The sequence below is a fragment of the Devosia sp. MC532 genome (assembly GCF_016461625.1).
Taxonomy (GTDB): domain Bacteria; phylum Pseudomonadota; class Alphaproteobacteria; order Rhizobiales; family Devosiaceae; genus Devosia.
The window spans coordinates 1-55,338 of sequence record NZ_JAEMNZ010000014.1 but is presented as its reverse complement, the minus strand read 5'-3'; the positions used below and the strand labels follow the sequence as shown (position 1 = coordinate 55,338).

Annotated in this window: 56 protein-coding genes, 2 tRNA genes, 1 rRNA gene and 1 other RNA gene (1 of these 60 only partly in view); 31 read left to right on the top strand and 29 right to left on the bottom strand. The window is 57.5% G+C overall.

Annotation, left to right across the window (positions count from 1 at the left end; translation table 11 throughout):
• Positions 1 to 1,100 carry the 3' portion of an FAD-binding oxidoreductase gene (locus JHC09_RS15490; protein ID WP_199532704.1) on the top strand. It extends 382 nt beyond the left edge of the window, so only the last 1,100 of its 1,482 coding nucleotides appear in the window; its start codon lies beyond the left edge, outside the window; its stop codon occupies positions 1,098 to 1,100.
• Between the two features lie 138 nt (positions 1,101 to 1,238).
• Here JHC09_RS15490 and murA read toward each other — a convergent pair whose 3' ends face one another.
• Positions 1,239 to 2,531, bottom strand: a complete 1,293-nt coding sequence (gene murA / locus JHC09_RS15485; protein WP_169196644.1) for a UDP-N-acetylglucosamine 1-carboxyvinyltransferase — start codon at positions 2,529 to 2,531, stop codon at positions 1,239 to 1,241.
• A 413-nt stretch (positions 2,532 to 2,944) separates the two neighbouring features.
• Here murA and JHC09_RS15480 point away from each other — a divergent pair.
• Together JHC09_RS15480 and JHC09_RS15475 are read left to right on the top strand one after the other, a co-directional pair.
• Positions 2,945 to 3,019, top strand: a tRNA-Thr gene (locus JHC09_RS15480).
• 48 nt (positions 3,020 to 3,067) lie between these two features.
• A tRNA-Thr gene (locus JHC09_RS15475) sits at positions 3,068 to 3,142 on the top strand.
• A 91-nt stretch (positions 3,143 to 3,233) separates the two neighbouring features.
• Here the strand turns inward: JHC09_RS15475 and JHC09_RS15470 are convergent.
• The gene (locus tag JHC09_RS15470; protein ID WP_199532703.1) at positions 3,234 to 3,815 is read right to left on the bottom strand and encodes a response regulator transcription factor; all 582 of its coding nucleotides are present in this window, start codon (positions 3,813 to 3,815) and stop codon (positions 3,234 to 3,236) included.
• A gap of 61 nt (positions 3,816 to 3,876) precedes the next feature.
• Between JHC09_RS15470 and JHC09_RS15465 the strand changes: the two genes are divergently transcribed.
• The 3 genes from JHC09_RS15465 (at position 3,877) to JHC09_RS15455 (ending at position 6,829) form a co-directional block, all read left to right on the top strand.
• Positions 3,877 to 5,445 carry an MASE1 domain-containing protein gene (locus JHC09_RS15465; protein ID WP_199532702.1) on the top strand — a complete coding sequence of 523 codons (1,569 nt, stop codon included), beginning with the start codon at positions 3,877 to 3,879 and terminating at the stop codon, positions 5,443 to 5,445.
• Between the two features lie 123 nt (positions 5,446 to 5,568).
• A complete protein-coding gene (locus JHC09_RS15460; RefSeq protein WP_199532701.1) occupies positions 5,569 to 6,327 on the top strand; it encodes a cytochrome c oxidase assembly protein in 759 nt (252 codons plus the stop codon).
• The gene (locus tag JHC09_RS15455) at positions 6,317 to 6,829 is read left to right on the top strand and encodes a CopD family protein (RefSeq protein WP_199532700.1); all 513 of its coding nucleotides are present in this window, start codon (positions 6,317 to 6,319) and stop codon (positions 6,827 to 6,829) included. Before JHC09_RS15460 ends, JHC09_RS15455 begins: the two co-directional genes overlap by 11 nt.
• On the opposite strand, the gene JHC09_RS15450 is transcribed toward JHC09_RS15455, so the two are convergent.
• On the bottom strand, positions 6,810 to 7,367 hold the full coding sequence (locus JHC09_RS15450) for a DUF2231 domain-containing protein (protein WP_199532699.1): 558 nt from the start codon (positions 7,365 to 7,367) through the stop codon (positions 6,810 to 6,812). The two genes, JHC09_RS15455 and JHC09_RS15450, sit on opposite strands and share 20 nt — an antisense overlap.
• 42 nt (positions 7,368 to 7,409) lie before the next feature.
• On the opposite strand from JHC09_RS15450, the gene coxB reads away from it, so the two are divergent.
• From coxB to JHC09_RS15435, 3 genes are read left to right on the top strand one after another with little or no spacing between them, the layout of a single operon-like run.
• Positions 7,410 to 8,039: a cytochrome c oxidase subunit II gene (coxB, locus tag JHC09_RS15445; protein ID WP_349236562.1), complete on the top strand. Its 630-nt coding sequence runs from the start codon at positions 7,410 to 7,412 to the stop codon at positions 8,037 to 8,039.
• A complete protein-coding gene (gene ctaD / locus JHC09_RS15440; protein WP_199532697.1) occupies positions 8,036 to 10,537 on the top strand; it encodes a cytochrome c oxidase subunit I in 2,502 nt (833 codons plus the stop codon). Before coxB ends, ctaD begins: the two co-directional genes overlap by 4 nt.
• The gene (locus JHC09_RS15435; RefSeq protein WP_199532696.1) at positions 10,537 to 10,848 is read left to right on the top strand and encodes a hypothetical protein; all 312 of its coding nucleotides are present in this window, start codon (positions 10,537 to 10,539) and stop codon (positions 10,846 to 10,848) included. Before ctaD ends, JHC09_RS15435 begins: the two co-directional genes overlap by 1 nt.
• Before the next feature lie 62 nt (positions 10,849 to 10,910).
• On the opposite strand, the gene JHC09_RS15430 is transcribed toward JHC09_RS15435, so the two are convergent.
• Positions 10,911 to 11,300 carry a PRC-barrel domain-containing protein gene (locus JHC09_RS15430; RefSeq protein ID WP_169196636.1) on the bottom strand — a complete coding sequence of 130 codons (390 nt, stop codon included), beginning with the start codon at positions 11,298 to 11,300 and terminating at the stop codon, positions 10,911 to 10,913.
• 327 nt (positions 11,301 to 11,627) lie between these two features.
• Here JHC09_RS15430 and JHC09_RS15425 point away from each other — a divergent pair, with 327 nt between their 5' ends.
• A complete protein-coding gene (locus JHC09_RS15425) occupies positions 11,628 to 12,263 on the top strand; it encodes a LuxR C-terminal-related transcriptional regulator (protein ID WP_199532695.1) in 636 nt (211 codons plus the stop codon).
• Between the two features lie 63 nt (positions 12,264 to 12,326).
• Positions 12,327 to 12,680 (top strand): VOC family protein, encoded by a 354-nt coding sequence (locus tag JHC09_RS15420; protein WP_199532694.1) that lies wholly within the window; start codon positions 12,327 to 12,329, stop codon positions 12,678 to 12,680.
• 297 nt (positions 12,681 to 12,977) lie between these two features.
• Here JHC09_RS15420 and hemA read toward each other — a convergent pair whose 3' ends face one another.
• Positions 12,978 to 14,258 carry a 5-aminolevulinate synthase gene (hemA, locus tag JHC09_RS15415; RefSeq protein ID WP_169196633.1) on the bottom strand — a complete coding sequence of 427 codons (1,281 nt, stop codon included), beginning with the start codon at positions 14,256 to 14,258 and terminating at the stop codon, positions 12,978 to 12,980.
• A 353-nt stretch (positions 14,259 to 14,611) separates the two neighbouring features.
• On the opposite strand from hemA, the gene JHC09_RS15410 reads away from it, so the two are divergent.
• Both JHC09_RS15410 and JHC09_RS15405 read left to right on the top strand, forming a co-directional pair.
• The gene (locus tag JHC09_RS15410) at positions 14,612 to 15,379 is read left to right on the top strand and encodes an SDR family oxidoreductase (protein WP_199532693.1); all 768 of its coding nucleotides are present in this window, start codon (positions 14,612 to 14,614) and stop codon (positions 15,377 to 15,379) included.
• 108 nt (positions 15,380 to 15,487) lie between these two features.
• Positions 15,488 to 16,153, top strand: a complete 666-nt coding sequence (locus JHC09_RS15405; protein ID WP_169196631.1) for an OmpA family protein — start codon at positions 15,488 to 15,490, stop codon at positions 16,151 to 16,153.
• Positions 16,154 to 16,204: 51 nt separating this feature from the next.
• Here JHC09_RS15405 and JHC09_RS15400 read toward each other — a convergent pair whose 3' ends face one another.
• Both JHC09_RS15400 and mscL read right to left on the bottom strand, forming a co-directional pair.
• Complete coding sequence (locus JHC09_RS15400) at positions 16,205 to 16,510, bottom strand: hypothetical protein (protein ID WP_199532692.1); 306 nt, start codon at positions 16,508 to 16,510, stop codon at positions 16,205 to 16,207.
• A 133-nt stretch (positions 16,511 to 16,643) separates the two neighbouring features.
• Positions 16,644 to 17,081 carry a large conductance mechanosensitive channel protein MscL gene (mscL, locus tag JHC09_RS15395; RefSeq protein WP_169196629.1) on the bottom strand — a complete coding sequence of 146 codons (438 nt, stop codon included), beginning with the start codon at positions 17,079 to 17,081 and terminating at the stop codon, positions 16,644 to 16,646.
• 25 nt (positions 17,082 to 17,106) lie between these two features.
• On the opposite strand from mscL, the gene JHC09_RS17100 reads away from it, so the two are divergent.
• Positions 17,107 to 17,235, top strand: a complete 129-nt coding sequence (locus JHC09_RS17100) for a hypothetical protein (RefSeq protein WP_282567702.1) — start codon at positions 17,107 to 17,109, stop codon at positions 17,233 to 17,235.
• Positions 17,236 to 17,247: 12 nt separating this feature from the next.
• Positions 17,248 to 18,852 carry a PAS-domain containing protein gene (locus tag JHC09_RS15390; RefSeq protein WP_199532691.1) on the top strand — a complete coding sequence of 535 codons (1,605 nt, stop codon included), beginning with the start codon at positions 17,248 to 17,250 and terminating at the stop codon, positions 18,850 to 18,852.
• A 54-nt stretch (positions 18,853 to 18,906) separates the two neighbouring features.
• Here the strand turns inward: JHC09_RS15390 and JHC09_RS15385 are convergent, their stop codons facing one another.
• From JHC09_RS15385 to JHC09_RS15375, 3 genes are all read right to left on the bottom strand, one after another.
• Positions 18,907 to 21,315, bottom strand: coding sequence for a membrane-bound PQQ-dependent dehydrogenase, glucose/quinate/shikimate family (locus JHC09_RS15385; RefSeq protein WP_199532690.1), 2,409 nt, complete (start codon positions 21,313 to 21,315; stop codon positions 18,907 to 18,909).
• 295 nt (positions 21,316 to 21,610) lie between these two features.
• Entirely contained in the window at positions 21,611 to 23,071 is a 1,461-nt protein-coding gene (gene sthA, locus JHC09_RS15380; RefSeq protein WP_199532689.1) for a Si-specific NAD(P)(+) transhydrogenase, read from the bottom strand.
• A gap of 30 nt (positions 23,072 to 23,101) precedes the next feature.
• Positions 23,102 to 23,947 carry an LOG family protein gene (locus JHC09_RS15375; protein WP_248309044.1) on the bottom strand — a complete coding sequence of 282 codons (846 nt, stop codon included), beginning with the start codon at positions 23,945 to 23,947 and terminating at the stop codon, positions 23,102 to 23,104.
• 167 nt (positions 23,948 to 24,114) lie between these two features.
• Here JHC09_RS15375 and JHC09_RS15370 point away from each other — a divergent pair, with 167 nt between their 5' ends.
• Positions 24,115 to 24,867, top strand: a complete 753-nt coding sequence (locus JHC09_RS15370) for a M15 family metallopeptidase (RefSeq protein WP_199532687.1) — start codon at positions 24,115 to 24,117, stop codon at positions 24,865 to 24,867.
• Here the strand turns inward: JHC09_RS15370 and JHC09_RS15365 are convergent.
• On the bottom strand, positions 24,864 to 26,480 hold the full coding sequence (locus JHC09_RS15365; RefSeq protein ID WP_199532686.1) for an FAD/NAD(P)-binding protein: 1,617 nt from the start codon (positions 26,478 to 26,480) through the stop codon (positions 24,864 to 24,866). The genes JHC09_RS15370 and JHC09_RS15365 overlap by 4 nt on opposite strands.
• A gap of 117 nt (positions 26,481 to 26,597) precedes the next feature.
• Here JHC09_RS15365 and ffs point away from each other — a divergent pair.
• The 4 genes from ffs (at position 26,598) to recR (ending at position 29,614) form a co-directional block, all read left to right on the top strand.
• An RNA gene (ffs, locus tag JHC09_RS15360) (signal recognition particle sRNA small type) lies at positions 26,598 to 26,696 on the top strand.
• Between the two features lie 128 nt (positions 26,697 to 26,824).
• A complete protein-coding gene (locus JHC09_RS15355) occupies positions 26,825 to 28,594 on the top strand; it encodes a DNA polymerase III subunit gamma/tau (RefSeq protein WP_199532685.1) in 1,770 nt (589 codons plus the stop codon).
• On the top strand, positions 28,591 to 28,914 hold the full coding sequence (locus JHC09_RS15350; RefSeq protein ID WP_199532684.1) for a YbaB/EbfC family nucleoid-associated protein: 324 nt from the start codon (positions 28,591 to 28,593) through the stop codon (positions 28,912 to 28,914). Before JHC09_RS15355 ends, JHC09_RS15350 begins: the two co-directional genes overlap by 4 nt.
• A 100-nt stretch (positions 28,915 to 29,014) precedes the next feature.
• A complete protein-coding gene (gene recR, locus JHC09_RS15345; protein ID WP_199532683.1) occupies positions 29,015 to 29,614 on the top strand; it encodes a recombination mediator RecR in 600 nt (199 codons plus the stop codon).
• 10 nt (positions 29,615 to 29,624) lie between these two features.
• Here recR and JHC09_RS15340 read toward each other — a convergent pair whose 3' ends face one another.
• Together JHC09_RS15340 and rmuC are read right to left on the bottom strand one after the other, a co-directional pair.
• On the bottom strand, positions 29,625 to 30,095 hold the full coding sequence (locus JHC09_RS15340) for a hypothetical protein (protein ID WP_169196619.1): 471 nt from the start codon (positions 30,093 to 30,095) through the stop codon (positions 29,625 to 29,627).
• 115 nt (positions 30,096 to 30,210) lie between these two features.
• Entirely contained in the window at positions 30,211 to 31,635 is a 1,425-nt protein-coding gene (gene rmuC, locus JHC09_RS15335; protein WP_199532682.1) for a DNA recombination protein RmuC, read from the bottom strand.
• Positions 31,636 to 31,756: 121 nt separating this feature from the next.
• Here rmuC and def point away from each other — a divergent pair, with 121 nt between their 5' ends.
• From def to truA, 3 genes are all read left to right on the top strand, one after another.
• A complete protein-coding gene (gene def / locus JHC09_RS15330) occupies positions 31,757 to 32,272 on the top strand; it encodes a peptide deformylase (RefSeq protein WP_182394800.1) in 516 nt (171 codons plus the stop codon).
• Between the two features lie 71 nt (positions 32,273 to 32,343).
• Positions 32,344 to 33,267 (top strand): methionyl-tRNA formyltransferase, encoded by a 924-nt coding sequence (gene fmt / locus JHC09_RS15325; RefSeq protein WP_199532681.1) that lies wholly within the window; start codon positions 32,344 to 32,346, stop codon positions 33,265 to 33,267.
• Complete coding sequence (truA, locus tag JHC09_RS15320) at positions 33,267 to 34,004, top strand: tRNA pseudouridine(38-40) synthase TruA (protein WP_199532680.1); 738 nt, start codon at positions 33,267 to 33,269, stop codon at positions 34,002 to 34,004. Before fmt ends, truA begins: the two co-directional genes overlap by 1 nt.
• On the opposite strand, the gene JHC09_RS15315 is transcribed toward truA, so the two are convergent.
• From JHC09_RS15315 to JHC09_RS15290, 6 genes are all read right to left on the bottom strand, one after another.
• The gene (locus JHC09_RS15315; RefSeq protein WP_199532679.1) at positions 34,005 to 34,568 is read right to left on the bottom strand and encodes a hypothetical protein; all 564 of its coding nucleotides are present in this window, start codon (positions 34,566 to 34,568) and stop codon (positions 34,005 to 34,007) included.
• A 14-nt stretch (positions 34,569 to 34,582) separates the two neighbouring features.
• A complete protein-coding gene (locus JHC09_RS15310; RefSeq protein ID WP_169196614.1) occupies positions 34,583 to 35,125 on the bottom strand; it encodes a hypothetical protein in 543 nt (180 codons plus the stop codon).
• Positions 35,122 to 36,279, bottom strand: coding sequence for a succinyl-diaminopimelate desuccinylase (dapE, locus tag JHC09_RS15305; protein ID WP_199532678.1), 1,158 nt, complete (start codon positions 36,277 to 36,279; stop codon positions 35,122 to 35,124). The genes JHC09_RS15310 and dapE overlap by 4 nt, the downstream gene beginning before the upstream one ends.
• 49 nt (positions 36,280 to 36,328) lie before the next feature.
• Positions 36,329 to 36,805, bottom strand: coding sequence for a DUF805 domain-containing protein (locus tag JHC09_RS15300; protein ID WP_169196612.1), 477 nt, complete (start codon positions 36,803 to 36,805; stop codon positions 36,329 to 36,331).
• Between the two features lie 86 nt (positions 36,806 to 36,891).
• Entirely contained in the window at positions 36,892 to 37,734 is an 843-nt protein-coding gene (gene dapD / locus JHC09_RS15295; protein WP_199532677.1) for a 2,3,4,5-tetrahydropyridine-2,6-dicarboxylate N-succinyltransferase, read from the bottom strand.
• Positions 37,735 to 37,877: 143 nt separating this feature from the next.
• Entirely contained in the window at positions 37,878 to 38,705 is an 828-nt protein-coding gene (locus JHC09_RS15290; RefSeq protein ID WP_199532676.1) for a prephenate dehydratase, read from the bottom strand.
• A gap of 258 nt (positions 38,706 to 38,963) precedes the next feature.
• On the opposite strand from JHC09_RS15290, the gene JHC09_RS15285 reads away from it, so the two are divergent.
• The 3 genes from JHC09_RS15285 (at position 38,964) to JHC09_RS15275 (ending at position 41,525) form a co-directional block, all read left to right on the top strand.
• Positions 38,964 to 39,773 carry a cytochrome c family protein gene (locus JHC09_RS15285; protein WP_199532675.1) on the top strand — a complete coding sequence of 270 codons (810 nt, stop codon included), beginning with the start codon at positions 38,964 to 38,966 and terminating at the stop codon, positions 39,771 to 39,773.
• A gap of 78 nt (positions 39,774 to 39,851) precedes the next feature.
• Entirely contained in the window at positions 39,852 to 40,790 is a 939-nt protein-coding gene (locus JHC09_RS15280; RefSeq protein ID WP_199532674.1) for a glyoxylate/hydroxypyruvate reductase A, read from the top strand.
• A 69-nt stretch (positions 40,791 to 40,859) separates the two neighbouring features.
• Complete coding sequence (locus JHC09_RS15275) at positions 40,860 to 41,525, top strand: YqaA family protein (protein WP_169196607.1); 666 nt, start codon at positions 40,860 to 40,862, stop codon at positions 41,523 to 41,525.
• 11 nt (positions 41,526 to 41,536) lie between these two features.
• Here JHC09_RS15275 and JHC09_RS15270 read toward each other — a convergent pair whose 3' ends face one another.
• Positions 41,537 to 42,886 carry a leucyl aminopeptidase family protein gene (locus tag JHC09_RS15270; RefSeq protein WP_199532673.1) on the bottom strand — a complete coding sequence of 450 codons (1,350 nt, stop codon included), beginning with the start codon at positions 42,884 to 42,886 and terminating at the stop codon, positions 41,537 to 41,539.
• A gap of 287 nt (positions 42,887 to 43,173) precedes the next feature.
• On the opposite strand from JHC09_RS15270, the gene JHC09_RS15265 reads away from it, so the two are divergent.
• The gene (locus tag JHC09_RS15265) at positions 43,174 to 43,938 is read left to right on the top strand and encodes a tetratricopeptide repeat protein (protein ID WP_199532672.1); all 765 of its coding nucleotides are present in this window, start codon (positions 43,174 to 43,176) and stop codon (positions 43,936 to 43,938) included.
• Between the two features lie 9 nt (positions 43,939 to 43,947).
• Here JHC09_RS15265 and JHC09_RS15260 read toward each other — a convergent pair whose 3' ends face one another.
• From JHC09_RS15260 to JHC09_RS15225, 8 genes are all read right to left on the bottom strand, one after another.
• Complete coding sequence (locus JHC09_RS15260) at positions 43,948 to 44,961, bottom strand: type II secretion system F family protein (RefSeq protein WP_199532671.1); 1,014 nt, start codon at positions 44,959 to 44,961, stop codon at positions 43,948 to 43,950.
• 9 nt (positions 44,962 to 44,970) lie between these two features.
• A complete protein-coding gene (locus JHC09_RS15255; protein ID WP_199532670.1) occupies positions 44,971 to 45,948 on the bottom strand; it encodes a type II secretion system F family protein in 978 nt (325 codons plus the stop codon).
• A 3-nt stretch (positions 45,949 to 45,951) separates the two neighbouring features.
• Entirely contained in the window at positions 45,952 to 47,445 is a 1,494-nt protein-coding gene (locus JHC09_RS15250; RefSeq protein WP_169196602.1) for a CpaF family protein, read from the bottom strand.
• A gap of 30 nt (positions 47,446 to 47,475) precedes the next feature.
• Positions 47,476 to 48,747: an AAA family ATPase gene (locus JHC09_RS15245; protein WP_199532669.1), complete on the bottom strand. Its 1,272-nt coding sequence runs from the start codon at positions 48,745 to 48,747 to the stop codon at positions 47,476 to 47,478.
• A gap of 22 nt (positions 48,748 to 48,769) precedes the next feature.
• On the bottom strand, positions 48,770 to 50,209 hold the full coding sequence (locus tag JHC09_RS15240; protein WP_199532668.1) for a type II and III secretion system protein family protein: 1,440 nt from the start codon (positions 50,207 to 50,209) through the stop codon (positions 48,770 to 48,772).
• Between the two features lie 13 nt (positions 50,210 to 50,222).
• Positions 50,223 to 51,134 carry a Flp pilus assembly protein CpaB gene (gene cpaB / locus JHC09_RS15235; protein WP_199532667.1) on the bottom strand — a complete coding sequence of 304 codons (912 nt, stop codon included), beginning with the start codon at positions 51,132 to 51,134 and terminating at the stop codon, positions 50,223 to 50,225.
• Positions 51,135 to 51,325: 191 nt separating this feature from the next.
• Complete coding sequence (locus tag JHC09_RS15230; RefSeq protein ID WP_282567701.1) at positions 51,326 to 51,829, bottom strand: prepilin peptidase; 504 nt, start codon at positions 51,827 to 51,829, stop codon at positions 51,326 to 51,328.
• Positions 51,830 to 51,898: 69 nt separating this feature from the next.
• On the bottom strand, positions 51,899 to 52,072 hold the full coding sequence (locus tag JHC09_RS15225; RefSeq protein ID WP_199532666.1) for a Flp family type IVb pilin: 174 nt from the start codon (positions 52,070 to 52,072) through the stop codon (positions 51,899 to 51,901).
• Positions 52,073 to 52,434: 362 nt separating this feature from the next.
• On the opposite strand from JHC09_RS15225, the gene JHC09_RS15220 reads away from it, so the two are divergent.
• The 4 genes from JHC09_RS15220 to JHC09_RS15205 all read left to right on the top strand — a co-directional run bounded on the left by JHC09_RS15220 (position 52,435) and on the right by JHC09_RS15205 (position 54,761).
• Positions 52,435 to 52,878, top strand: coding sequence for a pilus assembly protein N-terminal domain-containing protein (locus tag JHC09_RS15220; protein WP_199532665.1), 444 nt, complete (start codon positions 52,435 to 52,437; stop codon positions 52,876 to 52,878).
• Positions 52,879 to 52,976: 98 nt separating this feature from the next.
• Positions 52,977 to 53,516: a TadE/TadG family type IV pilus assembly protein gene (locus JHC09_RS15215; protein ID WP_199532664.1), complete on the top strand. Its 540-nt coding sequence runs from the start codon at positions 52,977 to 52,979 to the stop codon at positions 53,514 to 53,516.
• Positions 53,516 to 54,079, top strand: coding sequence for a TadE/TadG family type IV pilus assembly protein (locus JHC09_RS15210; RefSeq protein ID WP_199532663.1), 564 nt, complete (start codon positions 53,516 to 53,518; stop codon positions 54,077 to 54,079). The genes JHC09_RS15215 and JHC09_RS15210 overlap by 1 nt, the downstream gene beginning before the upstream one ends.
• A gap of 64 nt (positions 54,080 to 54,143) precedes the next feature.
• Positions 54,144 to 54,761 carry an HAD family phosphatase gene (locus tag JHC09_RS15205; protein ID WP_199532662.1) on the top strand — a complete coding sequence of 206 codons (618 nt, stop codon included), beginning with the start codon at positions 54,144 to 54,146 and terminating at the stop codon, positions 54,759 to 54,761.
• A gap of 465 nt (positions 54,762 to 55,226) precedes the next feature.
• On the opposite strand, the gene rrf is transcribed toward JHC09_RS15205, so the two are convergent.
• Positions 55,227 to 55,338: ribosomal RNA gene (gene rrf, locus JHC09_RS15200) — 5S ribosomal RNA — on the bottom strand; the annotation flags it as partial.

The window sequence follows — 55,338 nt, the reverse complement described above, 5'->3', positions numbered from 1 at the left end:
ATATTGCTTTTGACCCACCAAGCGGGGTCGCCACCATTGGTGCGGGCGCGATCAATTCTGCCATTTACGCTGCGTTGGATGAAGCGGGGCGCACCATCACCCACGGCCGCTGCCCCACTGTCGGTGTTTCCGGTTTCCTGCTCGGCGGCGGCATTGGTTTCAACATGCGCCGCTTCGGCATGGGATGCGATCATGTTGTGGGCGCTGAAATCGTCACCTCCGACGGCAAAGTTCTACAACTCTCTCAAACCGAGAACGCCGATTTGTTCTGGGCTGTGCGCGGCGGCGCAGGCGGCAATTTTGGCGTGATGACCAAGTGGCAGCTACAGACCCACCCCGCCGATGAAAGCTTGACGGTCTTCCGCATGGTCTGGCGCGACAATGTTCTGGACGTCGCCACCAAGCTCTTCGAGACGCTCGATGCGGCCCCAACAACCATCGGCACGCGCGTCTCGCTGGGCGCGTTGAACCAAACTATGGCTAACCGTGGCCGACAAGTGCCTTTGACGCTCCTCGGGCAGTTTGCAGGGCCTAAGGAGGCCTTCCTGGAGCTGATGCAGCCGGTGCTTGAGATCGGCACACCCGATTTCGAGGCGATCGAGGAACACGCCTATTGGGCGGCCCAGGATTTCCTCGCCGAGGAGGGCGAACCCGCCTATTACCGCGAGCGCTCGACCTTCCACCAGAGCTCACCCGACCGGGCGTTTCTGGCGAGCGCCATTGAGAAAATGGCACACTGGCCCGGCACCGGTTCCTCGGGCAATCTGGTCTTTTTCCAGACGGGCGGCCAAGTGAACACTGTTCGCAGCGACGCGACGGCCTTTGTTCATCGAACCAGCCACTGGCTCAGCACAGCAAATCTGAGCTGGTCGGAAGATGACGCCACAAAGCCTGCGATTGTCGATGCCGCCTGCGCTTGGCAGGACGACCTCTATAGCGTGGTCACAAGCGCTGACACTAAGGGCGCGTTCCAGAATTTTCCTGACCCAAGCCTATCCGATTGGCGGACCCGCTATTACGGCGAAAACCTGCCACGCCTTGAAGCCATCAAAACCGCGACTGATCCCGAAAAACTCTTCCGCTTCGAGCAGTCGCTGTAGGCATGCCCAACGCTATACCCATCCCCTCCTCGATCACCGGGAAAAGCCCCGTCATGCGGTAGCGGAGAGATAGGCCCAAACAAAAAGCCCCGAACCAAGGTCCGGGGCTTTTCAATAATGAGCGAAGCGCGTCGCGCCTTAGCCAGCCAGACGCTCGATCTCTGCGCCGCAACGGCTGAGCTTGTCTTCGAGACGCTCAAACCCACGGTCGAGGTGGTAAATTCGGTTCACAACCGTTTCACCCTTCGCCGCCAGACCAGCGATGACCAGCGACACCGAAGCGCGCAAATCAGTTGCCATCACCTGCGCGCCCTTAAGCTGGGGCTTGCCGGTGATTGTTGCGACCTGACCATTGACCGAGATATCAGCGCCAAAGCGCACGAGTTCTGCCACATGCATGTAGCGGTTCTCGAAAATGGTTTCGCGGATTTCGCTGACGCCATTGCTCATGGTCATGAGCGCCATGAACTGCGCCTGCAAATCGGTGGGGAAGCCTGGGAATGGCTCCGTTTCGACATGCACTGGCAAGATCGGCGAGCCATTGCGGCGCACACGAATGCCATTGCTTTCAGTAATCAGCTCAACCCCGGTCTGACCCAGAATGGTCAGTGCCGACTGCAAATGATCGGCGCGTGCGCCACGCAGCAGCACATCGCCACCGGTCATTGCGGCCGCCATGGCAAAAGTGCCGGTTTCGATACGGTCCGGAATCACTTCCACGGTTGCACCATGCAGACGCTCAACGCCTTCAATGGTCAGCGTGCGTGTGCCAATGCCCGAAATCTTAGCGCCCATGGCAACCAAGCATTCGGCGACATTGGTGATTTCCGGTTCTTGCGCCGCGTTCTCAATAACGGTTGTGCCCTTTGCCAGGGTCGCCGCCATCAGGATCGTGTGCGTCGCACCGACCGAAACCTTGGGGAAATTCACAGTGGCGCCGACCAAGCCACCGGCTGGTGCGCGGGCAACCACGTAACCCTCGTCAATCTCGATCGAGGCACCCAGCGCGCGCAGACCTGTCAGGAACAGATCGACAGGACGGGTACCGATAGCACAACCGCCCGGCAGGGACACGCGCGCTTCGTGGCAACGGGCCAGCAGCGGGCCAATAACCCAGAAGCTGGCGCGCATCTTGGAAACAAGATCATAGGGAGCGGTTGTGTCGACGATATCAGCGGCGTGGAAGGTCATACGCTGACCCACGCCTTCTTCTTCGCCGCGACGACGACCGTGAACGGCGATATCAACGCCGTGATTTTCTAGGATGCGTTCAAGCTGCTTAACGTCCGCAAGGCGCGGGACGTTGTGGAGAACCAAAGGTTCATCGCTCAGCAACGACGCAATCATCAGTGGCAGTGCAGCGTTCTTCGCGCCCGAGATCGGGATTTCGCCCCGAAGCTCATTGCCGCCGACCAAACGAATACGATCCATAAAGAGAAGTCCTCAGAAATGGCCTTAAGGGCCTGCTACCTGAAAGGGAGGTAGGCGAGGTCTTCGTTGCCGCGTAGGCTAGACCAGCCGCACTCTGGAAAGGGTGACGTGTTAAAATCGCCCGAAAATGGTTTACGGAGTCTTGTCCGGCACCGTTTTCGACACCTCAAATTCTGGCCCCGCCTCGCGTCCAGAGACACGAGCGCGAGCCTGCTCTTTGCGGCGCTTGAGATTCTCACGCAGCTTTGCGGCTAATCTTTGCTCACGCATCAGTGCTTGCTCGGTTTTTCCCACAGTTCAGGCCTTCGATTCCAACGGTGGTGTTAATAGAGGCTTTTTGCGCTTGCGTCGACCAAATCGCTATGGCAAATGAGCCCTCGTCGCCGCAAGGAACACCAAGCCTTAGCGAAAATGCTGCCGTAGCTCAGTGGTAGAGCACTCCCTTGGTAAGGGAGAGGCCGCGAGTTCAATCCTCGCCGGCAGCACCATTCCCCAGAAGAGGTTCTGTATAGTCCTCCTTTGCGAGCGCAAACCATGCTGCCGTAGCTCAGTGGTAGAGCACTCCCTTGGTAAGGGAGAGGCCGCGAGTTCAATCCTCGCCGGCAGCACCATTTCTCCTCCCAATACGACACGATCTTTTTAGAGCGATCAGTCGTTTGACCTCGACTTACAGTCTTAAAGAAAAAGTTGCGGCTCGTCCGGCTAGCGGTTCAGCGCCGCAAAATGCGCGCGATTGGTCGCTCCAGATTTTTGCAGAATCCGGCGCACGTGCACTTTCACCGTCGATGGTTCGATGCCCAAACGGTCGGCAATAATCTTGTCCGACTTGCCTTCAGCGAGCAGCAGCGCCACTTCCCCTTCCCGCTCAGACAAAACCTGTTCCGCAGGCGCCACCAACAGTTCTGGCGGGACAAAGCGTTCGCCATCCAAAATCAGCCGCAGCGCATGAATCAGTGTTTTGGGCGTCAGGTTTTTCGGGATCCAGCCGCGCGCGCCCTTATCGAGCGCTGATTTGACCAGAACGTTGTCCGTGTGCCCCGACAAAATCGCTACGGGCAAATCTGGATAGAGTTCGCGCAATTGTGCAACGGCTCTAATCCCATCCGTATCAGGCATGGAATAGTCCAGCAGAACCAGATCCGGCAGGGCTTCTGCCTTGAGCACGTCCAGTAATTGCGCGACGCTTGTGACCGCCTTCACCACGCAATCGGGATCACTCGCTTGCAAAAGATAATGAAGCGCTGAACCAAACATGGCGTGGTCGTCTGCAATCAGAATACGCATTATTTTGTTCACTCAATGCTAATTATAAAGCTATATATGGATTTTTACGTTCCGCACCAGAATGATAGCTAAAAAATATGTAGGGCAAATCGGTCAACTCGCCATTTTAGTTGTGGCGTGGCTGGCCGCTTATAAGCTCGCCGCGATGGCCGAGGTCTTTAAGCCCTTCTCCAGCTTGTGGTTTTTACCTGCGGGCGTCAGCCTTTCCATTTTCTTGGCCGCGCCCGGCTGGCTCAAAATTTCGCCACTGATCGCCAACCTTGCACTCGCCGTTCCCGGGTTAGACAGTTTTTTCAACGTCGGCGACAATGCGGCTCGCGACCAGATACTGCACGCCATACGTCACTGCGGTATCTATTTTACTGCCGCTGTCGTGCTCAAAAAGCTTCTCGGCCCCAATATGGCTGTGCCGAATATGCGAGCCACCACCACATATATTGTGGTGATCACCATTGCCGCTGCCCTCTCGGCATTTAGTGGCGTTTCGCTGCACGCCCTCTTGGACAATATCTCATGGGACATTTCACTGGACATCATTGCGCACTGGGCCATTGGTGATGCTGTCGCGACCCTTGTGCTGCCGCCACTGCTCGTCCCTGTTCTCATTGCCGTATTAGGCGTAAAACCGCTCCCGCCCCATTGGCCTTCACTATCCGATTGGCTTAGGGAACTGGGCATTATTGCCCTAGCGATGGGCGTTGCCTTCGGGGCCATGGTCATTGACCCCGCCTTGGGCAGTCTTTGGTACATCACCCTGCTGCCCCCGATTTTCTCCGGTGTGCGCAAGGGCATAATGCAAGCTGCGATCAGCGCCTTTCTCATCGCGTCGTTTACGCCAATCGTCGCCAAGCTGTCCTATTTCAGCAGCGAGCCTTTGGCGCTCTCCGTGCTACTGGCGATAACTGCCACGGCCTCATTACTGGTCGGGACAGCTGTCTCCATGCAGCGCCAAACTCTCGAGCAATTGGACGCGCAAAACCAAAAGCTTGAGGAAAGTGTTCTCGCGCGCACTTCTGAACTCGCTGAGGCCTACGAGTTTGAACGCCACTTGGTCCGCTCGCTCGGGCATGATTTGCGCCAACCCCTGCAGACCATAACCATGCTGGTTGAAGGCATGGCGATGCGCAAATCTGAAGACGAGCCTGTCCTCAATGCGCTTCGTCAAATCAGCGCAACCATGAGCAATTTTCTCGATGGTGTCCTCAACTACGCCCTCACCGACCCGGGAACAGTAACGCCCCGCAACACGCCCCTCCGGGCCTGCGCGGTCCTTGCTGCGCTCGAAACCATCTATCTCCCCATTGCCGAAAAGCGCGGGGTGAGGCTGCATGTGCAACGCGCCGATGCCGAATTTCAAAGCGATGAGGTGCTTCTGCGCCAGGCCCTCTCGAACGATCTCGATAATGCCATTCGCCTCAGCGCGCCGAACAGCACGGTTTCGCTGCGACACGAGATGCGCGACGGACAGCACGCCTTTATCGTCGCCGATGAAATCGCTGTCGAATACGCCCATCCTCCTGGAACCGCAGGCTTTGGCTACGGCATCATCGCCCGGGTATGCAAAGTCCTCAACGCGACACGGATTAAAGAGAAAAACATCCGCGGGATCTTGCTGCCCGCTAACCCATAGTGAGTTTCCCGCGGTTTCTGGAACGGACCTTGGAGTGCTGCGTTGATTTCGTGATGGGCTGAGCATGGGGCGACCCTGTATGCGCTTGCCTATCGGTACCGCAGCTCTGTTCCCTCGAGGTCCATGCCCCAGCCGACAGACTACGACCTGTCCTATTGCGGCCCCGCGCCCAAACTCGCCGATCTGGCGACCCGCTGGAACTTTGAGCCGTTACTTCTCACCGCCCTCGCCCTTGTCGCCCTAGCGGGCTGGCATTTTCTTAAGCATCAGCCTCGCGCGCAAATGAGGGCCTTCTGGGGTGCGTGGTCGTTCGCGGCTCTGCTTTTTATCTCCCCGCTGTGTGCACTCACTGTGGCCCTCGTCTCGGCCCGTGTTAGCCACCACATCCTCCTCACCATGCTCGTTGCGCCCATGCTGGCCTTAGCTCTGCCAATTCGACTGGGGCAGGCCATACCAGCTGTCGCAACACTCATCCTCGCCACCATCACGCTTTGGTTCTGGCATTGGCCTGATCTCTACACTGCGGCTTTCGCCCATCCGGCCTTCTACTGGGCCATGCAGGCGACCTTTCTGGGCAGTTATACAGCGCTCTGGCTCGTGCTTTTACGCAGTCCAAACATTTTTACCGCAGGCCTCACCGCCTTAGCCGCCGCCATTCAAATGGGGTTTTTGGGTGCTCTTTTGGTCTTCGCGCCAACCCCACTCTACGCGCCACACTTGGCAACGAGCTTTGCCTTCGGCTTAACGCCGCTCGAGGATCAGCAATTGGCAGGTCTCATCATGTGGGTTCCGGCCAATCTTCCGCTCCTGGCTGTCGCCGTTTGGCGGCTTGTGGCACTCCTCGCCCCCGCCACCCAGCACGGGCGCGCCGATGGGCAGTGATCTCCTGCTCATCTGGCTCAAGTTCGCCCATGTTGGCTCTATTGTCCTATGGTCCGCCGGGCTCATCTGCCTGCCCGTACTCTACGCCCAACGCAAAGCCCTCGTCGACGAGCCGCTCCACCGCCTCCACAATTTCACGCGTCTTTTCTATGTCGCGCTGGTTTCGCCAGCCGCCTTTGTCGCCATAGGTTCGGGGACGGCGCTGATCATCCTCCAGGGAACCTATGAGAATTGGTTCTCCGCCAAGCTTTTTGCCGTTTCCATCATGACCGGCATCCACATTTTCACCGGTCTCACCATTCTCAAGCTCTTCGAGCCGAATAAATCCTATCCACTCTGGCGCATGATTTTGGTCATCACACTGACGGTAATCGTCATTCTCACCATTCTCACCCTTGTTCTGGGCAAGCCGCGCCTTGAGTGGCCCGAATTCTTCATCACGCACTTCAGCCCCGGCAAGCTTCGCGAAATCGCCTCAGACCTTACTGGCGAGTGGAAATGACGGTGCCGATGCCATGATCAAACACGAGCTTGCCCCCGTGCCACCCGGCAAAACCCGCAGCCATGGCGCTGAGCAGCGACAGCATCAAACCACCGGGCAAAACCGCCTCGGGGTTGGTCATGCGCAGCCCGGCATTGGCGGCAACGATGGCCAGCATGACCATGGCGGCGATGGCGTGGTTCCAGCTGGCAACACGCACCCGAATGCCCGGCACGGCCAGCAATTCGAGCGTGCCAACGATAGCCGCGAGCACACCGAAAACGAAGGCCGCACCCGCCGCCCACATGCCAACCTCCAGCCAAAACGGATTGGCCGACCACCAGTAAAAAATATCGACGCCCAGCGTTGCCATGACGAAGGCGATAGGGAAATGCACCAGCATGGCGTGGATGGGGTGTCCCGCCACCGCAATGGCCGAACTAATGTCCTTGTCCGCCACTTGGCGAATTTGCGGATTGGGATGATCCGAATGCGCCTCGGGGGGCGCTTCTTCGCGCTCGATTTCCCGCTCTTCCGCCTGCCGCGTGTTCTCGCCCATCACGTCCCCTCCAAACTCGTTGCTCTTGGAGCAACGTCGCTCGTGCTGGCCGGTTGCACAGGCGAGCTCTCCACCCTCGACCCTGCAGGTCCTCGCGCCGAAAATCTCGCCACGCTGTGGTGGGTGATGTTCTTTGGGGCAGCCGTACTTTTCGGCTTGGTCTTGGCGCTCTTTGCGCTGGTCTATCTGCGTCCCCATTGGGCGCAAAAGATTACCCCGCGCCAATGGATCATCGGTGGCGGTCTCATTCTGCCTATTCCCGTCCTGACAGTCCTCACCGGCACGGCGCTTTTTCTGGGAGAGCAATTGCTGCCAAAAGGCGATGCGCCCCTCGTCATTGGTGTCGAGGCGCAACAATGGGCTTGGACAATATCCTATCCCGCAGCCCCCAATATGCCCGAGAGCTCGACCCTCCACATTCCTTCCGGCGTGCCCGTTGATTTGGAGATCACCTCAAGAGACGTGATCCACAGTTTCTGGATCCCCCGCCTCGGCGGCAAGATCGACGCCATTCCCGGCAAGACCAATCGCTTCCGCATCGAGGCCAGCAAGCCCGGCGTCTATTGGGGCACCTGCGCCGAATATTGTGGCATTGGCCATGACACCATGCAGATGCGTGTCGAGGCCCACACGCCCGAAGATTTTGCAGCACTGATGGAGACTGCGCCATGAGCGATCAGCCCCTATCGCCCATTGCCCTACACAAAGCACTTGATCGCATCTGGCGCACGCCACCCGGCTGGGGTCGCCTGTCCAGCGTCAATCACACCATTTTGGGCAAGCGCTTCATGGTTTTAGCGCTGGTGTTTTTCGCCATCGGCGGCCTCCTCTCCATGCTCATTCGCGCGCAGTTGGCGACACCTAATAGCGCTTTTATCGGCCCCGAAATCTACAATCAGATTTTCACCATGCATGGCGTGGTGATGATGTTCCTCTTCGCCATTCCCATGTTTGAGGGCTTCGCCATCTACATGCTGCCCAAGCTCTTGGGCGCACGCGATCTCGCCTTCCCGCGCATGACCGCCTATGGCTATTGGTGCTATCTGTTCGGCGGCAGCATTTTGATCATCGCGCTCTTGGTCGGCGCGGCTCCCGACAGCGGCTGGTTCATGTATACCCCGCTGTCCTCCAAGCCCTTTACCCCCGGCATCAATGCCGATGTCTGGCTCTTGGGCATCACCTTTGTCGAAATCTCCGCCGTCACAGCCGCCGTCGAAATTTTCGTCACCATTCTCAAAATGCGCGCGCCGGGAATGTCCCTCACCCGCATGCCGCTCTTTGCTTGGTATATGCTGGTCACGGCGGGCATGATGATCATCGGCTTTCCGCCATTGATCCTCGGCTCCATCCTTTTAGAGCTCGAACGCGCGTTCGGTCTGCCCTTCTTTGACCCAACACGCGGCGGCGATCCGCTCCTTTGGCAACACCTCTTTTGGCTCTTCGGCCACCCCGAGGTTTACATCATCTTCCTGCCCGCAGCCGGGGCCATCTCGACCATGATCCCGGTCTTTGCCCAACAACCAATCCTGGGCTATCGCGCCATTATCGCCGCGATTGTCGCCATGGGCTTTTTGTCATTTGGCCTGTGGGTCCACCACATGTTCACCGTGGGCATTCCGCATTTGGCCCTCGCCTTCTTCTCCGCGGCCAGCGCGCTCGTCGCCATTCCCACCGCGGTGCAAATCTTTGCGTGGCTCGGCACCTTGGCATCAGGCAAGCCACGCTGGGACGTGCCGATGCTTTACATCTTCGGCTTCTTTTTCGTCTTTGTGTGCGGCGGGCTCACCGGGGTCATGCTCGCCATGGTTCCCTTCAACACGCAGGCGCATGACACCTATTTCGTCGTCGCCCATCTCCATTATGTGCTGGTGGGCGGTTTCGTCTTCCCCATGCTCGCCGCGCTCTACTATTGGCTTCCTCATATCAGTGGACGGAAGAGCCTTTATAAGCTCTCGATCCCGGCGTTCTGGCTGATCTTTATCGGCTTCAACCTCACCTTCTTTTTAATGCATCTCACGGGCCTCATGGGCATGCCGCGTCGCATCTCCACCTATCCCTCAAACTGGGGCTGGGACTGGCTCAATCTCTTGAGTTCGGTCGGTGGTTTTATTCTCACCATGGGCTTTGCCCTCGTCCTCGCCGATCTCATCTTGCAGATAAAACTTGGTCGTCGCTTCGGCCGCGATCCATGGCAGGCGGCAACGCTGGAATGGGCCACGCCCGCCCCGCCACCGAGCTATAATTTCGCCTCCCTCCCCCATGTCGAGAGCCGCGCCGACCAAGTACGACCCGCCCTCATCGGGCCACGCCTTGCGGCAGGCGAAGGCTATCTCGGCTTTGCCCGCAACAATGAGCAGGAGACCCTCGCCGTCGACATGGTGACGGGCGCGGTCGAGCATCTCGTCATCCTGCCGCAAAATTCCTTCCTCCCCCTGTGGACCGCCCTCGCCACCGGCACATTCTTTGTGTCCTTCCTCTTTGGGCTCTATTGGTTCGCCCCATTTGGCGCATTGCTCACCATTGCCCTTTTCTTCTGCTGGACCCATCGCCTGGGTCGACAGCACGACACCGGCCCCGTCGATATCGGCCGCGGCGCCTCTGTTGTCCGCGATGGGGAAAGCCCTTGGAACCTCACCGTGCTCGCCAACCGCACAGCACTCGCGGTCGATAGCACACTCTATGCCTCGCTGCTGTTCGGCGGGGTTTTCCTTCTCACCATCGCCCCCGCGTGGGATCGGTTGACGCCTATCGCCCTGCCCTCTGTCGCGCTTGTCGCGGCGGCCCTCGCCTCTGGCCTTGCAACCCTATGCGTGTTCTGGACCCGCCGCTCGAACGCACAAAACACCTCCATTGCCCTGCCCTTGATCGGCGCACTGTTCCTCCAACTCGCCACGATCATTGCCGTGCTGACTCTAATGTTTGCCGTGCCGAACCCAACTGAGCACGCGCGCAACGCCACAATGCTGGTCACTTTGGGCTACGCGGCCATTCACGCTGGCGTCGCTGCCCTCATCACGGGCCATGCGCTCTGGCGCGCCGCCCGAGGCTATGTCTCCGCCGCTCGCGCCACCGATGTCACGCTTGCCTGGCTTTGGACCACCTATGCGTTTGGCGCACTCATTCTCGCCCTCGCCATGACCTATGGCCTCTCTCTCGTTGGAGGGCCGTGATGATCCGCAACCAGAGGCCGCTACTTCTGCTCATCGCAGGCTTCACCGCTTGGGCGCTGGCTTTCAGCGCACTTTACGCCATTCAGGCGTTGGGCTGCGTGTACAATTGGCTTGGCGCACACCGCGCCATGCTCATTACCGCCTATGCCATTTCTGTTCTGGCCTTAGCGGCCATCGCTCTGCTCACGCCCAAACTCACAGACCCATCAATGCCGACACTGTCCCAATCTGCCATTTGGGCCAATTGGGCAGCGCTGTTCTCCGGCGTCTTGGTGTTCTTGCCTGTCACCTTCGCCAGCACCTGTTTGTAGCCTTAAAAAAGAAAAGCCCCCTCAGTGACGAGGAGGCTTTCCTTACAAACTTCTGCGGCTGGTTAGATCCAGTACGGGGTCACACCATAGTAGTCGTAGATACGACGACCGTTGTTTTCCTGCCAGAACGCTTCTTCATCGTCGCTGTAGCGCGGCGCGCCTTCCAGCTGGTCCTTGCTGATATCAACGCGATAGCCGCCAAGGCTTTCATCGTATTTCAGCTTGTCCCATGGCAGCGGGTAGTGGTCCTCACCGAGGCCCAAAAAGCCGCCGAAACTCAGCACGGCATAGGAAACCTTACCGCTGCGCTTTTCGATCAAGAGACGGTTGACCGCGCCGATATGTTCTCCAGCAAGGTCGTAAACCTTGGTGCCTTCAACCTTGTCGGAGGCGATGAGGTCATGGGTTTCCTTAACGTCGACGGTAGCGACGCGGGCGTCATCATAGGCCATTTTCGATGCTCCTTCTTGTGTTGCGATGAAGGGCTAACGGCTCAACGCGCGAGGGGTTTCCTCAGATAACGGAGCTGTTACTCGCGCAGCACACAGAAGAACTTAAGAGTTCATTCCTAGGAATGATTTCTTTTTACTTGCAAATTCTAAAGAATAAAAATAGCATAATCGCAGTCGCACTTAAGTACTACCCCTATCGGACGGCGCGACTGCTTAGTGCAAACTACAGTTCACGGATGAGTGATGAGGCACGTTGGCCAGAGACCTCTGGGCAGCGCACGATCTTCCTCGTCATGTCCACGACGTACTCAGATGATGAGGGTTTGGATGACGACGCAACCGTACTACCACGCCTATCTCAACCGCGACCGGCTCGTGCATATCGTGGACAGCGATCCCGGCACCTGTGAAGCGCTGAGCGTGCTCTTTCGCTTAGAGGGCTTCCAGACCGTCTTCTCGCTCGACATAAGCAGTTTCCAGCAGGTGCTCGAACGGCGACGCGTCGATGTCATGGTCGTCAATCTCGAGCTTGGCGCGGATAATGGTCTTTCCGTCCTCCGCCGCGTGAAGATGCAGCACATGGGCGCCACCGTCATCATGCTGGCCGACCGGCCGCATGTTGATCTCGCTGTTACGGCCATGAAAATGGGCGCGACTGACGTCATCACCAAGGCCATCGATACCGAGCACCTGCTCTCCGTCGTCCGTGAGGCCTTGCGCAAAGACATTCACGTCGGGGCCATGCAGGCGGGCGGACGCAGCGTTGAGGTGCGCGGGTTCTCTCAGCTCACCCCGCGCGAGCGTGAGGTGTTGCAGCTCATCACCGATGGTCAATCCAACAAGGAAGCCGGGCGCGAGCTGGGCATTTCCCCACGCACGGTTGAAGTGCATCGCGCCCGCGTCATGGAAAAGCTCGGCGCGCGCAACACCGCCGACCTCATGCGCATCGTATTAACCAGCTGAACAATGCCTGATGACAGAAGCCGGACTGCGTGATGGTATGGCTTCATCACAGGAGGACTGCTCATGGCTCGGGTCACAGGAATTGGCGGCGTCTTTTTTCGCGCAAAAGATCCCGATGCCCTATCGGACTGGTACGAAACCAATTTGGGCATCTCCCAGTTCTGGCAACAAGAGGGTGGCCCCACCGTCTTCGCGCCTTACGAGCTGACCAGCACCTATTTCGACCAGAGCAAACCGTTCATGCTCAATTTCCGGGTCGACGACCTTGACGGCGTCATCGCCGCCCTCGAGAGCAATGATATTGTAGTCGAGCGACGGGAAGAATGGGACAGCCCGGACACGGGTCGCTTCGCGCGGATCGTTGACCCCGAAGGCAATCCGATCGAGCTGTGGGAACCCATCCCGGCGCTGCGCTAGCGCCAAACAAAAAGCGCGCGACCGAAGTCGACGCGCTTTTAGAGCGGCACCGAAGTGCCAGCAGGTGCCCCCTGCGGCGAAATTCTGTGCCCGAGGACAAGAATTCCGTGGCCGTCATAAACGACAGTCTGACCGGCTTGGCAAGGCCGATGACCGCTGTTTGATCGCCCAAAATTTCTTACAATTGAACCGACCGGGACAAAACCCAACACAAACCAGATCTTGCGGCAAAGACGCGTGGCCCAAATAAAAAGGGACGCATCGCTGCGTCCCCTTCATCATTCCTGGACCTAATCCTTAGCCGCCAAGGTTAGGCAGCGTCAGATCGCCCGAGGTCAGTTTATTGGCCGTGATTGCCGTCTCTGGCTTGCCCAGCGGCAGCTCAAGCGCCTTCCACACCGACACCAATGCATCGCGCAGCTCGAGGATCATTTCCTCCGAGTGCAGCGGCGTTGGGGTGATGCGCAGACGCTCAGTACCCTTAGGAACAGTCGGGTAGTTGATCGGCTGAATATAGATGTTGTGCTTTTCCAGCATCATGTCACTTGCCGCCTTCACAGCGCGCGCATCGCCGACGATGACCGGCACGATATGGGTCGGCGTTTCCATGACCGGCAGACCGGCTTCCGCCAGAATGCGCTTGGTCATGGCTGCCTGACGCTGATGGGCCGCGCGTTCTTCACCATTGCCCTTGAGATGCTCAATTGAGGCGCGCGCCGCAGCGCACAGCGCTGGTGGGAGCGAAGTGGTGAAAATGAACTCAGCCGCATAGGAGCGAACCGCGTCGATGATCGCCTTATTGGCCGCAATATAGCCGCCCATCACGCCATAGCCCTTGGCCAGCGTGCCTTCGATAACGTCGATGCGTTCCATCAGATTGTCGCGGTCGGCAATGCCACCGCCGCGCGGGCCATACATGCCAACGGCGTGGACTTCGTCGATATAGGTCAGCGCGCCAAACTCATCAGCGAGATCGCAGATTTCGGCGATTGGGGCGATGTCACCATCCATCGAATAGACGGACTCAAATACGATCAGCTTGGGACGCTTGCGATCAACCTGGCTGAGCAGTTCGCGCAAATGCGCTACGTCATTGTGGCGGAAAATCTTCTTTTCCATGCCCGACTGACGCACGCCCTGGATCATCGAAGCGTGGTTGAGCTGATCGGAGAAGATCACGCAATCGGGCAAAAGCCGCGCAATTGTCGAGATCGAGGCTTCGTTCGAGACAAAGCCGGAAGTGAAGACGAGGGCGCTTTCCTTGCGGTGCAAGTCGGCGAGCGAACGCTCAAGCTCAACCAGCGGGCGATTGGTGCCCGAAATATTGCGCGTGCCACCAGCACCAACGCCCATCTTGCCGGCAGTTTCCTGCATTGCAGTCACGACTTTTTCGTGCTGACCCATGCCGAGGTAATCGTTGGAGCACCAGATGGTGATTTCGCGGGCATTGTCGCTGTCGTCGCGGTAGATGGCGCGCGGGAATTGCCCAGCAATGCGCTCAAGGTCAGCAAACACACGATAGCGTTTCTCTGCCCGCAGCGTGTCCACTGCATCTTCAAAAATACCGCGATAGTCCATTGGGGCCGTTCCTTTGCGCATGCGCTGGGTCGGGGCAACGCCTCGCCAGGCACCGTAAGATGTAGTTATTCTTCGCTCCGCCGCATTGATATGAGTCAATTCGACGCGCTCGCAGTGGGCCCTCCTGACACCAACCGCGCCATAAAAGCTATACTCATTCTAAAGTGGGCTGCTCCAAAATCAACATCTATAGCGCTTCTGTGAACCGGAAATAGTGTAACGCGCAGGCGCTGCCCGCCGTTGCGTGGCTCCCTTATAATCCATCACAGTTGCCGACTTGGCCTGCACAATGTCACAAGAGCTCTCAGCTTTTCAGGCAGGAGAAAAGCACTCAGCCGCTGCGGAGGACATTTATGGAGCAGGCGCATTATCCCAGTTTACGGGACCAAGCTGTTGTTATTTCGGGGGGCGCGTCTGGGATCGGCGAAGCGCTGGTGCGTAATTTCGCACGCCAAGGGGCAAAGGTCGGATTTGTCGACATCGCCCAAGCGCAGGGAGAGGCGCTCGCGACGGCGCTAACCGCCGAAGGTCACACGGTTAAATTCATCGCGTGTGACATCACCGACACCACCGCATACCAAGCCGCTATTGCCGATCTGGCCCAGCTTCATGGCGATGCGCGCGTGCTAGTCAACAATGCCGGTCATGACCAGCGCCACGACTGGCGTGAGGTGACGCCGGAGTATTGGGACGAACGCATGGCGGTAAACCTCAAGCATTTCTTCTTCGCCATTCAGGCCGTCGCCCCCGGCATGAAGCGGGCGGGCGGCGGCTCGATCATCAATTTCGGCTCGATCAGTTGGATGATCCTGACCCCCGGCATTCCCGTTTATGAAACGGCCAAGGCCGCCATTCATGGCCTGACACGCGCTATGGCCCGCGAATTGGGGCGCGATGCCATTCGCGTTAATTCGCTGGTTCCCGGCGCTGTCGTCACCCAACGCCAGCTCGAACTTTGGCTGACGCCAGAGGATCTTGCGTCGATCGAAGCCCAACAAGCACTCAACGGCCGGGTCATGCCAGACGACTGCGCGCGCATGGCGCTATTCCTCGCCGCTGAGGACAGTCGCATGATTTCGGGTCAGCAGTTTCTCGTCGATGGCGGTTGGGCCCATACCTAGGCACAAGAGCCCGTTCATCACGGGTTCAGCCGCCTTCACTCATCTTTCACGCTCCTGCCTTATTCACAGAACAAAAGTCCACTCCGGAATCCTTTTGGGGGAATCACCATGAAGTCCAAGGTCCTCGTCGTGCTCGCGGCAACGCTTGCTCTGACAGCCTGCACGACCACTGATCCGTTCACCGGACAGGGTAAGCTTTCGAACACTGCTGGCGGCGGCCTTTTGGGCGCGGGTGGCGGTGCTATTGCTGGCGCGCTCGTTGGCGTTGCCGTTGGTGGCGATCCGCGCGTTGGCGCGTTGATCGGTGCTGGCGTCGGCGGCCTGACCGGCGCAGCCATCGGCAATTACATGGATCAGCAAGAAGCTGAACTGCGTGCGCAGCTGCAGGGCACCGGCGTTTCGGTCACCCGCGTTGGCGACCAGATCATCCTCAACATGCCTGCCAACATCACCTTCGCGACCGATCAGTCGACGGTTCAGCCGCAGTTCAACCAGACGTTGGTCTCGGTTGGTCTTGTGCTGCGCAAGTTCGAAAAGACCATTGTCGACGTCTACGGCCACACCGACTCGACCGGCTCGAACGAGCACAATCTCTCGCTCAGCCAGCGTCGCGCGGTTTCCGTCGCCACCATTCTGTCGAGCCAGGGCGTCAATCAGGGTCGCTTCTACATCGAGGGCAAGGGTTCGGCATCGCCAATCGCCTCGAACGCCACCGAAAGCGGTCGCGCGCAGAACCGCCGCGTCGAAATTCAGCTTTCGCCAATTCGCGGCTAAGAGCTGCTCTAGCGATAGACGATTTAAAACGCGGCTCTCGGGCCGCGTTTTTTATTGCGCAGCCGGTGCTGTTGCGGGCGTCTCAACCACAGGCGCCGATGTGGGACTGCCCGGTTGCATATCCGTGCCCGGCGCGCCTGAGAAAACCTGCAACACGGCCAAAATGCCAATGATCACCGCGAGAGCAATCAAGCCATAAAGCGCCCAGTTGGTTGGCCCGGTCGCACCGACACTGGCTTCGATACCATCAGCCGCCTTGATCGGCGTTGCTGGCTCCAACTCGATCCGCGAGGCATTTTCGTCGAGCAGATAGTCCACCCGAGCATCGGCTGGTTCTGGTTTGCGGGGGTCGACCATCATTGTCTCCTCAGTTGGTGCTGAGGCCATTCAATGCTTGGTGCCAATGCCGGTTCCGCGCCTTGCCCAACCCGCCCAACAAAAAAGGCCGGCGAAACGCCAACCTTTCCGATTAAAATGTGATCGACCGAACTTAGTTTTTCGCGCGCAAGGCGTCGCGAATTTCGGTGAGCAAGACCTGTTCCGCGCTTGGCGCTGGGGTGGATTCAACTGGCTCCTTAGCCGCGTCGCGCTTGAGAGCATTGATGCCCTTCACAACCATGAACAGCACAAAGGCGATGATGGTGAACTTGACCACCGCATTGATAAACAGACCGATGTTGAGCGTGGCAATGCCCGCTTCCTTGGCAGCAGTGATCGAAGGCACCGCGATATTATTGGGGTTCGACAAGACGATAAACAGGTTCGAGAAGTCGATACCGCCGATGATCAGACCGATCAGAGGCATAAACACGTCGTCGACGATCGATGAGACGATGGCGCCAAAGGCAGCACCGATGATCACACCGATGGCGAGATCGATCATGTTGCCCTTAATGGCAAAGTCGCGGAATTCCTTGAATACGCTCATGGCAAACCCTCTGAAATGACCGCTAATGGCGGTTGTTCTGGCCTATTCCGCCAGCATTGCCGAGGTTTTGTCGCTATTGCAATGGGCAGAATGGCGACTTGTGAACTTGGTGTGCGCAGCTGATAAGGAAGCCACACTGATCGCTGTTCCATGACCATTGGCTCCCATGACTGCTCGCTCTACCAACCTCGATACTGCCCTGCACCTTGCCATGGATCACATCCCGCAAGGCGTTGCTGTGTTTGATAGCGCGCTCAAGCTGACCTTCTCCAACCACCGCTACAATTCCATGCTGTCGCTGCCTCCGGCACTGACCGAGGCTGGCGTGCCGTTGGAGGACATTGTGTTATTCTTGGCAAAGCGCGGCGACTTCGGGCCCGGCGACGCCAAAACCCGCGCGCAAGACCGTATCGCGCTGCTCACCTCGCAGCCGCAGACCGTCACCCAGCGCATGACCAGTTTTGGTCAGACCATGGAGTTTTATACGGCCCGACTGCCTGAGGGCGGGATGGTCATCAGTTTTTCTGACGTGACCGCTCGCATCAGCGCTGAGCAGCAATATGAGCAGATCAACCAGACGCTCGAAAAGCGCGTTGAAGATCGTACTGCCGCGCTCAAACAGGTCAATCTTGAGCTCGAAAAGGCCCGCCACAAGGCCGATGCTGCTAACCACGACAAGACGCGCTTTCTCGCAGCCGCTAGTCACGATCTGCTGCAACCGCTCAATGCTGCGCGCCTCTACACCTCGACCCTGATCGAGCGCGCCAAAACCACCGATTTCGCTGAGCTGGCCAATTCCATCGAAGCCTCGCTCACTGCCGTTGAAGACATTATGTCGGCGCTCCTCGATATCTCCCGCATTGATAGCGGGGCGCTTCACCTCGCGCCGACCCAATTGGCCGCGCAGGACATTTTGAAAAAGATCGAGGTCGAGTTCGCCCCCATGGCGCGCGAACGCTCGATCTCGCTGCGCATTGTCAAAACCAAAGCCACGGTTTTGGCCGACCGCTCCATCGTTGGCCGCATCGTGCAAAATCTGGTGTCCAATGCCATCAAATACACCCCGGTCGGGGGCAAGGTTCTGGTCGGCCTGCGCCGTCGCGGCAATCGCTGGCGCATTGATGTCATCGACACCGGCATCGGCTTTAACAAGGACCAGTTCAAGCTCGTCTTCGCCGAGTTCTCACGGCTAGAAAAGGGCGCGCGCATGGCCCAGGGCTTGGGTCTCGGCCTCTCCATCGTCCAGCGCCTCGTCACCGCCGCCGATCTCACTCTGGAACTCGACAGCAAGGAAGGTCGCGGCTCGCGCTTTTCCATCTATCTGCCTGTTGCGCGCCCACTGCGCGGCACCATCAGTCTCAAGCGCGAGACCCCAGAAGCCACCATCGGTGTGCTGAACCTAAAAGTTCTCTGCGTCGACAATGAACGCGACATCATCGAGGCCATGGAAGGCCTTCTTACAAATTGGGGTTGCGAAGTCCGCTCCGCCCTGTCGCTCAAGCAGATCGACAAAGAGGGGCTCTTGGAGGGCTGGTACCCTGATCTCGTGCTGATGGATTATCACCTCGATCAAACCTCCGGGCTCGACGCGATCGAATGGCTCCGCCACAACCTCGGCGGCCACTTGCCCGCCGCCCTCGTCACCGCCGACCGCAGCCCGCAGGTCCGCGCCATTGCCGAAGAGCGCGGCATTGCTGTGGTGACAAAGCCGGTCAAACCCGCAGCGCTGCGCGCGACGATTTCCAATCTCGGCAATCAACGCAGCCACTAAAACGAAAAGGCCGGGCGCAAGCACCCGGCCTTCTCATGTCATGGGTTGGCGTTCTTAGCTTGGCAGCTTGAACGAGACCATCTTGGTCGAGTAGCGCGATTGGATCGCACCCTGACCACCGGCCATGATGGTGATGTATTGTTCGCCATCCAGCGTGTAGCTGATTGGCGCGCCACCAGCGGCTGGCAGTTCATACTGCCAAACAACTTCACCGGTCTTGAGATCATAGGCACGGAAGATATTGTCCGAAGCCGCCGAGATGAAGCCCAGACCACCAGCAGTAATCATCGAGCCGCCGTGTGTTGGTGTGCCCATTGGCAGTTCAAACGGCACCTTGATGCCCAAGGCGCCCTGGCCCTTGGACGAACCAAAGGTGTTGCTCCACAACAGCTTGCCGGTGTTGAGGTCAACGGCACTGATATAGCCATATGGCGGATCAATGCACGGCACGCCAAGCGCGGTCAGCCAGAACTGTGGGAAAGCTGCGTAAGGCACGAACTTCTGCGCTACGACGCCACCCACTTCGCGCGGGTCACCCCATTCGCCCTGTGGCTCAATGCCCATCCCGTCAGCCGTTTCGCGGTCGAGCAGCTTGATGTAGCTGGCAAAACGGTTGTTGTTGACCAACATCACGCCATTGATCGGATCAACCGAGACGCCGCCCCAGTTGATCGAGCCAAACGTGCTCGGCGACTGGATCGAAGGGGTCAGACCCGGAGGGGTATTATTGCCTTCGTAGCGCGCCTGCTTGAACATGATGCGGCAGTAGAGCTGATCGAAAGGCGATACGCCCCACATATCCGCTTCCGTCAGATCTGCGCCACGGAAGGACGGCAGAGAGTTGGAATAGGGCTGGGTTGGGGAGATACGTTCTTCCGGCACACCGCCGGTCTGCGGCATTGGCGTTTCGGTCACGTCAAAGATCGGCTCGCCGGTCCTACGATCAAGAACGAAAACTTCACCAGCCTTGGTCGCCTGAATCAGAGCCTGACGCAGAGCGCCGTTGGAATCTGGCAGATCGATCAGTGTCGGTGGGGACGCAATGTCATGGTCCCAAATGTCGTGATGCTTGGTCTGGAAAGACCACTGAACACGGCCAGTGGTCGCGTCGAGCGCCACAACCGAAGAGCTGTACTTGTCGTCAAACTCACGACGCTGCGCGCCGTAGAAGTCTGGGGTCGCATTGCCGGTAGGCAGGTAGACAAGACCGAGCTTTTCGTCCGCTGCGGCCGGAGCCCAGCTGTTCGGCGTTGCAACGGTAAAGCTTTCGCCATTTGGTGGCTGGCCCGGCTCATCCGGACGACCCATGTCCCAAGCCCAGGACATATCACCCGTTACCGCGTCAAAGGCGCGGATAACACCAGAGGCTTCGCCCCAGTACTGACCGTCAGTCACCCAACCGCCAACAACCACCTTGCCACGCACAAAGGTCGGAGCGGAGGTGACCTTGTAGTAACCGCCGATGATCTTGCCTTCATGGTCTTCCATGCCAACGAGCAGGTCGACAAAACCGGCATTGCCGAAGTCCGAACAGGCCTCGCCGGTCTTGGCGTCAAGCGCCACAAGCTTGGCAGAACCGGTGCCAGCGATAATACGCTCAGCGCATTCTCCGGTCAGGCCCGGTGCCTTGTAATAGGTCACGCCACGGCAGGTGCTGCCATGACCTTCAGAGGCGTCAAAAGTCCAGTTTTCAGCGCCAGTGCGCGCATCGAGGCTGAACAGTTCGCTATTGCCATTACAGATATAGATCGTGTCATCGATCTTGATCGGCATAGCGTTGTTGGCCGGACGCTTACCAACCGGCATTTCCCAAGCCACTTGCAGCTTGGAGACGTTCGAGAGGTTGATCTGGTCAAGCGGCGAATATTTCTGCTGGCCCTGATCGCCACCAAAATATGGCCAGTCTTCGCCAGTCTGCCCGGAGGCCGCGCCACCATTGGCTGCAACAGGGAATGCCCCCATGCCGGTCTGGAACCTTGGGTCCTGCGGCAGGTTCGGCGCATTCACAGCAAAGAGCCCTGCGCCAAGACCAACCGAAACCACAGTACCAGCAGCAATCAGGCCTGCGGCCCCCGCTGGAACGCGGGCGGCAAAGCCCAGCTTGCCCTTAAGCGCGGTCTGCGCCCAAGGCATCAGCAGCCAAATCCCAAAGGCAACTGGGATCAGCAGGCGTGGCATCAGTGCCCACCAATCAAAGCCCACTTCCCACAAGGCCCAAATGACCGAAAGGGCAAGAGCGCCGCCGAAAATCCACGCGCCGAGACGCTTTCCGTGGAACAGATAATGGGCCGCGACGACGAACAATGCGCCTGCGACCACGTAATAAATCGAGCCACCCAGGCTCGCGAGGTAAGCACCAGCGCCGACATAGATCAGCCCGATGACGCCCAGCACAACAGCGAAGAGCCACATTAGGCCCTTCGCAACGATGTGCGGCTTGTGCTCCGCACCCTGATCAACCATTGAAGTTCACTCCCATAAGCCTTGCGTCCACGGTCTTGGCGCTTGGTCTTTTGCCGTAGGCTTGGCTTTCTGGGAGGCACGAATGTGCATACAATTGCACACCAACGCTTGCCGCGTTTCCGTGAAATTACCCTCCCAGAGCCATGGGTCGCCCCATGCCTAGTCGCAATGGAGTATCGAAAAATTGTGTCCTAGGCAACAATGTCGCAGGGACAAGTATACATGTGCCCAATCCGTCACATTGACGGCTGGATTGAAGCCACCCTCCTTCGCCTCGTTTAGCCGTTAGAGGCGCTTAATTGGCATTGTCCGGATTGGCCTCAGGTGTTGGCGTCGCCTTGTCGGCCACGGGTGCAACTGGCACCACTTGTGGCATGCGGTTCCACGCATCCAGCGCGGCGATCTTATAGGCCTCCGCCAGCGTCGGGTAATTGAAGGTGGCCTCCACCAGATAATCGAGCGGAGCCCCCAGATTGATCACCGCCTGCCCGATGTGGATCAGCTCGGTCGCCCCCTCGCCGACAATATGAACGCCCAACAGCTTGCGATTTTCGAGCGAAACAATGAGCTTCATCATGCCCGATTGCAGCCCCATGATGTGGCCGCGCGAGGTTTCTCGGAAACGGGCTATGCCGCATTCATAAGGGATCTTTTGCTCGCGCACCTGCGCTTCGGTGAGCCCAACCGTTGAGATTTCTGGCACGGCATAAATGCCATAGGGAAAACTCTCCTGCTTTTTTGGCACCTGCGCCTTAAAGGCGTGCAAGGCCGCGAGCCGCCCCTGCTCCATCGAGGTTGAAGCGAGCGCGGGAAAGCCAATGACATCGCCCGCGGCATAAATATGAGGCACCTGGGTTTGCAGCGTATCGGGATTAACCGCCAGACGCCCGCGGCTATCGGGCACGACGCCACAGCTTTCAAGCCCCAGATCCGCCGTCGCCCCGACACGCCCCGCTGCATAAAGCAACATGTCCGAGCGCACTTGTCGCCCGTCGCCCAGCGTTGCCACCGCCTGCCCCATATTGTCCTTTTCCACCTTGGTCACAGGCGAACCGAGACGCATAGCGACGCCGCGCTGGCGCAGGTCATGGGTAAACTCTTCGATGATCTCGCGATCAATAAAGTCCAAGAAGTTTTCGCGCGGCTCGACGATGGTCACAGGCACATCGAGCGCTGAGAAAATCGTGGCATATTCAATGCCGATCACTCCGGCCCCGACAACAGTGAGACTGCGCGGCACGCGAATTTCGCTGACCATGGCGTCACTATCGACAATGGTGTGGTGATCAAATTCGATATTGGCCGGTCGATAGGGGGCCGTGCCCACCGCAATCACCGCAAAATCAAAATTATAACGATGATCTTCGCCATCGTGATCAGTGACCACAATGGTGTGCTCATCGGCAAACCGGGCGATACCACCGAACGTGCGCACGCCATTGCGGGCGAACTGATGCTCGAGCACTTCGATTTCATAATCGAGCGTTTTGCGCAGACGCGCCGTCAAATCTTTGCCGTCGATCTCTTTCTTGACGCGGTAGGACATGCCGTAAAAGCCGCGCTCACGCCAACCGGAGAGGTTGAGCACCGTCTCGCGCAGCGTCTTGGAGGGAATAGTGCCCGTATGCACGGACACGCCCCCCAACCTCAGCCGATTTTCCACCACCAGCACAGAGCGCCCGAGCTTTGCAGCTTGGATTGCAGCGCGACGCCCTGCGGGACCGGAACCAATGACGACAAGATCAAACTTTTCCACGCGCGCGTCCTGTGCTGATGGGGAGGAGATTTAAGTCGGTTGAGGCAGATTGTAGTGTTGGCAGACGACGGCCCAGCCCTCCTCGGCAGTATCAACCACCGTGAATAAGTCTGGGTCGGATGGCGAAATCGTCCCGGCTTCGGCCAGGGCCTCAAGGTTGATCACCTTGGTCCAAAACTCGCGCCCGAACAGCAGCACAGGCACTTTGTCCATGCGTCCGGTCTGGATGAGCGTCAGAGTTTCAAAGAACTCATCAAGCGTCCCGAACCCGCCGGGAAACACGGCCACCGCCTTGGCGCGCAGCAGGAAGTGAATTTTGCGCGTGGCGAAATAGTGGAAGTTGAACGCCAGTTCTGGCGTCACATAGGTGTTCGGCGCTTGCTCATGCGGCAAAACGATATTGAGCCCGATTGAGGGTGCGCCAACATCGTCAGCGCCGCGGTTGCCCGCCTCCATCACACCTGGACCGCCGCCCGTCGTCACCACAAATTCCTTGTAATCGAGCGTTGCTGCGGTCTTGGACGCGAGCTGAGCAAAATGGCGCGCTTCCTCGTAATAGCGCGAGGCGGCCTCAAGGTTCTTCTTCTGCAACTCGTTCTTGGCGGCCCATGCTGGCTTGCCCGGCTCAGGAATACGCGCCCCGCCGAACAAGACAACGGTGGAGTTGATCCCCTGTTCGCGCAGACGCCATTCTGGCTTGAGGTATTCCAGTTGGAAGCGAATGCCCCGCGTGTCTTCAGACGTCATAAATTCGTCGTCGGCAAAGGCCAGACGATAGGTCGGACTACGCGTTTGAGCGGTATCGGGGGCCTTGCGCGAGGCTGCAATATCCTCGCTGGAGGTGCGTAAAGGCGTCGGATGGCGGCGTTTGGCCAAGAGAGATTTCCTCTTTGGGTTCGTCAGACTACAATCTGAGTGGATAGACGCGTCAATCAGCATGAGCAAGGCGCTTTGAAGCCAAAAGAGACCCCGTTATTACCGAAGGCTCAACCGAGTTCATGCAAGGTATTCAAAGCACATAATATCTGAGAATTATTATACAAATGCACCGAAAATCTATTTCTCTTTTCCTCCTCTCAAGCATTGTCTCTACGTCTTCCTTTGCCGGCGAAGCACTGCCAAAAGACTTCGTCTACCTCTCCCAATATGCGCCCGAAATCGCTCAAGACATGCGTTATGCTGGCGCGCATAACTTCGTCGGTCGCCCAATCACCGGCTATCACGCGCCCGAGTGCATTCTCACTCAACAGGCCGCCGCTGCGTTAAAAGCCGCCGCCACCGAGCTGGCGACCGAAAACCTCGCCATCCGGGTTTATGATTGCTATCGCCCGGCACAGGCCGTCGCCGATTTCGCCGACTGGGCCCGCGACATTGATGATCTGGCCATGCAAGGCGAATTTTATGTGCGCGTTGCGAAGTCCACGCTGTTTGACCTCGGCTATATCGCCGAAAAATCCGGCCACAGTCGCGGCAGCACGGTCGATCTCACCATCCAGTCGCTCGATGGCGCTCCATCCATGCCCTATACGCCCGAGCAGCCCCTCGTCGATTGCATCCTCCCAGAGCGCTTTGACGATGGTGTTTTGGACTTCGGCTCCGGCTATGATTGCTTTGACGAGATGTCCCACCACGGCGCATCGGGCATTTCAGCGCTTGCCACCGCCAACCGCGACAAACTCAAATCCTTGCTCGAACGCCACGGCTTCAAACCCTATGCCGAAGAATGGTGGCACTACACGCTCGCCAACGAACCTTTCCCCGACACCTATTTCGATTTCCCCGTCACCGCGCCTTAACGTGCAGCATAGGCTGGCCGACGGCGTTTCTGACTGTCCAAGCCAGCCTCTGCGCTTTGCGCGATAGCCTTGGCAATAGTCTCGCCAATGTCGTCGGACACCACAATGCCCTGCGCAAAAGGCCGCTCGTGCATCAAGTAGGGGATCGCGGCGAGATAGAGCCGACGATGATCCTTGACCGGGCTCAGAAGCGAATAATCCTCCGCCACCTGCGGAACATCCTGCCCAGCCGCGAGCAATTCCTTGCGCAGCGTCGGGAATTTCAGATGCCCGGTTTCCAGCGCCTTTTGCCCGCGCGCATCGATGAAAACCGCAAACTCCAGCGTCTCGCTGTCGGTTACAATCGTCGTTCCGTGTTCGCCGTGGTCGAGCTGATAGTCCTCGCCCAAAGCGACCACCTCCAACACCCCCGCATCCCGCAGCGCCAGAAGGCGTCGTATGGATTCCGAGGGCACTGCCGCATAGTTATCGATAAAGACCCGCTTGAGCCCTTGAGCAAACCGCTCGGCTTCAGCTTCCGAAAACTCAGGCACCAGCGTCTCAACTTTCTCGTGCATCCGTAAAAGCGCATAGCGCCACGCCACCGTGACGCGGTTCTGCTTATTGCGTTCCACTTCAGCCAGGTTTTCGCGCGCCCAGCGAAACGGGTCCGCCGCGAGACGTTGGGCAAAATAAGCGTCAGCGAAACTGTCGGCCGTCAGGTCAACCAGCCCAATCGCACTTGCATAGCCCGGGTCTGCCTCCCCCAGCTCCTGCGCAAACAAGGCAAAGGCGTCGTCGAGCACGTGCTCGCTATGCGCACATTCTTCCAGCGCAGCTGGGGTCAAAAACCGCAAATCCTCATAGGGAATGGGGCAATAAAAATCCGCCTCCGGCAAAATCCCATGGCGCGACATCAGCGTGATGCGCAGGGGCGAGCCCTCATTGAGCTCAAAGCGCAACACGTCCTCATCCCGGATAAAACGCCCGTGCTGGGTCACCACCGCCATGGCCGCATCAATGGACGACAGTGAGGTCCCCATAATGCCGACGCGGACGGCGGGAATGTCAGCACTCAACAAACCCGACCAAGGGTTCGGAAAATAACCATCCGAAAGATCATCGTCGGGCTCAAACTCATGCCCTGTCGCAACCACGACCCGCTCAAAAGGCCCAAATCTTTGGCCCTCTCCCGCGACGAGATAAAACAGCCCCTCGTCCCGTTCGACATCGATAATTTCCGTGTTTTCCGAAACACTCACCAGAATGCCCCGGTCCTCGGCCGTCTCGACGAGCTTCAGAAATTGGTGGCGAAAGAACCGCCCCAGCAACACGCGTGGCGTAAACGCCCGATCATCAAGCGCAACCGGATCAACGCCATAATCGCGCAAGACCTCGTGTGGCAGCGACCTCAGAAAGTCGAGATAGGTCATCTCAATGGCAGGAATTTCGATACTGGCGATATTGGCCAGCATGGTGCGATCGGCCGTCTGTGGCGAATAGGGCATGCCGACACCGGCCTCCCGCCCCTTTTCAAAAAGCGTGATGGCTCCCACACCGCCTGCCTCGACCAAATGCTTGAATGTATAAATCCCTGTCGGGCCCGTACCAATAATCGCAATATGCGGGGGCATTCATCTGCCTTATCAAAGCTCGTGCGATCTAAACCCTGCTGCGACCGATTGGTTTCCGCTTGGGACGAAGTTGATCAACCCCTTGCATCTTCCGCGATTACTCCGCATAAAGCGCTTCGGGAGGTTGGCGCGGACGTGTTCCTCGTCGATCGGGTCAGGTCCGGAAGGAAGCAGCCCAGGTGAGATCCTCACGGGTCGATGTCCAACCTCCTACTCACTTCTCTGTTCGTATCGAGCTTTTTCGTCCCCAATTGGCCAAGAGGCTTTTGCGGGATGGCTTTCCATGTCCTATGTTCAGAGAATGAACCAAGGCAGATTCCCCGATATGCGATTGGACGGGCTCAATGGCTGAAACCAAGACCTCGCCCTACCTCGTCCTCGCCCGCAAATATCGCCCCACCGATTTCTCGACCCTCGTGGGTCAAGACGCGATGGTGCAGACGCTGGGCAATGCCTTTGCGCAAAACCGTATCCACCACGCCTTCATCATGACGGGTGTGCGCGGCGTGGGCAAAACCACAACCGCGCGTATTCTGGCCCGCGCCTTCAATTTTGAAGATGAGAACGGTCGCCACCCCCAGCTTGACCTCAGCAAAGAGGGCGTGCACTGCCGCGCGATTATAGAAGGCCGCCATGTCGACGTGATCGAAATGGACGCGGCCTCTAATACCGGCATTGGCGACATTCGTGAGATTATCGACTCGGTCAAATACGGTCCGAGCTCGGCGCCTTACAAAGTCTACGTCATCGACGAAGTGCACATGCTCTCGACAGCGGCCTTTAACGGGCTGCTGAAAACCCTCGAAGAGCCGCCGCCATACGTCAAATTCATTTTCGCGACGACGGAAATCCGCAAGGTTCCGATCACCATTCTGTCGCGCTGCCAACGTTTCGATCTGCGCCGCATTCCGGCGGAGATCATGTCCGACTATCTCGAGACTATTCTCGATAAGGAAGGCATCAGTTTCGAAACTGACGCTTTGGCTATGATCGTGCGCGCCGGCGAAGGCTCGGCCCGTGATAGTCTTTCCCTGCTCGATCAGGCGATCGCCCACGGCAATGGCACAGTCACCTCCTCAACAGTTAAGGCCATGCTTGGCCTTGGCGACCGCGCTCGCATCATTGATCTCTTCGAAGATTTGATGGGCGGTCGGATTGGTGAAGCCCTCACCACTCTGCGTGAGCTTTATGATCTCGGCGCCGATCCGCAGACCATGCTCTCGGACTTGGCTGAGTTCACCCATCTCGTCACCCGCATCAAAGTCGTCCCCGCCGCAGGCGAAGACGCCTCACTGACGCCGGACGAGCGCAATCGCGGCCAAGACCTTGCCTCCCGTCTCACCATGCGCGCCCTCACCCGCGCTTGGCAGATCCTCTTTAAGGGTAATGAGGAAACCGGCCGCGCGGGCAATGCTTTGCAAGCGGCTGAGATGACCCTCATTCGCCTCGCTTACGCCGCAGACCTGCCAAGCCCCGATGAGGTGATCGCCAAGATCACGCAGGGTGGTTTCCCAGCTGGCAACGGTAACGGTGGTGGCGGTCAGTCCATGCCGCCCCGCCTGCCGAGCGGCCCGTCTGGTTCTGGCGGCGGCGGCGCAACCGCCATGCGCGTCAATGCTCCGCAACTGGTCGCGCAGCAACCTATGGCGCAAGTTTCCACGCAACCGCGTGCTGAAGTCGCACCGGCCTTTGCTACCATCTCGAGCTATCGTGATATTATCTCCTTGGCCTCGGCAAAGCGCGATGTGCTGACCAAGCTCGCGCTCGAAAGCCAGATGCGTCCCGTGTCCTTTGAACAAGGCCGCATCGAGGTCGCTTTGGAACCGGGCGCAGACCCAGCGATTATCGGTACATTGTCTGCCCGTTTGCAGACATGGACCGGCCAGCGTTGGCTGGTCATGGTTTCGACCAAGGCGCCGGAAGGTCTGACCATCCGGCAAGAAGTTCAGAAGAAAAAAGACGCCGCAACCGCCGAGGCGCATGACGACCCGGTGGTCAAAGCGATCTTTGAAGCATTTCCGGGCGCAAAACTTGTGAACGTGACCGTGCGTGAAGACGCCGTCGTTGCAGAAGAAGAAGTAGCGCAAGCCCCACTCGAAGAGGACGACGAATGAAAGACATCATGGGAATGATGAAGGCCGCCAGTGAAATGAAGGCCAAGATGGAAACCATGCAGAACGAGCTCGCTGAGCTGGTTGTCGAAGGTCGCGCCGGCGGCGGCATGGTCACCGTTGCTCTTTCGGGCAAGGGCGAGATGAAGTCGATCAAGATCGACCCATCGCTGGCCAATCCTGCGGAAGTGGAAGTTCTCGAAGACCTCGTGTTGGCGGCGTTCAACGATGCGCGCGGCAAGAGCGAAGCGGAAAGCCAGCGCAAAATGGCTGAAGTCACCGCTGGCCTGCCCCTGCCTCCAGGCATGAAGCTGCCGTTCTAGGTCTCAATTGTTCTCGGGCCATCATTGGCCCCACTGCGCCAGCCTTGCGCCCCTCGTCGGGCCCATAAGTGCCAGCCAGATGCCCCAAAAAGGCCCATAAATGGCAACCACCGGCGGACCGGAAATTGAGCAACTTATTCTGCTCTTGGCACGTCTGCCGGGGTTGGGACCGCGTTCGGCCCGCCGCGCCGTTTTGCAGATGATCAAGAAAAAAGAACAGCTGATGATCCCGTTGTCAGCAGCACTTGATCGTGCTGTCGCAGCCGTCTGCACCTGCGAGGTTTGCGGCAATGTCGATACCAAATCCCCCTGCACAATTTGCTCTGACCCCAAGCGCGGTCAAAGCGGGATTTTGATTGTCGTGCAAGATGTTGGCGACCTCTGGGCGCTGGAACGCGCAGGCGTTGGGCAGGTTCGCTATCACGTCCTCGGTGGTGTGCTCTCGGCGCTGGATGGCGTTGGCCCGGAAGACCTCAATCTCGACGCCCTCATCGCCCGCGCACCGGAATATTCCGAGATGGTGCTGGCCATGAATGCGACCGTCGAAGGCCAAACCACAGCCCACTACATCACCGATCACCTGCTCAACACAGGCATTCGCATCACCCGCCTCGCCCACGGCGTGCCTATCGGTGGCGAGCTGGATTATCTTGACGAAGGCACGCTCAGCCAGGCGTTGCGCGCTCGCACCGAAATCTGAGCGATTTCAATCAGATATGGGGACGGAATTCGTCCGACCCATTCCAACTGTGCTCGTCATCGACCGGCCCATCGTCGTCGCCATAAAGCTCTTCTTCGCCGATCAACGCGTCTCGCGCATCGACATCGTCGGGCGATAGAGCATCGAGATGATCGGCCGGGTCTGATGAGACAGCGCCAGTGATATCCGGATAGTCCTCCGCATCTTCCAAATCGCCGGTCAGCGCCGAAATGGCGCTATCGAGTTCATCAACCAGCGACTGTGGATCACCGCCACCAAAATCGCCGCTTTCGCGCATCGCCATTTCATCGCGAATTTCGCGCAGCCGCTCGACCCGCTCTTCGACCGAACGATCTGATCCATAAAGCAAATCGTCGATTTCATTCTGGCTATAAGGGTGGGCAATCCCCGGCTGATCGGTGCCATCTTCCATCACGTCCTGCGGCAGGAGGTGACCAGGGTTATCGTGCTGACGTACCATTTCCTTCTCCCATTCAGCGTGTGCTGTCGGCTAGGAACGGATCATAGCGGTCCGTGGTTCGTCGCTATTCTCAAATGTGATAGGTAAAGGCCCCGCTTTCGACGGGGCCCAAACCTTAATTCAAATCAAGAGGTTCGTCGTTGACCAACCTCAGAACGGGAGCATCGTCGTCCCGTCCTTCCCACCCAGGGGGAAGCGATTTGCTGGTCTTTGCTCCCAAATCCCGCAACTGCTCGATCTGCCGAACGACATTGCCGCGACCGGACGACAGCTGGTCCTTGGCCTTGGCGAAATTGGCTTGTGCGGTGTTGAGGCCCTTTTCAACCTGATCCATGCTCGAGAGGAATCCGGCAACCTTTTCATAGAGTTTGCCAGCGCGTTCAGCGATTTCCTCGGCGTTCTGGTGGCGTTTTTCGATATCCCAAACATTGCGCACCGTGCGCAACACGGTCATCAACGTTGTCGGGGTCGTCAGCATGACGCCCTTCGACATGCCAAACTCGACCAATTTGGCGTCGTGCTGAATGGCCGTCGCCAGCGCCGATTCAATCGGCACAAACATCATTACGTAGTCCAGACTAGACTTTGCGGCCCGGTTATACCCCTTGTCGCCCAGCGTGGTAATGTGCGTCCGGACCGAATGGATATGCGCTCGGAGGTATGTTTCTCGCTCGTCTTCGGGTGAGTTGACGAAGGATTCAAAAGCAGTGAGGGACACCTTGCTATCGATCACCAGCACATCGCCATTGGGCATGCGGATTTCGACGTCTGTGCGCAGGCGCTGATTGTCCTCACTCGTGTGGCTCTGTTGGGTGAAATATTGCTCACCCTCGCGCAGGCCGGACTGTTCAAGAATGGTGGAGAGGATCATTTCCCCCCATGCGCCTTGCGTCTGCGAACTGCCCTTAAGCGCACGCGTCAGGTTCTGCGCTTCGGTGGTGATCTGGAGATTGCTCTCCGACAGAGCCCGAATCTGCTCGGACATTGCCGAGCGATCCCTTATAAGTCCTTGATGGAATTCAGTTATTTTCTCATGAAGGGGTTTCAGGAGGACATCGACCTGTTCGCGATTCTGCTTGGTAAAGGTCTCGCTATGGGTGCGCATGACGTCACCCGCGATGGCCTTGAATTCATCCGTCATCTGCTGGCGGGCTTCGGTGAAGCGCTTCAGCTCCGTGGCGTGATTACGGGCCTGTTCATCAAGCCGCGTGCGCATTGCCGCCAGTTCCGCCTGCATGTCGGCCGCACGATCCCGCTCGGAAAACATCTGCTCGGTCGCGCGCTCGCGCTCGTGCTGGAGCTGCCCCTCGATTTCGCGCAAACGGGAATCACGCTGCAAAATCTGATCGTTAAGCCCCGAGCGTACGCTCTCTAAATTCTGCGCTGCCTGCATTTCGGCGCGCTCTAGGGTGCCACGATTGCTGGACATCACAGCAATAAGCGCAATCAACAGCGCCAGCGCCAACACGCCCACAAGGGTGACGCCAATGGAAATCGGCAAGCTGCCGAGAGTAAAAAGAGTTTGGTCGAGATCGCTCATGGAGCAATCCTAATCCGATTCTTCCGTTCGCAAAATGTTCTCGTGTGACACCACTAAGGTTGACCAAGAGCCCGGAAATCGCCATATCCATGACAATCCTTCCATTGCCGGACCTTCTGCCATGGCTATCCGCCCCATTTTGATCATTCCCGATGCGCGCCTGCGCGCTGTTTGCGACCCGATCGTTGAGATCGATGACGAGATCAAAACGCTGGCAGCAGACATGCTGGAAACCATGTATGCCGCGCCAGGCATTGGCTTGGCCGCGCCGCAGATCGGCGTCATGAAGCGTATCGTTGTGATCGACGTGGCCAACGAAGGCGATGAGCCTGCGCCCCACGTCATGATCAACCCAGAGATCACCCAATTTGGTGAGGAAATTCAGGTCACTGAAGAGGGGTGCCTCTCGATCCCTGAACTCTACTACGAAGTAGAACGCCCCAGCACGGTGACGGTTAAGTACACCAATCTTGAAGGCGAAGAGATCACTGTCGATGCCGATGGCAAGCTGGCCGTCTGCATTCAGCACGAACTCGACCACCTCGATGGCGTTCTTTACATCGACTATCTGAGCCGCTTGAAGCGCGATCGCGTCATCAAGAAGTTCGACAAGCAAGCCCGCCTTTCTGCGCGCTAAGCCAATTTGGATTGAGGGGCTCCGGCCCCTCTCCTTTTCCGTTGGGACAATATTAAAAGAGGCACTTGGCCATGCGTATCGTTTTCATGGGCACGCCCGAATTTTCTGTCCCAACGCTGACCGAAATTGTTTCGGCGGGTCATGAGGTTGTCGCCGTTTACACGCGCGCACCAAAGCCCGCGGGCCGTGGCCAGGCCGAACGCAAAAGCCCGGTTCACGAGGCCGCTGAAGCCTTTGGCATTCCGGTCTTCACGCCGAAGTCGCTGAAAAGCGAAGAAGAACAAGCCACTTTCGCGTCCCTAGAGGCGGAGGTCGCAATTGTTGTGGCCTATGGTCTGCTGCTGCCCAAAGCGGTTCTGGAAGCGCCGGAATACGGCTGCTTGAACCTTCACGGCTCCCTCCTGCCACGCTGGCGCGGCGCTGCGCCAATGCAGCGCGCTATCATGTCGGGCGACAAGCAAACTGGCATTGTTGTCATGCAGATGGACGAAGGCCTCGATACTGGTGGCATGGGCCCCACCGAGATCATCCCCATCACCCCGACCATGACGGCGGGCGAGCTGCACGACAATATGATGCGTGTCGGCGCTGACCTTATGGGGCGCGCACTGGCTGCGCTTGAACGCGGCAGCCTCGATTTTTCGCCTCAGCCAGCGGAAGGCGTCACCTACGCCGCCAAGATCGACAAGGCTGAAGCCAAGCTCGATTTCACCCAATCGGCGGAAGCGGTCCACAACACCATTCGTGGTCTCTCGCCCTTCCCCGGCGCTTGGTTTGAGATGACCCTCGGCGGCAAGAGCTATCGCGTAAAAGCCCTCCGCTCGCAGCTGGAGGCCGCTTCTGGCGCTCCGGGCGCCTTCCTTGGCGGAGAACTCGTTATTGCCTGTAGCGAGGGCTCTGTGCGCCTCACGCAAGTTCAGCGCGAAGGCAAGGGCGCTATGGACGCCGCCACCTTCCTGCGCGGAGCCGGCACACTCCCTGAGATGGTCGGCTAATGCCACGCTATAAGTTCACCATCGAATATGACGGCACCGCCTTTTACGGCTGGCAGCGTCAGAAGAACCAGATCAGCGTTCAGCAAGTGCTGGAAGAAGCTGTCCTGAAATTCTCAGGCGAAACCGTCAACAGCCAAGCCGCTGGGCGCACTGATGCCGGTGTGCACGCCCTTGGTCAGGTCGCCCATATCAATCTGTCGAAGGAATGGGATCCGTTCCGTATTCGCGAGGCTATGAACTATCACATGCGCAAGCATCGTGTGGTGATCGTTGAGTGCGAAGCTGTTCCGGACACGTTCGAGGCACGGTTTTCGGCCAAAGCCCGCCACTACGAATATCGCATCCTCACGCGCCGCGCGCCTCCGGCGCTGGAGCTCAATCAGGTTTGGCATGTGCCCAAGCCGCTTGATGTCGCCACGATGCACGAAGCGGCCCAACTCATTTTGGGCCTTCACGATTTCACCACCTTCCGCTCGTCCGAGTGTCAGGCAAAATCGCCCATGCGCTCCCTCGATGAGCTCAACGTCACGGGCGATGACGAATATATCTCGGTAACGGCGAGCGCCCGCAGTTTCCTGCACCATCAGGTCCGCTCGATGGTGGGTTCGCTCAAAATGGTGGGCGAAGGCAAGTGGACGCCTGCGGATTTCCGTGCGGCGCTTGACGCAGCCGACCGCACCCGCTGCGGCGCCATGGCACCATCAACGGGTCTCTACTTTGTCGGCGTTGACTACTGATTAGCCGGCGGTTTGGACGGGCAGCACTAGGGCGACAACGCCCATTGCCAGAAACACACCCACCGCCTGCGAAATAAACAGCAGAGCAATCTGCCAGCCGCGCAGGGTCATGATGTGTCGGCCAATGTTGACGAACGTCACAATCGCCGCGATGGCCACCGCGAGCAGGACAATTAGTCCGGCCTCGTTGAACAAGACCGAAACCAACAACAGCGCCCCCGAGACCAGCGTGATCCAATTGCTGGCAACAAGGTACGGAATAAATGCGTCTTGGCGCTTGATCTGACGCAGGACCATCGAGGCCGTTAGCGCCTGTGCGCCAAACAGCGCTAGGTTCATCACCACGGTTTGCGTCGGTGCGCCTGCCGGAGTGCTAAAGCCCAGCAGCATCGGGCCAAACCCAGCCAGAATCATGGCCAGCAGCACGGCAATCAGGCTGCCGACGAGACCTTTGGTCGAGAAGTCATAGTATTGCGCGGCGTCGCGCCGACCCAAAACAAGGGCCCATGTCCCTTTTGCGGCACTAGCGGCTTCGGCGAAAAAACTCGGGAACGACTGGGCCAATGCGGTTCAACTCGTCAGACAGCAGAAAGGGTGGACGCAGCAAGCATGTAGAGTGTCTGAGGCACCCCGACAAGGAGCACAACTGTTAGGATTGCAAATGCGGCTGAAACGCCGCGCTGAAATCCTGCCCCGACACGCCCCAAAGCGTAGAGCATATAGGCCAGCCCAAGCCAAAGAATGGGCATGAGAGCCGGGCTAATCATGGTCACAACCGTGCCCACGAAGAGGTAGAAGATCAGCGCATAAACGCCCGGGACATAAATATCCGGGCGCCAGATTGGCCCGGAAACGGCAAAGCGCGTGCTCCACACTCCGATCAGCAAGGCCGCCAACCATATGGTCTGGATAAAGAATATCTCGATAAAACTCTCTGGCGTCGGCACACCCATTTGCATCGAGGCCAGCATGACGACGAGAAACACAACCGCGTAAAACAGCACGATCGCTGTGAACAGCCCTGCGGCAGAGAGTTGGAACTGCTCCAGCCCTTCGCGTTTGTTGCGCAGGATCAGCTTCCAGCCTGCAAAAGCGTAGCGCAGTGCCGCAATAGTTCTCATCGTGAGGAGCTCGCGAAGAAACGGGTCATGAACTCGGCGTAAATTTCTGTCAGCCCCTCGAGGTCAGCCAGCGCGATATGCTCGTCTGCCTTGTGCATTGAAGGGCCAACGAGACCACATTCCACCACCGGACCATAGTCGGCGATAAAGCGTGCATCAGACGTGCCACCGCCAGTGGACAGCTCAGTCACCTTGCCGGACCGCTCGGACAGGACGGATGTCAGCGTCTGGACGTCATCACTCAAAGGCGAAAGGAACGACCGCGACGGCGTGCCGACAATGTCAAAGTCGATTCTGGTGCCCTTGGCGTCGACGGATGCAATGCGCTCCTTGATCCAAAGAGCGAGCTTTTCCGGCGTCCACAGATCGTTGTAGCGGATATTAAAGCGGAGCGAGCCGCTCATCGGAATGACATTGGATGTCGGGTTGCCGACGTCGATTGTCGTTACTTCGAGGTTCGAAGCCGGGAAGTGCTCCGTCGCCTCATCGAGCTTGGTTGCTGAAATGGCAGTCGTCACAGCGGCCAGCACCGGCAGCGGATTGTTGGCCTTATGCGGATAGGCAACGTGGCCCTGCGTGCCGGTGACGGTGATCTTGCCCGAGAACGAGCCGCGACGACCGATCTTGATGCTATCGCCCAAGGTTTCGGTGGAGCTCGGCTCACCGACAATGGCGAAATCGAAGCGGTGACCGTTATCCGCCATCCAGCGGCAAATCTTCTCGGTGCCGTTGATGCTGTCGGCTTCTTCGTCATTGGTAATGGCGAGCTGGATGATCCCCGCATCCGCCGGGATTGTCGCGCAAGCAGCAACAAAGGCTGCAACACCGGACTTCATATCCGCAGTGCCACGGCCAAACATTTTGCCCTCGGCAAGGCGGGGCACAAATGGATCAGAGGTCCAGAAAGCCAAATCGCCCGGCGGCACCACATCGGTGTGACCACCAAAAAGCAATGTCCGGCCAGCCGTACCGCGCGTCGCAAAAATATTGTCGACGGGATAGGAGCCGTCGCCCTCAAATTTGAGGCGCGTTACCGTGAAGCCGAGCTTGGTCAGCTCAGCGTCCAGCAAATCAAGAACGCCTGCTTCTGTCGGCGTTACCGAAGGGCAGGACACGAGGGCATGAAGAAGCGATTGGGCGTAAGAAGTGGTCATACCCAATGGGTACCGACCACTTCGAGATTTGACAATGCCAGACGCTATTTCACGCTGCAGCATTCACCGGATCAGCGCCATAATTATTGGTGCCGTGGGAGCCCTTTAGAAAACCGAGCTGGATGAACATGTAGATCGCAAAAACCGCAAAAACGAGAACGAGGACACTCATCCACATTGGGGGGACCATATAGGTCAGCCCATTTTCTGTGATGGCGGTCGCTCCAATGGCGCTGGCTTGCAAAAGATTGATGACGACGCTGCCCCCGAGAAGAATGAGAACATCTTTCCCGTCGTTATTGCGATCGTGACGGCGTTTTAGGCCAATGCAATAAGTCGGGTAGAGCAAGGCAAGATTGATCAGCACAGCGAACCAGGCCACGGCAGTGGTGTTGCCTCCAGCCAAAATTCCCAAAACTAATGATGCGACAATCGAGACAACGAACAGGCACAATACGCCGATCCACCACTGTTTGCGCGAAATGCGCCCGTCTGTGGTCAACAGCAAGGACTTCAAACTGTCCATATTTCCCCTCCACATCGGAATCGATCCGACAGGTGAGGATAGGACGCCGACGAAAACTCCGCCAGCGCCCCAAATTTGATCGCGGATTAGTCGCGCAGCAGCTCGTTGATGCCGGTCTTGGAACGGGTCTGAGCGTCAACGGTCTTGACGATAACCGCGCAGTAAAGGTTCGGGCCTGGGGTGCCATCTGGGAATGGCTTGCCTGGCATGGAGCCGGAAACCACTACGGAGTAAGGAGGAACCTTGCCGATGTGGATTTCGCCGGTGGCGCGATCAACGATCTTGGTCGACTGACCGATGAAGACGCCCATCGAAATGACCGAGCCTTCACCAACGATCACGCCTTCAACGACTTCCGAGCGCGCGCCGATAAAGCAATTGTCTTCGATGATGGTCGGGCCAGCCTGCAGCGGCTCCAGCACGCCACCGATACCAACGCCACCGGAGAGGTGAACGTTCTTACCGATCTGCGCGCAGGACCCAACGGTTGCCCATGTATCGACCATGGTGCCTTCATCCACGAAAGCGCCGAGGTTGACGAAGGACGGCATCAGAATTACGTTCTTCGCGATGTGTGCGGAACGACGAACAACGGCACCCGGCACAGCGCGGAAGCCCGACGCGCGCCACATGCTTTCGTCCCAGCCTTCAAACTTGGTCGGAACCTTGTCCCAATAGGTCGAGCCATTGGCGCCACCGGAGATTGGGGCGTTGTCGTTGAGACGGAAGGAAAGCAGTACAGCGCGCTTCAGCCACTGATTGACGACCCACTCGCCGTTGACCTTCTCAGCAACGCGGGCCTGACCGCTGTCGAGCAGGTTCAGCGCAGTTTCAACCGCGTCACGAACGTCGCCTTTAGTGGACGAATTGATTTCGGCGCGGTTGTCAAAGGCGGCGTCGATGGTCTGGGCGAGCGTTTCGAACGACATAGCGGCTCCTAAAGAAATTCTGATGGGGACCATTAGCCGGGGGGAAGAAGGTGTCAACGGCAATACCAGCCCGTGACGTCCTTATTGAAACAAAAATCCCCGCAAACGCGGGGATTTTCAAAGACAAATCAGGAGAGCGCGACTTAGCGCGGCTCAGCCTGTGGATAGACGCCCAAGATGCGGAACTTGTCGGTAAAGAAGTTGAGTTCTTCAAGGGCGAGCTGAACCGAAGGATCATCTGGATGGCCTTCGATGTCGGCATAGAACTGGGTCGCCTGGAAATTCCCACCGACCATATAGCTCTCGAGCTTGGTCATGTTGACGCCATTGGTGGCAAATCCACCCATGGCCTTATAGAGGGCCGCCGGTACGTTGCGCACACGGAAGATAAAGGTGGTCTTCACCTTGCCTTCGTTCGACGCCAGCTTTTCAGTCGGCGACAGCACGAGGAAGCGCGTCGTGTTGTGTTCCGCGTCCTCGATATTGCTCGCGATCACATCCAGACCATAGGTCTCGGCGGCAAAACGCGAAGCAATAGCGGCCACAGACTTATCGCCCTTTTGCGCAATCTCGCGTGCAGAGCCCGCCGTATCGACCGCATTAATCGTGCGGAAGCCATGGTCAGAAATAAATTTGCGGCACTGACCAAGCGCAACGGAGAGCGACTGAACGGCTTTCACGTCAGCAAGGGTGGACCCGCGCACGCCCAACAGGTTCATCTCAATGCGCAGATAGGTCTCACCAATAATGTGCAGACCACTGAGCGGAAGCAGGTGGTGAATGTCGGTAATACGGCCATAAAGTGAGTTTTCAACCGGAACGACAGCATAATCTGCCTTGCCGGATTGGACCGCATTGAGCGTGTCCTCGAAGGTCACACAGCCCAGATATTCCTCTCCTGGAAAGAAATTAGCCGACGCAGCGTGGCTGAAGGCGCCATTTTCGCCTTGGAAGGCAATCTTCTTTGTCATGGGGATATCCGTTTAATTGGCAGGCCGGGCGGTTTTGACGCGGAGGCTTGAGTGTGTCAATGACAGTATAGAGATGCGTGCAACCTTCCTCTGCGTGGGGGAATTGTCGCACCAAAGGATTGGCCTGTTGCACGGCAGCAGGTCTTGATACTATGTTCCGCGCGCGTTGGGCTGGCCGTTGAGGCAGATTCTCCAAAATGGAGTATCTAATGGGCTGGCCCGGAATTGTCCCCGGGGATGGACCGGCAGAGAGACCAAATGAATTCGTTTGAGCTAAACAAGATTTTCGGCGCCGTCCTCGGCACCCTGTTGTTCATCATGGCAGTCGGCTTCCTTGCCGAGTCCGTGTATGCACCGATCGAAAACAACGGGCCAGGCTACAACCTGCCCGAACCAGAAGTTGCCGATGCTGCGGCTGGCGGCGAAGTTGAACAGGCTGTTCCAGTCGCTGTTCTGCTGGCCAGCGCTTCGGCTGACCGTGGCGCGACCGCGGTTCGCAAGTGCCAGTCTTGCCATAACTTCGCTGAAGGCGAACCAAACAAGCAGGGCCCATACCTCTATGACATCATGGGTGGTCCACAGGCACATGCCGACGGCTTCGCCTATTCGGACATCATGACCCAGCATCATAACGATGGCCTGGTCTGGTCCTATGAGAACATGGATGCGTTCTTGGCGAACCCGAAGGGCTACGCTCCAGGCACCAAGATGGCTTTCGCTGGCGTAAAGTCCGCTGAAGAACGCGCTGACATCATGGCATACCTGCAGACCCTGTCTGCAAATCCAGCTCCATTCCCAGTTGCTGAAGGCGGCGCTGAAGAAGCTGCTCCTGCTGCGGACCCTGCGCCAGCCGCAGAAGAAGCCGCACCAGTGGCTGAAGAAGCACCAGCGGCCGAAGTTGCGCCAGCAACTGAAGGCACCGCAACGCCTGCTGAAGTTGTTGCCCCTGCTGCTGAAGACGCACCAGTTGTTGAAGCTGCTCCGGTTGTCGAAACCCCGACTACCACTGAGACAGAAACTCAGGTTGAAGGCACTCCTGCTGAGCAGGCGCCTGCTACCAGCAACTAAGATTGCGACTGAGCTAGAATCTTTGAAGCCGCGCCCTCAACAAGGCGCGGCTTTTTTGTGTTTTGAGGGAGACATGGAATGCTGCTGCTACACCTATCGGACGTTGATGAAGCAAGCTGGGCCAAGGCGTTTCAAACAGCGCTAGGCGATTATCCAGTTGTGCGCCGCGGGGATGATTTCAACCCCAAGGAGGTGCACTACATCTTCGTTTGGAAGCCCAAGGCCGACGCTTTCGAAGGTCTAACCGAACTTCGCGCCGTCCTCTCCCTCGGCGCTGGCGTCGATGCGCTGCTCAAGCATCCTGATTTGCCTGACGCCCCCATCGTGCGCTTTGTCGACAACGACCTCAGTCAGCGCATGAGCGATTATGTCGTTGCCCATGTCACCATGCATCACCGGCAGTTCAGCCGTTTCGCCGCCGATCAACAAGCGCGGCGCTGGGCACAGTATTATCCGCCTGCCGCCCACGAAACACACGTGGGCATTATGGGCATGGGTGTGCTCGGACAAGACGCCGCCAAGCGCCTGCTTCCGCTCGGCTTTAAGGTTTCAAGCTGGAGCCGGTCAGCAAAGCACATCGAGGGCGTCGAGAGCTATGTCGGCGCTGAGCAGTTTGACGCCTTCCTGGCCAATACCGACATTCTGGTCAATCTACTGCCCCTCACCCCTGAAACGACCGGCATTCTCAACGCCGAGACCTTCAGCAAGCTCCGCAAGGGCACGCTGCAGGGCGGCCCAGCCATTGTCAACGCGGCGCGTGGTGGGCATCAGCGCGAGGCCGATATTGTGAACGCGTTACAATCTGGAGTTCTGGGTGCAGCGAGCCTCGACGTCTTTGAAGTCGAGCCCTTGCCAGAGCAAAGCGCTCTGTGGGACGCGCCAAACTGCTACATCACACCTCACATCGCTGCGATCTCAGATGAACGGAGTGGGGTTCGCTATTTTACGCAGATGATAAACGACCATCGGAACGGGCTGCCCCTCCGAAACGTCGTCGACCGCAAACGTGGGTACTGATCCCATTTTTGTACTAGCGCTTTTTTCTATTAACGGTCAGCATAGTCACAACAATTTCTTGGAGGCTCAATGTCCGAAACTGCAGCCAAAGTGAGTTTTTATGATCGCCTTAAAACGGCGACCAAACACCGATTTGCAGAACCCATTCTGGCAGCACTGTGCTTCCTCGAAGCGATGATTATTCCAGTATTCCCAGAGATTATGCTGGCCCCAATGATCATTGCAGATCGTCTGCGCGCCTGGCGTCTCGCCGCTATTTGCACGGTCGCTTCCGTTGCTGGAGGCCTTGCAGGCTATGCGATTGGCTATTTCCTGTTTGATAGCATTGGCCGCGCCATTATCGATTTCTACGGCGCCGCCGATGGCTTTGGCGCGCTGCGTCAAAGCTTTAATGACAACGGCCCCCTGATGATCCTGATCGGAGCGCTGTCTCCGATTCCATATAAGGTCATCACCATCACCAGTGGCGTGGCCGGTCTCGATCTCTGGACCTTTGTGATCTACGGCATCATTGGTCGCGGACTGCGCTACTTCGTGCCATGCGGTCTCTTCTATTTCTTCGGCCCAATCGCTGGCGAGTTCATCGAGAAACACAAGAAGTGGGCAGGGATTGGCATGGTTGCCTTGGTCGTGGTGGGCTTTGCTATGGCGCCACTCCTGTTCCCGAAGGCAGGCACCGAGATTGCCGATGCCGCCATCGAAGAAACCACAGGTATCGACCTGATCACCAACTAAACTACGGGGCGTTAAGCCCCGTAGCGCTGCTTCAACAGTGCATAGAGCACGCGAATGCCTTGGTCAGTTGCCCCGACCGGGCGCGCCGGACGCAATTCCGGTGCCCAAGCAAAAATGTCCATATGCACCCACGCGCCGGCGTTTTTGACGAAACGCTGCAGGAACAGTGCGGCGATAATCGACCCGCCAAATCCTCCCGCACCAGTATTGTTCATATCGGCAATTTTGGAGTTGAGCTGGCTTCCATAGTTCGCCCACAGCGGCAGCGGCCACACGGGGTCCTCGACCTTCGGTCCAAGGTTCGCCATGGCATAGGCAAGGCTAGGATCAGAGCTATAGGTCGCCGGCAGTTCTGGTCCGAGCGCTATGCGCGCAGCCCCAGTCAACGTTGCCATGTCGACGAGAAGATCAGGCGCTTCCTCATCCGCCAATGCCAATGCGTCGGCCAAGATCAAACGACCTTCCGCGTCGGTATTGCCAATCTCAACAGTCAGCCCGGCCCGCGAGCGGATAACGTCTCCAGGTCTAAACGAATTGCCAGCGATCGAATTTTCGACGATCGGGATCAACACGCGGAGGCGCACTGGGAGTTCCGCATTCACCACGGCATGGGCAAGGCCAAGAATATTGGCAGCGCCGCCCATATCCTTTTTCATCATCAACATGCCAGCAGCAGGCTTAATATCCAGACCACCCGTATCAAAGGTGACGCCCTTACCCACCAGCGTCACCTTAGGATGACTTTCGTCGCCCCAGCTTAGGTCAAGCAAGCGTGGCGCCTGAGCGTTCGCCCGACCCACGGCATGGATGAGTGGCAGATTTGCGCCCAGCAAGTCATCACCCACAATGGCCGAAACCTTCATGCCATTGCGACGCGCGAAATCCCGAATGGCTTGGTCCAAGGCATCCGGGCCAAGATCATTGGCGGGCGTATTGATGAGGTCGCGAGCGAGGAAAGCACCTTGGGAGAGGAAATCAACCTCATCAGCATCTGCACCTTCGGGCATCTCTAGCTGTGGGCTCGGTTTGGCGTCGCGATACCGATCAAAGCGATAAGCACCCAGCTTAAACGCTGTAGCTGCCTGTGTGGCGTCGCCATACTGCCCTTCCAGCGCATAAGTGCCCTCGGGCAGATTGCTTCCAGCCAGACCAAGCGTAAATGGATTGAGACTTTCGCTCGGACCCATGCCCAAAAGCCATGCGGTGATATCGCCATGCGCATCGGGAACTGCCAGCAGTTTGCCGGTCTGGCCGGAGAAACCATGCGCCTGCGCCCATTTGCGTTGGACATCGGTAAGCGCGGCATCATCCAAAGCGCCGTCAACAATTGCAATGACCGGTGTAGCCGAAGTCTTGGCCATCAGACTCTCCAGATTATTTTGGCGTGTTCTAGCCCCGAACGGGGTTCTGGCACCATCCAACTCCGGAAATAGTTTTCTGGCAACGGCGCGAAGTGCCTAATTCCCGAACAAAAATGGCCTATCGGATCCCTAACGGGGAAAACAAACGCGTTGCGCAAGAACAGAATGATCGAGCACGAAAACAAACCTACCCGACCCCTTGCAATTGATAGCAACATTATAGGTTTAACCCAATATTAGGGTTAATGATCTATTGCCAAACAAGGGATCATGTCCCGGAGGAAACCATGCCTCGGGTGAAATACGATAGATTTTGGGTTCATTGTGTTCTGGCTGTTGGGTTGACGGCTGTGACGCTATCGGGCTGTACCAGTACGAGAAATTACAATGGTTCGGGCACAGGGCCATTTGCGGCCAGTCAAAAACAACCGACGCTTGAGCAACTGACTGCGCGCTATAAGTCCAACCCGCGCGACCGCAACAATACAATTCAATACGCCACCCATCTGCGCGCAATAGGCCAGCCGGAACAGGCCATGGCGGCCTTAGAGGCGCCCCTTGCCGCACACCCCAAGGACGTTCCGATTTCCATTGCCTATGCCAAGGCTCTGACGGCTGCGGGCCGGTTTGAGCAATCTCTCAACGTCATAGACAATGTTCTGCGTCCGGACGCTCCAGATTGGAGCGCACTGTTGGTCAAAGGCGCGACCTTGGATCAGATGGGGCGGAACAGCGAAGCCCGGCGCATTTACACGCAGGCCGCAGCTCTTGCACCGAACGAAGCCTCGATCGAAACCAATCTTGGCCTATCCTATGCGATGACCAATGAACTGAGCCTGGCCGAGCAGCACCTGCGCAAAGCCGTCAGCATGCAAGGGGCATCGACACAGACCCGTCAAAACCTGGCATTGGTTTTCGGCCTACAGGGACGCTTTGATGAGGCGCGCAAAATCTACGCCGCCGAGCTTCCGCCTGATCAAGTGGAATCCAACATGGCTTACATCAGAGCGCTGCTGACCCAGCAAAACCGTTGGGACCTGCTCAAGGATTAAGGCCCTCGATTAGCCGCCGCCGACCGTGCTTGCGACGCTGCCTGAGAAGACTTTGATCATTGCTGGCGACAGAACCACGATAAACAATACGGGCAGCAGGAAGAGGATGAGCGGCACGGTTAGTTTCGGCGGCAATGCGGCTGCCTTCTTCTCCGCTTCCATCATACGCGCTTCACGCCCTTCTTCAGCCATGACACGCAAAGCCTGACCTACAGAGGTGCCATAGCGATCGGCCTGAATAAGTGCGGTCATGACCGCCTTAACGTTGTCGAGCCCTGTGCGTCGGCCGAGGTTTTCATAGGCGCGTGAGCGATCTTCCAGAAATGATAGCTCGGCATTGGTCAGCGTCAGTTCTTCGGCAAGCTGCGGTGACTGACCGCCGATTTCCTTGGCAACGCGCTTTATGGCGTGCTCCATGGACATGCCAGCCTCAACGCACAACAGCATCAAGTCCAACACATCTGGCCATGCGCGACGGATAGAGGCTTGGCGCTTCTGGATTTTGTTTTTCAACAATAGCACTGGCAAGTAGGCGCCGACGACCCCAATCGCAACGGAGTAGGCGAGGCTCAGATACATGGGTCGATCACCAGGCGCTACGACGACTAAGTAGAAGATCGCAAACAGCAATACGGCAACCGGTGTCGTGAACCGCACGAAGAGATATTTGGTCAACTCGGCCGGACCACGCAGTCCAGCCATGGACAGCTGGTCGAGCGTATTTTCGTCCTGGAAGGCTTTCCGCAGATCGAACCTATCGACGGCCTTGCGCATATAGGCCTTGGTATTGTCATCGCGACGGATTGAACTTCGGTCGGCAATTGCCGCAGAGCTCCCACGCAAGCGTGACATCTCCTGGGCGCGCATTTTCTCGCGCTCCAACGCTACGCGCTGAATACGTCCTTTGAGCTCTTGCTTGACCAAAAGACTGGACCCAAAGGTGAACACGGCAGCCGTCGCCGAGATGGCAGCGAGCGCCGCAATCAAAAACTCGCGTTGCGTTACCAGCCCAATGATATCCACGGCTACCCCCTAGATCTCGAACTGAACCATGCGGTGCATGACAAAAACGCCAGCACTCAGCATGAACACAGCAACGGCCAAACACACATTGCCAACGGGTGTCGTGAAAAGTGGGGCCAGATAGGCTGGTGACACAACGGAGATCAGAACGGCCACAACAATGGGTAGTGCGCCGATAATCGCCGCCGATGCCTTAGCTTCGGACGACATTGCCTTGACCTTGGCTTTCATCTTTTTGCGGTTGCGCAGAACACGCGCCAGATTGCTCAGGGCTTCTGAAAGGTTACCGCCAGACTGTTGCTGCACGGTGATAACCACAACGAAGAAGTTCACCTCAGGCAGAGGCACGCGCTCCAACAATATCTGAATAGACTCTTGCATCGAAAAGCCGAAAGCCTGCTGATCCAAGATGCGGCCAAACTCAGAGCGAACTGGTTCCTTGGTGTCCTTGGCGACAACACGCACCGTATCATTGAGCGGCAGACCCGTTTTAACGCCACGGACAATCGCTTCAATGGCATTGGGTAATTCGTCCAAGAACCGATCTTGATACTTGCGGCGCTTACGCATGACGTAAAAGCGCGGGCCCAGATACCCACCCGCGGCAGCAATGATGGCCGCAAAATAAAACGGCACCTGCGCCACCACCAAAAGCCCAAAAAGAACAACACCGAAGATAATCGAGTTGCGAATATAGGCAGCGGGTGTCGTGGTCATTCCCGCCTGAAACAACATGGCGGGAATGGTCAAGCGACGGTTGGCTTTGAGCTCATCCTGCTGCGCCTTGAGCGCCTGCTGCACCGTTTTACGCCGATTGTCGCGGACACGGCTCTCCCCGGCAACGCGCCGATTGATGGAGACATCACCTTGATAGACCTTGAGGCGCTGCTTTGCGCGCTGGCCACCCGCTGCCGCGGGGACAAACGCCAAGGCCACTGCGCCGGCAGCAACAACGAACAAAATGATGAGCAGTAAGCTTGTGGTCATATTTTACTTACTCGCCATTTCGCGGTGCTCAATATTGGACGCCTCCAAGGCTTCCACCAAGTTGGCCTCTTCGTTGAAGTAGCGCGCGCGTTCCGTGAATTGAGGCTTGGTAATTCCGGTCGAATGGTGACGCCCGAGGAGCATGCCGTTCGCATCTTCACCCATGATGTCATAGGTGAAGATATCCTGTGTCACGATCACATCCCCTTCCATGCCCAGCACTTCGGTAATGTGGGTGATGCGGCGCGAACCATCGCGTAGTCGCGCGGCCTGAACGATCACGTCGATCGAAGACACGATCATTTCGCGAATGGTGCGGCTCGGCAGCGAGTAGCCGCCCATGGTGATCATCGATTCCAACCGCGAAAGCGCCTCTCTCGGCGAGTTGGCGTGCAGAGTGCCCATAGAGCCATCGTGGCCCGTGTTCATTGCTTGCAGGAGATCGAATGATTCCGGACCGCGCACTTCGCCCACGATGATGCGTTCAGGGCGCATACGCAGACAATTCTTGATAAGATCACGCATAGTGATCTCGCCTTCCCCCTCCAAGTTTGGGGGGCGCGTTTCAAGGCGAACAACGTGTGGCTGCTGGAGCTGCAATTCTGCAGAGTCTTCGCAGGTGATGACCCGCTCGTCTTTTTCGATGAACGCTGTCAAGCAGTTGAGCAGCGTCGTCTTGCCCGAACCCGTGCCGCCTGAAATCAAGATATTAGCGCGCACCCTGCCCAGAATGCGCAGCACTTCCGCGCCTTCAGACGATATCGAGCCGTATTTGACGAGCTGCTGAAGCGTCAGCTTGTCCTTCTTGAATTTACGAATGGTCAGCGCCGCGCCGTCAATGGCAAGAGGCGGCGCAATAACGTTCACACGTGATCCGTCAGGCAAACGCGCGTCGCAAATTGGCGAGCCTTCATCGACACGGCGACCGACCTGCGACACGATACGCTGGCAGACATTCATCAAATGCGCATCATCGCGGAAGCGCACGTTTGTCAGCCGGACCTTGCCGCCGACTTCGATGTAACAGCGCTGCGAGCCGTTCACCATGATATCGGCAATGTCATCGCGTGCGAGCAGCGGCTCGAGCGGGCCGTAACCCAGCACGTCGTTGCAAATGTCTTCAAGCAGATCTTCCTGCTCGGCAATCGACATCGCGATGGATTTCAGCGCAATGATTTCGGAGACGATGTCGCGAATTTCCTCGCGCGCCGACTGGCTCTCCATCGTCGCCAACTGGCTCAGGTCAATCGAGTCAATCAGCGCATTAAAGATCGCTGACTTGGTCGAGAAATATTCCTTGGCTCGCGGGTTTTCAGCCTGTGCTTTGACGTCGAGAACGTCGTCCGTACTCTTCGCACGACTGGCAGAGCTGTCTGCGTCAGGCTGGCGGCGTTGCGCAGGGGACGACACCGCTCCCGGTGGCGGGCTGGCGATTGGACGCGGGAGCTCAGAAACTCCGGGCGTATTGCCGCCAAATGTCGTTCGCTTGCCAAACATATCTCATACTTCCTAACGCCGAAGCCTGACTTAGGCGCGCTTTTTGAACAGGGTGGATAGGTTGAGCAGTGACCCGCCCTTCCCCGCTGCCTGCCCCACTGCGCGACCAGTCACCTGAAAGCCAATGCTACGGTAGATGTCGTTGATCTTGTTGGATGCTTGTACTTCAGCGATCATCTGGCCATTGTTCGCCGCTGTACCAAACAGATGTGCATCAAAGCCGATCTGCCCGATCAGCGAACATTCCACCGACGTCGCGAACTCGTTCGGATTGATCTCCGGACGCTTCGGTATGCCAACTTTGTTCATCACCAACTTGGGTGCTGCCTCGGTTGGGCGCATGATCTTGATCGCATCAGACAAATTCTTAGCGTTGCGCAAATTGGCCAGATCGGGCTCGGCCACGACCACAACTTCATCAACCGAAGCCAATGTCTGCCGTGTCCAGCTATTCCACACATGCGGAATATCCAAGATGATCACGGGTACCGATTTCTGGCAGATCTCGATGACCTGCTCGAAGTCGCGTTCGCCAAAATCCCACGTCTGATCAAGCGATGCTGGAGAAGCGAGCAGGCTGATGTGGTTGGCCGCCTTGCTCATCAGGCGATCAAGCATGGTTTGATCGACCTTTTGGCTCGCCAACATCGCATCACCCAAACCATGGGGCGGATCTTGGTTGAAGTTCAGCCCTGCCGTGCCAAACGGCAAATCCATATCGATAACGAGGCAATCCTGACGGAGCGAGGAGGCGATTGCCCAAGCGACGTTATGCGCGACAGTTGAACTCCCGGCCCCGCCCTTGGCGGAAACAAAGCCAATCGTTCGCCCGATGGGCGCCGCGCCCTCTGCAACATAGATCTCGGTAATGGCCGCGACCAGTTCCTGTGGGCTAGCCGGCAGAACCACATATTCCGAAATGCCGTTGCGGATCAGCTCACGATACAAGAGCACGTCGTTGACATGCCCGAGTACGATGACTCGTGTTGCCGCGTCACACACCTCAGACAGCCGCCCCAGTGCCGCAACGATCGCGCCAGGGGTAAGGGTCGATTCCACGATGATCAAGTTTGGCGTCGGGTTCGACTTGTAAGTCTCTATCGCCCCTTCAACGCCACCGTTGTGTGTGGTCAGCGCGACTTTAGACATGCGTCGATCTTGTAGAACGGCTTCGACAAGCTGTGCTGTCTGCGTGTTCTCGCAAAATGCCTGGACAGTGATGCGCGGCACGAGCCGAGCGCCAGTTGCGATCTCTGCCGCCACCTCTTCAGTCTTTGCTTTATCCGGCGTCAGGAAACTCATACGCACTGCTCCTCAATCCAACTCAATCGAGAACGAAGCCAACATTGCCGCTGAAACCGCCTCGGAACTCACCCGTCGATCCGACCCCGTATTGATGTTCAATACGCCCGAGGAAGATCGCCTCTGCATCGCCGCTCATGGCGAACTTGTCGGTCGGCACCGCAAGAGTGCCTGCGGGAGCCGCGTTGACGAGGTAAGGGGTAACCAAGATCACCAATTCGGTCTGTTGCGTCTGGAACTCGCGGGACCGGAACAGCGCGCCGAGGATAGGAATATCACCCAAGAGCGGGAACTGTTTGATGTTCTGGCTGGTGCTCTCTTGCAGAAGGCCGCCGATGGCGAGCGTCATGCCGCTCGGCAGCTCAACCGAGGTGGAGGCTTGCCGCTTGGTGAGCGAGAAATCCGCTTGCGGTTCAGACACCGAAGTATCGACCTTGAGCCCGATCACCCCATTCGATTTCACCACAGGCTCGAACGAGAGCTCGACACCATAAGGCTTAAATACGACGGTCCGCTGCAATCTGTTGCCTTCGCCGCCGTCGCCACCCTCCGCTGGATCATAGGAGTAATACGGAAGTTCGCCACCAGCGAGGAACTTGGCTTCTTCGCCTGAAATGGCTGTCAGTGTCGGCTGCGCCAGAACCCTGAGCGCCCCCTTATCCTCAAGCGCCCGGATAACGCCTAAGACCGAATTACCATTGTCAGAGAACCTTGCATTCAATCCATATGGGCTTTCACTATCCACCAGAGTGGTTGCGAATTGCAGGAGGTTGGCCGTTCCAACATTGAAGGCAGCACCAAAGTTTATGCCGAATTGCTTGGCCACATCGCGCTTCACTTCGGAAACGGTGACCTGCAGCATCACCTGCTGGGCTCCCGCCACGTCCAAGATATTGGCGACGTTATCCGCAGATCCAGCGAATTGAGTGGCAACAGCGGTGGCCCGTTCACGATCTTCACCCGAGCGGACGTTGCCCGTCAGGACGACACGGCTGGACCCATCGAGACCGGGAACGGATTCCACGCGAATATTGGAGTGTGGCAAGACACGCGCCAGCGCGGTTTGAAGCGCAGCTCCAACCGCCGACTCCGCCTCGTTGATCGCAATATCGAGCACCTGGATGGTCCGTCCGGCATCATCAAGGAAGAAGATATTGGTCTTGCCCGAGGACATGCCCTGAACAATCGCTCTGGTTCTGGTGCGCATAATCGCGGCAGCAATCTCGGGCTGCGAGACCACGACCTCTGCCACACCAGCAGGTAAATCGACGATCAGAGATTTGTTGCGTTCTATGCTCAACGGGCGGACGGCGCCATAGGCGCTGGGTTGAATGGCAATCTGCGCCTGTGACTGCGCTTGAGCAGGCGACAGGGCCGTTGCCGACAACATCGCGACACCCAGCCCGAAGGCCAGTGTCGCCGCTCTACCGGACAATGATCGATTTGTGTTGGCCGTTTTCATCACTCTCGAACTCTCACTGCGGCAAAACTTGCGGAGCGGCGGGACCAGTTTGAACCTCTGGCAGGCTGGCGGAGTCATAAGCGGTGCCAGCAGGGACGGGCGCCACTTGCCCCGCACTGGTTACAACGCTCTGTTCGCGCCCGTAACGGATCAGGCGAACAGGCTGGTTGGATCCAAAGCGTTGCTCATCGGCCCGATTAAAGTCAGCGACCGATCTTAGGGTCAGGCTTAACTGGCCGCGGGTCGAGGAATTTATCAGCGTTTCCGCCTGTCCCGGGTCCAGCTCTAAGGTAGCAATAGTGTCTGACACGAAGGTCGTGGGCGGAGTGGTGTTATTTGGGTCTTCACTGCCCCCAGACTGCCCCATCTCGCCAAGGCGCGTGCCAATAGCCAAAACGCGAACATCGGAAAGGATCAGTTCAGATTGTTGCCCAAGGTCGGTCGGGGTGGTGAGCACAACGTCGACATGATCATTCGGCACGACAAAGCCGCCGGCGCTCGACACAGGAGAGACCGCCACCGAAACGCCGCGCTTTCCCGGTGCCAGTACAGCCGACAGATAACCGCTATCAGATCGAACCAATTTGGCTTCGCGAATGGGCTCACCCGGGAAGAGTTCAAACCGCGCGATTGCACCGATGAGTTCCGTCTGTGCCTCTGGCATGGCTGTCAAGGTCACAAACTCGGGCCGCAGCGCCTGTTCAGGCCAATCCTGCCATTGGGTGCTCTCGGCGAGCAGGCGTTCACCCACGCCGATCCCACGGCTTGCCACAAGCACCTGCACCTTCGCTTCAGGAACAATTTGAGTGGCAACTGCCTGAGGCGCAGACGGCTCAGGTGTGCTGCCGCCGCGGGTAACCAAGATGGCGGCGAGGCCACCGGCAATCAACGCGACAGCAATGAGAATGATACGCGCCGGTCTCATGACCCCCCCAAAGGCTCAGCGGGCTAAGGCCAGCTTCCTTTGTAGACCATGAAATAAAAGGGTCAAGACTTGGTTAATCAGGCCTTGATTACTAAGGTTAACAATCTGAGATACTTCAAAATCGCACCTCTATATCACAACCAAACGAACACGCTTCAACTATGCCAAGTCCAGAAAGATATTGATCAATTTTAGCTTTGGACCAAGAGATTGTAGATCAAAGTTTCGGGGTAAACAAAAACTGCGGCAATTGCCAATGCAATACCATAAGGCACCCCATTCTTCCGGTTATGCAATCGACTCAGCCATTCAAACCGAGTGATCCACACCTCCAGCGGGAGCGATCTTAAGAGCAATATTAGTATCGTTAGGACGCCACCAAATACACTAGCGTAAACCAGATATGGCAGCACTTGTCCGGCGCCCAACCAAAGTACAGTGGCGGCGGCAAACTTGGCATCACCACCACCAATCACATTGAGAGCAAATAGACCAAAGGCCACGACCAAGACCGCAAAGGCGCACAGCACATGTATGCCAATCGCCTCCCAGGGCATTTGGGCGATGATCGCAGCGGGGAAGAATGCAAGCCCAACGCCCAACACCAGCCAATTGGGGATCCGCATTGTGAACAGATCCGAAATAGCTGCAAAAAACATCAACGCTGGAAAGTAAAAAATTCCAAAGTAAGACAATTAGAACTTACCCCGACAAAAAGAAAAAGGGAGGCGAACCTCCCCTTTAATCCTTAGAACCGCTGAAGTTTAGCCAACCGTAACGTTTAGCTTTCCGCCAATATTGTTAAACAGCGCACCCAGGTTGTTCCCAAGCAAGGAAGCACCGGCAATGATCCCTACGGCCACAAGCGCCGCAATCAGGCCGTATTCAATAGCGGTTGCGCCGGACTCGTCCTTAGCAAAACGTGCAAAAATCTTCATACCCAAGCTCCTCATCGGCGATCATGGCGTGCTCTCCACAACGGGACGAGCACAGGTTGAACATGACTACAAACTACCCATACCAAGTTGAAAGAGAGTTAATCCTCATTAGGTAGCAACAACTTACGAATGTACTCATGTAGTCTTGGTGTTTTTCTGGTTAACACAATCGCCGTGTTTTTCACCAACACCGCACATCAATCGATGAAATCAGAACAATTTTCGGATGGCAAAATTCCATACAACACCGCGAACCGCTCCCCATTCGATATCTGAAATATAAAATTGCCCACAAATTTGCCTTGTATTTACCATTCTCGCCCAGATTCACTCTGACCACAGTAACTTCAGGATTTGGTGGAATGCCCCGCACACTCGCAACTACTCTGCTTATCATTGCCGTGAGCATTCCATTCCCAATCATGGCCCAAGACGGCTCACCCATTACTGTACAAGCAAATATGGCGCGCGTTCTGCGCATCAATGCACCAGCCGCGACGGTCATCGTTGGCAACCCCGGCGTTGCAGACGTGACGATCCAAGATCCTCAAACTTTGGTTCTCACCGGTAAAAGCTACGGCCAAACCAATCTCATCATTTTGGACGCCATGGGCGAACCGATTGCGGACACGCTTGTAGAGGTCACGCAATTGCAGGCCGGGGTGATGACAGTTTATCAGGGCCTCAATCGCACCAGCCTGTCCTGCGCCCCGGTGTGTCAACCTGTCGTCATGATGGGAGACGATGCCAATTTCTCCGGACAGGCACTGGCCTCCGCGCAGTTGATCCAATCAGCGGCCAATTGAACGGTCTCGTTTTCATCAAATTTGCGCAAATATGCAGAAAGGCTCGTTAGCGTTCTGCAGTCTACTCTGCTCAGGGACAAATTCAGGACATCCCTTCAATGGTGCGAGCCAGCTCACGGCGCAAGCTAGTCTATGCGGCACTCCACGACACGCGGGGCGCGACCGCCGTGGAGTTTGCTCTGCTGGCGTTTCCTTTCTTTGGGCTTATCGCTGCCATCTTACAAACCTCTCTGGTCTTCATATCCAGCCAAGTCCTTGAAAGCGCGGTCATCGACGCCTCGCGCTATGTGCGCATTGGAGAAGCGCGAAAACAGAGCACGGACGAATACAAGAAACGCATATGCGACCGCCTCTATGGTCTCTTCGGCGATTGTCAGGACATGCATCTGCGCGTCGATACGATCCAGACCTTTAAAAGCACCGCTCCAACAATACCCGTCGACATCACCTGCCCAGCCGAGTGCGATTGGACCACGCCAGAAACTTGGGCCCCAGGAGGGGCGTCCAGCGTTGTCATGGTACAAGCCTACTTCCGCTATCCCGTTCCGATCCCCCTTGGCCCTTTGAGCATCGCTAACCTAGCGGATGGGACGCGCCTCATTGGCTCGACGTTCGTCTTTATGAACGAGCCCTTCTGATGCGCGCGCGCTCCAAACTCCGCTCTCTCGTCGCCAAAACCTTATCGAACGAGAACGGCGTTGCCGCTGTTGAGTTTGCGCTCGCGATGCCGATCATGCTCGTCCTCTATCTGGGCTCAGTCGAGGGCAGCACGCTCATCATCTTGGACCGCAAAGTCCAAACTGCGGCCAGTGCTCTCGGTGATCTTGTAGCGCGTACCAATGGCACGCTCTCTCAGGGGACTTTGGAAGACTATTTCCAGGCGGCCAGTGGCATTATGCATCCCTACGACAGCACCACGGTCGTTCAGACAATTGCCGGCGTTGAAGTGTCAGCGGACGGAGAGGCTGTGGTCAAATGGTCTAAGCAGTATAGCGACGGCCAAATCGTGCCCGCAGAGGGTTTTACAATATCACTACCGCAAGAGATGACGGATATCGCTCTTGGCCGCGTGGTCATCGTCGCTGAAACCAGTTATGAATACAGCCCAAGCTTCGCTGTCGTTATCGACCAAGCGGTGCAACTGCACCGCACCAGCTATCACATCCCCCGCACCACCACGGGTGTGATCGTCTCTCCATAGCCTTGCTTGCCCAATGCAACACTGCATGGCAGAAGCAGGGACCATACCTTAAAGCTAAGCGATCATGGACGACCACATTATTCCCGTATTCGATCTGGGCGGCGTATTCGTCGACTGGAACCCTATGTACCTGTTCCGCAAGCTCTTTGAGACTGAAGAAGACGCGCAGTGGTTCCACGAGACGATCTGCACCAGCGATTGGAACTTGGAGTTCGACGCCGGCGAAAAATATTCTGAAGGCGTTGCCAAGCTCGTTACTCGCTTTCCAAAATACTGGCGCGAAATTCAAGCCTTTGACACGCGCTGGAAAGAGACCTTTGGTCCCTTCATTCAGGGTACTATCGACATCCACAACGAGCTGATTGAACAGGACGTCCCAACCTTCGCCATTACTAACTTCTCTTGGGAGAAGTGGATGACCTGCTTGGGTGAATGGCCGTTCCTCGAAAAATTCGATGGCGTTGTCGTCTCTGGGCTCGAAAGACTGGTCAAACCCGATCCGCGCATCTACCGCACCTTCTGCGATCGCTATGCTCTGGCCCCAAACAGCTGCGTTTTCATCGACGATAGCGAACCCAATATTGTTGCCGCACGCAAGTTTGGCATGAAGGGCATCCATTTCAAGGACCCTGCCCAATTGCGGTCCGAACTGATCGCCCTGGGACTGCCCCTAAAGGCCTAAAATTCAGCTCCGCGTACACTGTTGCGCGGGGCTTTTCCCTTGTCCGACGCAGCACCCAAGTCGCATCCCACCTCCTCCGTTGGCGTAGAGTTCTGACCTCTTCGCACAGCTAGGACGGTCCTCTGGCGTAGCCAGGCCTTAATGCAACTTATCCCGCAGCACAAACCGCTCTGCCTCCCTCCCCCTTGCGGGGAGGGATTGAGGGTGGGGGTAGACTGAGGGATAACGCTCGGCTCCTGCTTACCTCGCCCCTCGGGGAGAGGTCGGCCCTTTTGGGCCGGGTGAGGGGGCCTTGTTTCGGGCATGCAGCTCCAACCCAGCACACCGTTCCAGTCCCTACCCCGGTTATGGGGAGGTTAGGTGGGGGCAATTGCGCGGAGCTTAGAAACACAAAAAGCCCCGCTTTGGGCGGGGCTTTTTGTATTTGGTTTAGATGATCGTAGAGAGAATTTATGTTTTTGGCAGACCTTGCAGTGACCTACTCTCCCAAGTCTTGAGACTTAGTACCATTGGCGCGGAGGAATTTGACGGTCGAGTTCGGGATGGGATCGGGTCTTGGGCTCCTCGCAAGAACCAC

Excerpts from the sequence above, each read along its gene's own strand:
- murA (WP_169196644.1), bottom strand. The coding sequence starts at position 2,531 with ATGGATCGTATTCGTTTGGTCGGCGGCAATGAGCTTCGGGGCGAAATC.
- JHC09_RS15470 (WP_199532703.1), bottom strand. The coding sequence starts at position 3,815 with ATGCGTATTCTGATTGCAGACGACCACGCCATGTTTGGTTCAGCGCTT.
- JHC09_RS15465 (WP_199532702.1), top strand. The coding sequence starts at position 3,877 with ATGATAGCTAAAAAATATGTAGGGCAAATCGGTCAACTCGCCATTTTA.
- JHC09_RS15460 (WP_199532701.1), top strand. The coding sequence starts at position 5,569 with ATGCCCCAGCCGACAGACTACGACCTGTCCTATTGCGGCCCCGCGCCC.
- JHC09_RS15455 (WP_199532700.1), top strand. The coding sequence starts at position 6,317 with ATGGGCAGTGATCTCCTGCTCATCTGGCTCAAGTTCGCCCATGTTGGC.
- JHC09_RS15450 (WP_199532699.1), bottom strand. The coding sequence starts at position 7,367 with ATGGGCGAGAACACGCGGCAGGCGGAAGAGCGGGAAATCGAGCGCGAA.
- ctaD (WP_199532697.1), top strand. The coding sequence starts at position 8,036 with ATGAGCGATCAGCCCCTATCGCCCATTGCCCTACACAAAGCACTTGAT.
- JHC09_RS15435 (WP_199532696.1), top strand. The coding sequence starts at position 10,537 with ATGATCCGCAACCAGAGGCCGCTACTTCTGCTCATCGCAGGCTTCACC.
- JHC09_RS15430 (WP_169196636.1), bottom strand. The coding sequence starts at position 11,300 with ATGGCCTATGATGACGCCCGCGTCGCTACCGTCGACGTTAAGGAAACC.
- JHC09_RS15425 (WP_199532695.1), top strand. The coding sequence starts at position 11,628 with ATGACGACGCAACCGTACTACCACGCCTATCTCAACCGCGACCGGCTC.
- JHC09_RS15420 (WP_199532694.1), top strand. The coding sequence starts at position 12,327 with ATGGCTCGGGTCACAGGAATTGGCGGCGTCTTTTTTCGCGCAAAAGAT.
- hemA (WP_169196633.1), bottom strand. The coding sequence starts at position 14,258 with ATGGACTATCGCGGTATTTTTGAAGATGCAGTGGACACGCTGCGGGCA.
- JHC09_RS15410 (WP_199532693.1), top strand. The coding sequence starts at position 14,612 with ATGGAGCAGGCGCATTATCCCAGTTTACGGGACCAAGCTGTTGTTATT.
- JHC09_RS15405 (WP_169196631.1), top strand. The coding sequence starts at position 15,488 with ATGAAGTCCAAGGTCCTCGTCGTGCTCGCGGCAACGCTTGCTCTGACA.
- JHC09_RS15400 (WP_199532692.1), bottom strand. The coding sequence starts at position 16,510 with ATGGTCGACCCCCGCAAACCAGAACCAGCCGATGCTCGGGTGGACTAT.
- mscL (WP_169196629.1), bottom strand. The coding sequence starts at position 17,081 with ATGAGCGTATTCAAGGAATTCCGCGACTTTGCCATTAAGGGCAACATG.
- JHC09_RS17100 (WP_282567702.1), top strand. The coding sequence starts at position 17,107 with ATGGCGGTTGTTCTGGCCTATTCCGCCAGCATTGCCGAGGTTTTGTCG.
- JHC09_RS15390 (WP_199532691.1), top strand. The coding sequence starts at position 17,248 with ATGACTGCTCGCTCTACCAACCTCGATACTGCCCTGCACCTTGCCATG.
- JHC09_RS15385 (WP_199532690.1), bottom strand. The coding sequence starts at position 21,315 with ATGGTTGATCAGGGTGCGGAGCACAAGCCGCACATCGTTGCGAAGGGC.
- JHC09_RS15370 (WP_199532687.1), top strand. The coding sequence starts at position 24,115 with ATGCACCGAAAATCTATTTCTCTTTTCCTCCTCTCAAGCATTGTCTCT.
- JHC09_RS15365 (WP_199532686.1), bottom strand. The coding sequence starts at position 26,480 with ATGCCCCCGCATATTGCGATTATTGGTACGGGCCCGACAGGGATTTAT.
- JHC09_RS15355 (WP_199532685.1), top strand. The coding sequence starts at position 26,825 with ATGGCTGAAACCAAGACCTCGCCCTACCTCGTCCTCGCCCGCAAATAT.
- JHC09_RS15350 (WP_199532684.1), top strand. The coding sequence starts at position 28,591 with ATGAAAGACATCATGGGAATGATGAAGGCCGCCAGTGAAATGAAGGCC.
- recR (WP_199532683.1), top strand. The coding sequence starts at position 29,015 with ATGGCAACCACCGGCGGACCGGAAATTGAGCAACTTATTCTGCTCTTG.
- JHC09_RS15340 (WP_169196619.1), bottom strand. The coding sequence starts at position 30,095 with ATGGTACGTCAGCACGATAACCCTGGTCACCTCCTGCCGCAGGACGTG.
- rmuC (WP_199532682.1), bottom strand. The coding sequence starts at position 31,635 with ATGAGCGATCTCGACCAAACTCTTTTTACTCTCGGCAGCTTGCCGATT.
- def (WP_182394800.1), top strand. The coding sequence starts at position 31,757 with ATGGCTATCCGCCCCATTTTGATCATTCCCGATGCGCGCCTGCGCGCT.
- fmt (WP_199532681.1), top strand. The coding sequence starts at position 32,344 with ATGCGTATCGTTTTCATGGGCACGCCCGAATTTTCTGTCCCAACGCTG.
- truA (WP_199532680.1), top strand. The coding sequence starts at position 33,267 with ATGCCACGCTATAAGTTCACCATCGAATATGACGGCACCGCCTTTTAC.
- JHC09_RS15310 (WP_169196614.1), bottom strand. The coding sequence starts at position 35,125 with ATGAGAACTATTGCGGCACTGCGCTACGCTTTTGCAGGCTGGAAGCTG.
- dapE (WP_199532678.1), bottom strand. The coding sequence starts at position 36,279 with ATGACCACTTCTTACGCCCAATCGCTTCTTCATGCCCTCGTGTCCTGC.
- JHC09_RS15300 (WP_169196612.1), bottom strand. The coding sequence starts at position 36,805 with ATGGACAGTTTGAAGTCCTTGCTGTTGACCACAGACGGGCGCATTTCG.
- dapD (WP_199532677.1), bottom strand. The coding sequence starts at position 37,734 with ATGTCGTTCGAAACGCTCGCCCAGACCATCGACGCCGCCTTTGACAAC.
- JHC09_RS15290 (WP_199532676.1), bottom strand. The coding sequence starts at position 38,705 with ATGACAAAGAAGATTGCCTTCCAAGGCGAAAATGGCGCCTTCAGCCAC.
- JHC09_RS15285 (WP_199532675.1), top strand. The coding sequence starts at position 38,964 with ATGAATTCGTTTGAGCTAAACAAGATTTTCGGCGCCGTCCTCGGCACC.
- JHC09_RS15280 (WP_199532674.1), top strand. The coding sequence starts at position 39,852 with ATGCTGCTGCTACACCTATCGGACGTTGATGAAGCAAGCTGGGCCAAG.
- JHC09_RS15275 (WP_169196607.1), top strand. The coding sequence starts at position 40,860 with ATGTCCGAAACTGCAGCCAAAGTGAGTTTTTATGATCGCCTTAAAACG.
- JHC09_RS15270 (WP_199532673.1), bottom strand. The coding sequence starts at position 42,886 with ATGGCCAAGACTTCGGCTACACCGGTCATTGCAATTGTTGACGGCGCT.
- JHC09_RS15265 (WP_199532672.1), top strand. The coding sequence starts at position 43,174 with ATGCCTCGGGTGAAATACGATAGATTTTGGGTTCATTGTGTTCTGGCT.
- JHC09_RS15255 (WP_199532670.1), bottom strand. The coding sequence starts at position 45,948 with ATGACCACAAGCTTACTGCTCATCATTTTGTTCGTTGTTGCTGCCGGC.
- JHC09_RS15250 (WP_169196602.1), bottom strand. The coding sequence starts at position 47,445 with ATGTTTGGCAAGCGAACGACATTTGGCGGCAATACGCCCGGAGTTTCT.
- JHC09_RS15245 (WP_199532669.1), bottom strand. The coding sequence starts at position 48,747 with ATGAGTTTCCTGACGCCGGATAAAGCAAAGACTGAAGAGGTGGCGGCA.
- JHC09_RS15240 (WP_199532668.1), bottom strand. The coding sequence starts at position 50,209 with ATGAAAACGGCCAACACAAATCGATCATTGTCCGGTAGAGCGGCGACA.
- cpaB (WP_199532667.1), bottom strand. The coding sequence starts at position 51,134 with ATGAGACCGGCGCGTATCATTCTCATTGCTGTCGCGTTGATTGCCGGT.
- JHC09_RS15225 (WP_199532666.1), bottom strand. The coding sequence starts at position 52,072 with ATGAAGATTTTTGCACGTTTTGCTAAGGACGAGTCCGGCGCAACCGCT.
- JHC09_RS15220 (WP_199532665.1), top strand. The coding sequence starts at position 52,435 with ATGCCCCGCACACTCGCAACTACTCTGCTTATCATTGCCGTGAGCATT.
- JHC09_RS15215 (WP_199532664.1), top strand. The coding sequence starts at position 52,977 with ATGGTGCGAGCCAGCTCACGGCGCAAGCTAGTCTATGCGGCACTCCAC.
- JHC09_RS15210 (WP_199532663.1), top strand. The coding sequence starts at position 53,516 with ATGCGCGCGCGCTCCAAACTCCGCTCTCTCGTCGCCAAAACCTTATCG.
- JHC09_RS15205 (WP_199532662.1), top strand. The coding sequence starts at position 54,144 with ATGGACGACCACATTATTCCCGTATTCGATCTGGGCGGCGTATTCGTC.